50 protein-coding genes, 1 rRNA gene, 3 pseudogenes, 2 riboswitches and 1 other annotated feature are annotated in these 46,800 nt (G+C 35.2%); of the genes and pseudogenes, 32 read left to right on the top strand and 22 right to left on the bottom strand.

Annotation, left to right across the window (positions count from 1 at the left end; genetic code table 11):
* A pseudogene (locus tag GZ63_RS0112230) lies at window positions 1-194 on the bottom strand (peptidase M23); the annotation flags it as partial.
* A 78-nt stretch (window positions 195-272) separates the two neighbouring features.
* Window positions 273-839, bottom strand: a complete 567-nt coding sequence (locus tag GZ63_RS0112225) for a YhcN/YlaJ family sporulation lipoprotein (protein ID WP_029269947.1) — start codon at window positions 837-839, stop codon at window positions 273-275.
* Window positions 840-980: 141 nt separating this feature from the next.
* Between GZ63_RS0112225 and GZ63_RS0112220 the strand changes: the two genes are divergently transcribed.
* On the top strand, window positions 981-1,253 hold the full coding sequence (locus tag GZ63_RS0112220; RefSeq protein WP_029269945.1) for a YutD family protein: 273 nt from the start codon (window positions 981-983) through the stop codon (window positions 1,251-1,253).
* Between the two features lie 20 nt (window positions 1,254-1,273).
* Here the strand turns inward: GZ63_RS0112220 and GZ63_RS0112215 are convergent, their stop codons facing one another.
* On the bottom strand, window positions 1,274-1,558 hold the full coding sequence (locus GZ63_RS0112215) for a hypothetical protein (protein WP_029269943.1): 285 nt from the start codon (window positions 1,556-1,558) through the stop codon (window positions 1,274-1,276).
* Between the two features lie 134 nt (window positions 1,559-1,692).
* Between GZ63_RS0112215 and GZ63_RS0112210 the strand changes: the two genes are divergently transcribed.
* The 3 genes and pseudogenes from GZ63_RS0112210 (at window position 1,693) to GZ63_RS16785 (ending at window position 3,606) form a co-directional block, all read left to right on the top strand.
* Window positions 1,693-2,130 carry a DUF86 domain-containing protein gene (locus GZ63_RS0112210; protein ID WP_029269941.1) on the top strand — a complete coding sequence of 146 codons (438 nt, stop codon included), beginning with the start codon at window positions 1,693-1,695 and terminating at the stop codon, window positions 2,128-2,130.
* A gap of 20 nt (window positions 2,131-2,150) precedes the next feature.
* Window positions 2,151-2,789 (top strand): helix-turn-helix transcriptional regulator, encoded by a 639-nt coding sequence (locus GZ63_RS0112205; RefSeq protein WP_029269939.1) that lies wholly within the window; start codon window positions 2,151-2,153, stop codon window positions 2,787-2,789.
* Between the two features lie 39 nt (window positions 2,790-2,828).
* Window positions 2,829-3,606, top strand: a pseudogene (locus tag GZ63_RS16785) (TIGR01457 family HAD-type hydrolase).
* A gap of 80 nt (window positions 3,607-3,686) precedes the next feature.
* On the opposite strand, the gene GZ63_RS0112195 reads toward GZ63_RS16785, so the two are convergent.
* Window positions 3,687-4,199: a phosphatidylglycerophosphatase A family protein gene (locus tag GZ63_RS0112195; RefSeq protein WP_029269937.1), complete on the bottom strand. Its 513-nt coding sequence runs from the start codon at window positions 4,197-4,199 to the stop codon at window positions 3,687-3,689.
* Window positions 4,200-4,301: 102 nt separating this feature from the next.
* Here GZ63_RS0112195 and GZ63_RS0112190 point away from each other — a divergent pair, with 102 nt between their 5' ends.
* Together GZ63_RS0112190 and GZ63_RS0112185 are read left to right on the top strand one after the other, a co-directional pair.
* Entirely contained in the window at window positions 4,302-5,264 is a 963-nt protein-coding gene (locus tag GZ63_RS0112190) for a protein kinase family protein (protein WP_051681488.1), read from the top strand.
* 27 nt (window positions 5,265-5,291) lie between these two features.
* Window positions 5,292-6,260, top strand: a complete 969-nt coding sequence (locus tag GZ63_RS0112185; protein WP_029269933.1) for a 2-hydroxyacid dehydrogenase — start codon at window positions 5,292-5,294, stop codon at window positions 6,258-6,260.
* A gap of 89 nt (window positions 6,261-6,349) precedes the next feature.
* On the opposite strand, the gene GZ63_RS0112180 is transcribed toward GZ63_RS0112185, so the two are convergent.
* On the bottom strand, window positions 6,350-6,574 hold the full coding sequence (locus GZ63_RS0112180; protein WP_029269931.1) for a NifU family protein: 225 nt from the start codon (window positions 6,572-6,574) through the stop codon (window positions 6,350-6,352).
* Window positions 6,575-6,731: 157 nt separating this feature from the next.
* Between GZ63_RS0112180 and GZ63_RS0112175 the strand changes: the two genes are divergently transcribed.
* The gene (locus GZ63_RS0112175; protein ID WP_029269929.1) at window positions 6,732-7,061 is read left to right on the top strand and encodes a YuzD family protein; all 330 of its coding nucleotides are present in this window, start codon (window positions 6,732-6,734) and stop codon (window positions 7,059-7,061) included.
* 89 nt (window positions 7,062-7,150) lie between these two features.
* On the top strand, window positions 7,151-7,507 hold the full coding sequence (locus GZ63_RS0112170; RefSeq protein ID WP_029269927.1) for a HesB/IscA family protein: 357 nt from the start codon (window positions 7,151-7,153) through the stop codon (window positions 7,505-7,507).
* A gap of 60 nt (window positions 7,508-7,567) precedes the next feature.
* Here the strand turns inward: GZ63_RS0112170 and GZ63_RS0112165 are convergent, their stop codons facing one another.
* Window positions 7,568-8,551, bottom strand: a complete 984-nt coding sequence (locus GZ63_RS0112165) for an NAD(P)/FAD-dependent oxidoreductase (protein ID WP_029269925.1) — start codon at window positions 8,549-8,551, stop codon at window positions 7,568-7,570.
* Window positions 8,552-8,849: 298 nt separating this feature from the next.
* Here GZ63_RS0112165 and GZ63_RS0112160 point away from each other — a divergent pair, with 298 nt between their 5' ends.
* The 3 genes from GZ63_RS0112160 (at window position 8,850) to GZ63_RS0112150 (ending at window position 11,234) form a co-directional block, all read left to right on the top strand.
* Window positions 8,850-10,070 carry an NAD(P)/FAD-dependent oxidoreductase gene (locus GZ63_RS0112160; protein WP_029269923.1) on the top strand — a complete coding sequence of 407 codons (1,221 nt, stop codon included), beginning with the start codon at window positions 8,850-8,852 and terminating at the stop codon, window positions 10,068-10,070.
* A 99-nt stretch (window positions 10,071-10,169) separates the two neighbouring features.
* Window positions 10,170-10,481 carry a YuiB family protein gene (locus GZ63_RS0112155; protein ID WP_029269921.1) on the top strand — a complete coding sequence of 104 codons (312 nt, stop codon included), beginning with the start codon at window positions 10,170-10,172 and terminating at the stop codon, window positions 10,479-10,481.
* Between the two features lie 48 nt (window positions 10,482-10,529).
* Window positions 10,530-11,234: a 3D domain-containing protein gene (locus GZ63_RS0112150; protein WP_226374405.1), complete on the top strand. Its 705-nt coding sequence runs from the start codon at window positions 10,530-10,532 to the stop codon at window positions 11,232-11,234.
* Between the two features lie 45 nt (window positions 11,235-11,279).
* Here GZ63_RS0112150 and GZ63_RS0112145 read toward each other — a convergent pair whose 3' ends face one another.
* Both GZ63_RS0112145 and deoD read right to left on the bottom strand, forming a co-directional pair.
* On the bottom strand, window positions 11,280-11,744 hold the full coding sequence (locus GZ63_RS0112145) for a divergent PAP2 family protein (RefSeq protein WP_029269917.1): 465 nt from the start codon (window positions 11,742-11,744) through the stop codon (window positions 11,280-11,282).
* Window positions 11,745-11,909: 165 nt separating this feature from the next.
* On the bottom strand, window positions 11,910-12,617 hold the full coding sequence (deoD, locus tag GZ63_RS0112140) for a purine-nucleoside phosphorylase (RefSeq protein WP_029269915.1): 708 nt from the start codon (window positions 12,615-12,617) through the stop codon (window positions 11,910-11,912).
* A 234-nt stretch (window positions 12,618-12,851) separates the two neighbouring features.
* Here deoD and GZ63_RS0112135 point away from each other — a divergent pair, with 234 nt between their 5' ends.
* Window positions 12,852-13,115 (top strand): phosphocarrier protein HPr, encoded by a 264-nt coding sequence (locus GZ63_RS0112135; protein WP_029269913.1) that lies wholly within the window; start codon window positions 12,852-12,854, stop codon window positions 13,113-13,115.
* Between the two features lie 47 nt (window positions 13,116-13,162).
* Here GZ63_RS0112135 and kapB read toward each other — a convergent pair whose 3' ends face one another.
* Window positions 13,163-13,561, bottom strand: a complete 399-nt coding sequence (kapB, locus tag GZ63_RS0112130; RefSeq protein ID WP_029269912.1) for a sporulation phosphorelay system protein KapB — start codon at window positions 13,559-13,561, stop codon at window positions 13,163-13,165.
* 118 nt (window positions 13,562-13,679) lie between these two features.
* Between kapB and GZ63_RS0112125 the strand changes: the two genes are divergently transcribed.
* Complete coding sequence (locus GZ63_RS0112125; RefSeq protein ID WP_226981262.1) at window positions 13,680-13,871, top strand: hypothetical protein; 192 nt, start codon at window positions 13,680-13,682, stop codon at window positions 13,869-13,871.
* Window positions 13,872-13,980: 109 nt separating this feature from the next.
* A complete protein-coding gene (locus tag GZ63_RS16780; RefSeq protein ID WP_318842384.1) occupies window positions 13,981-14,532 on the top strand; it encodes a superoxide dismutase family protein in 552 nt (183 codons plus the stop codon).
* Window positions 14,533-14,651: 119 nt separating this feature from the next.
* Here the strand turns inward: GZ63_RS16780 and GZ63_RS0112115 are convergent, their stop codons facing one another.
* The 4 genes from GZ63_RS0112115 to GZ63_RS0112100 all read right to left on the bottom strand — a co-directional run bounded on the left by GZ63_RS0112115 (window position 14,652) and on the right by GZ63_RS0112100 (window position 19,008).
* Window positions 14,652-15,821 carry a MalY/PatB family protein gene (locus GZ63_RS0112115; RefSeq protein ID WP_029269908.1) on the bottom strand — a complete coding sequence of 390 codons (1,170 nt, stop codon included), beginning with the start codon at window positions 15,819-15,821 and terminating at the stop codon, window positions 14,652-14,654.
* Between the two features lie 210 nt (window positions 15,822-16,031).
* Complete coding sequence (locus GZ63_RS0112110) at window positions 16,032-17,381, bottom strand: glucose-6-phosphate isomerase (protein ID WP_029269906.1); 1,350 nt, start codon at window positions 17,379-17,381, stop codon at window positions 16,032-16,034.
* A 136-nt stretch (window positions 17,382-17,517) separates the two neighbouring features.
* Entirely contained in the window at window positions 17,518-17,907 is a 390-nt protein-coding gene (gene yugI, locus GZ63_RS0112105; protein WP_029269904.1) for a S1 domain-containing post-transcriptional regulator GSP13, read from the bottom strand.
* Between the two features lie 102 nt (window positions 17,908-18,009).
* The gene (locus GZ63_RS0112100; protein WP_029269902.1) at window positions 18,010-19,008 is read right to left on the bottom strand and encodes a potassium channel family protein; all 999 of its coding nucleotides are present in this window, start codon (window positions 19,006-19,008) and stop codon (window positions 18,010-18,012) included.
* A gap of 184 nt (window positions 19,009-19,192) precedes the next feature.
* Between GZ63_RS0112100 and GZ63_RS0112095 the strand changes: the two genes are divergently transcribed.
* The 3 genes from GZ63_RS0112095 to GZ63_RS0112085 all read left to right on the top strand — a co-directional run bounded on the left by GZ63_RS0112095 (window position 19,193) and on the right by GZ63_RS0112085 (window position 22,051).
* Window positions 19,193-20,224, top strand: a complete 1,032-nt coding sequence (locus tag GZ63_RS0112095) for a M20/M25/M40 family metallo-hydrolase (RefSeq protein ID WP_390337259.1) — start codon at window positions 19,193-19,195, stop codon at window positions 20,222-20,224.
* 78 nt (window positions 20,225-20,302) lie between these two features.
* Window positions 20,303-20,455: riboswitch (FMN riboswitch) on the top strand.
* A gap of 159 nt (window positions 20,456-20,614) precedes the next feature.
* Window positions 20,615-21,193: an ECF transporter S component gene (locus GZ63_RS0112090; protein WP_029269898.1), complete on the top strand. Its 579-nt coding sequence runs from the start codon at window positions 20,615-20,617 to the stop codon at window positions 21,191-21,193.
* Between the two features lie 87 nt (window positions 21,194-21,280).
* The gene (locus tag GZ63_RS0112085; protein WP_029269896.1) at window positions 21,281-22,051 is read left to right on the top strand and encodes an NRDE family protein; all 771 of its coding nucleotides are present in this window, start codon (window positions 21,281-21,283) and stop codon (window positions 22,049-22,051) included.
* A gap of 57 nt (window positions 22,052-22,108) precedes the next feature.
* On the opposite strand, the gene GZ63_RS0112080 is transcribed toward GZ63_RS0112085, so the two are convergent.
* Together GZ63_RS0112080 and GZ63_RS0112075 are read right to left on the bottom strand one after the other, a co-directional pair.
* On the bottom strand, window positions 22,109-22,492 hold the full coding sequence (locus tag GZ63_RS0112080) for a hotdog fold thioesterase (protein WP_029269894.1): 384 nt from the start codon (window positions 22,490-22,492) through the stop codon (window positions 22,109-22,111).
* A 17-nt stretch (window positions 22,493-22,509) separates the two neighbouring features.
* Window positions 22,510-23,439: a 1,4-dihydroxy-2-naphthoate polyprenyltransferase gene (locus GZ63_RS0112075; RefSeq protein WP_029269892.1), complete on the bottom strand. Its 930-nt coding sequence runs from the start codon at window positions 23,437-23,439 to the stop codon at window positions 22,510-22,512.
* Window positions 23,440-23,615: 176 nt separating this feature from the next.
* Here GZ63_RS0112075 and GZ63_RS18450 point away from each other — a divergent pair, with 176 nt between their 5' ends.
* The 9 genes and pseudogenes from GZ63_RS18450 to ytkD all read left to right on the top strand — a co-directional run bounded on the left by GZ63_RS18450 (window position 23,616) and on the right by ytkD (window position 31,691).
* Window positions 23,616-24,314, top strand: a complete 699-nt coding sequence (locus GZ63_RS18450; protein WP_226374403.1) for a hypothetical protein — start codon at window positions 23,616-23,618, stop codon at window positions 24,312-24,314.
* Entirely contained in the window at window positions 24,259-25,002 is a 744-nt protein-coding gene (locus GZ63_RS18445; protein ID WP_226374402.1) for an isochorismate synthase, read from the top strand. The genes GZ63_RS18450 and GZ63_RS18445 overlap by 56 nt, the downstream gene beginning before the upstream one ends.
* Before the next feature lie 4 nt (window positions 25,003-25,006).
* A complete protein-coding gene (gene menD / locus GZ63_RS0112065) occupies window positions 25,007-26,752 on the top strand; it encodes a 2-succinyl-5-enolpyruvyl-6-hydroxy-3-cyclohexene-1-carboxylic-acid synthase (RefSeq protein WP_029269890.1) in 1,746 nt (581 codons plus the stop codon).
* A gap of 6 nt (window positions 26,753-26,758) precedes the next feature.
* Entirely contained in the window at window positions 26,759-27,568 is an 810-nt protein-coding gene (gene menH, locus GZ63_RS0112060; RefSeq protein WP_029269888.1) for a 2-succinyl-6-hydroxy-2,4-cyclohexadiene-1-carboxylate synthase, read from the top strand.
* A gap of 19 nt (window positions 27,569-27,587) precedes the next feature.
* Window positions 27,588-28,406, top strand: coding sequence for a 1,4-dihydroxy-2-naphthoyl-CoA synthase (menB, locus tag GZ63_RS0112055; protein ID WP_029269886.1), 819 nt, complete (start codon window positions 27,588-27,590; stop codon window positions 28,404-28,406).
* Between the two features lie 127 nt (window positions 28,407-28,533).
* Window positions 28,534-30,006: an o-succinylbenzoate--CoA ligase gene (locus tag GZ63_RS0112050; protein ID WP_029269884.1), complete on the top strand. Its 1,473-nt coding sequence runs from the start codon at window positions 28,534-28,536 to the stop codon at window positions 30,004-30,006.
* 194 nt (window positions 30,007-30,200) lie between these two features.
* The gene (locus GZ63_RS0112045; RefSeq protein ID WP_029269882.1) at window positions 30,201-30,521 is read left to right on the top strand and encodes a hypothetical protein; all 321 of its coding nucleotides are present in this window, start codon (window positions 30,201-30,203) and stop codon (window positions 30,519-30,521) included.
* A gap of 126 nt (window positions 30,522-30,647) precedes the next feature.
* Entirely contained in the window at window positions 30,648-31,166 is a 519-nt protein-coding gene (locus GZ63_RS0112040; RefSeq protein ID WP_051681487.1) for a hypothetical protein, read from the top strand.
* 37 nt (window positions 31,167-31,203) lie between these two features.
* Window positions 31,204-31,691 (top strand): annotated as a pseudogene (gene ytkD, locus GZ63_RS16770) (RNA deprotection pyrophosphohydrolase).
* 30 nt (window positions 31,692-31,721) lie between these two features.
* On the opposite strand, the gene GZ63_RS0112030 reads toward ytkD, so the two are convergent.
* The 4 genes from GZ63_RS0112030 to pckA all read right to left on the bottom strand — a co-directional run bounded on the left by GZ63_RS0112030 (window position 31,722) and on the right by pckA (window position 36,079).
* Complete coding sequence (locus tag GZ63_RS0112030; RefSeq protein WP_029269878.1) at window positions 31,722-32,531, bottom strand: ABC transporter permease; 810 nt, start codon at window positions 32,529-32,531, stop codon at window positions 31,722-31,724.
* Window positions 32,515-33,330: an ABC transporter ATP-binding protein gene (locus tag GZ63_RS0112025; protein ID WP_029269876.1), complete on the bottom strand. Its 816-nt coding sequence runs from the start codon at window positions 33,328-33,330 to the stop codon at window positions 32,515-32,517. Before GZ63_RS0112025 ends, GZ63_RS0112030 begins: the two co-directional genes overlap by 17 nt.
* 13 nt (window positions 33,331-33,343) lie before the next feature.
* Window positions 33,344-34,333, bottom strand: coding sequence for an ABC transporter substrate-binding protein (locus tag GZ63_RS0112020; protein WP_029269874.1), 990 nt, complete (start codon window positions 34,331-34,333; stop codon window positions 33,344-33,346).
* A gap of 156 nt (window positions 34,334-34,489) precedes the next feature.
* On the bottom strand, window positions 34,490-36,079 hold the full coding sequence (gene pckA / locus GZ63_RS0112015; protein ID WP_029269872.1) for a phosphoenolpyruvate carboxykinase (ATP): 1,590 nt from the start codon (window positions 36,077-36,079) through the stop codon (window positions 34,490-34,492).
* A 221-nt stretch (window positions 36,080-36,300) separates the two neighbouring features.
* Window positions 36,301-36,406, top strand: a riboswitch (SAM riboswitch).
* A gap of 203 nt (window positions 36,407-36,609) precedes the next feature.
* Here pckA and metK point away from each other — a divergent pair.
* Both metK and asnB read left to right on the top strand, forming a co-directional pair.
* Complete coding sequence (metK, locus tag GZ63_RS0112010) at window positions 36,610-37,812, top strand: methionine adenosyltransferase (protein WP_029269870.1); 1,203 nt, start codon at window positions 36,610-36,612, stop codon at window positions 37,810-37,812.
* A gap of 140 nt (window positions 37,813-37,952) precedes the next feature.
* Complete coding sequence (gene asnB / locus GZ63_RS0112005) at window positions 37,953-39,857, top strand: asparagine synthase (glutamine-hydrolyzing) (protein WP_029269868.1); 1,905 nt, start codon at window positions 37,953-37,955, stop codon at window positions 39,855-39,857.
* A 65-nt stretch (window positions 39,858-39,922) separates the two neighbouring features.
* On the opposite strand, the gene GZ63_RS0112000 is transcribed toward asnB, so the two are convergent.
* Entirely contained in the window at window positions 39,923-40,450 is a 528-nt protein-coding gene (locus tag GZ63_RS0112000; RefSeq protein WP_029269866.1) for a gamma carbonic anhydrase, read from the bottom strand.
* A 92-nt stretch (window positions 40,451-40,542) separates the two neighbouring features.
* Here GZ63_RS0112000 and GZ63_RS0111995 point away from each other — a divergent pair, with 92 nt between their 5' ends.
* On the top strand, window positions 40,543-41,625 hold the full coding sequence (locus GZ63_RS0111995) for a tetraprenyl-beta-curcumene synthase family protein (RefSeq protein WP_029269864.1): 1,083 nt from the start codon (window positions 40,543-40,545) through the stop codon (window positions 41,623-41,625).
* Between the two features lie 25 nt (window positions 41,626-41,650).
* Here the strand turns inward: GZ63_RS0111995 and GZ63_RS0111990 are convergent, their stop codons facing one another.
* Window positions 41,651-42,211 (bottom strand): class I SAM-dependent methyltransferase, encoded by a 561-nt coding sequence (locus GZ63_RS0111990; protein ID WP_029269862.1) that lies wholly within the window; start codon window positions 42,209-42,211, stop codon window positions 41,651-41,653.
* A 165-nt stretch (window positions 42,212-42,376) separates the two neighbouring features.
* Window positions 42,377-42,592 (top strand) — a binding site (T-box leader).
* A 72-nt stretch (window positions 42,593-42,664) separates the two neighbouring features.
* On the opposite strand from GZ63_RS0111990, the gene leuS reads away from it, so the two are divergent.
* Window positions 42,665-45,079, top strand: coding sequence for a leucine--tRNA ligase (gene leuS / locus GZ63_RS0111985; RefSeq protein WP_029269860.1), 2,415 nt, complete (start codon window positions 42,665-42,667; stop codon window positions 45,077-45,079).
* Window positions 45,080-45,121: 42 nt separating this feature from the next.
* Here the strand turns inward: leuS and GZ63_RS0111980 are convergent, their stop codons facing one another.
* Complete coding sequence (locus GZ63_RS0111980; RefSeq protein ID WP_051681486.1) at window positions 45,122-45,889, bottom strand: hypothetical protein; 768 nt, start codon at window positions 45,887-45,889, stop codon at window positions 45,122-45,124.
* A 106-nt stretch (window positions 45,890-45,995) separates the two neighbouring features.
* Here GZ63_RS0111980 and GZ63_RS0111975 point away from each other — a divergent pair, with 106 nt between their 5' ends.
* Entirely contained in the window at window positions 45,996-46,304 is a 309-nt protein-coding gene (locus tag GZ63_RS0111975) for a rhodanese-like domain-containing protein (protein WP_029269856.1), read from the top strand.
* Between the two features lie 360 nt (window positions 46,305-46,664).
* A 16S ribosomal RNA gene (locus tag GZ63_RS0111970) occupies window positions 46,665-46,800 on the top strand; the annotation flags it as partial.

Genomic DNA, 46,800 nt, shown 5'->3' with positions numbered 1-46,800 from the left:
TTTTGAGCGTTTCTTTCATATTGATCCACCGCTGCAATATAATACCATGGTACTTGTGTTAATGCTTCTGTTTTTTTATAAAGGGCCATGCGATCTTGGTATATATCACTTTTTGTTTCCTCAGCTTGAACTTCAAATGAAAAAAGAGAATAAACCAATAAAACAAATAGCATTATATATATTCGTTTAACCATCAATTTGTTTCACCTCCCAAAACACGATCTAGAATTAGCAGGACTAACAGAAAATATGTTAGTCCCTTTTTTAAATACTTATTCTTTATTATTATCTTTATCATCCTGAGGGGAGTTCTTCATTTTCTTAATGATTTCATCTTTATAATTGTCATAGTTTTTATTTTGAGTGCTTGAATTATGAAGGCTGCGTATATCATTCATTATCCCACCATCATTATTGGAAACGTGAATATCAAAATACTGCGGCATTACTGAAAGTGCTGATTTTTTTGCAATGTCTGCGGCATCCTCATCATCGATTCGATCGTTTGCTTCATAAGCAATGAGTACATCTTCGTCAGTTACAAGCGTAGCCACTTCACCAAAATCTTTATGCTGCAAAATAATTCTCGATATCATATCAGCCATTTTATTACGATCTATCGTCACGTTTTGCTTCGGTTCATTTTTCATTTGATCTTTAGTATAACTAACATATCCTAGTTTATTATCTGTATTTTGATTTGTTGATCTTTCTTGATTTCTGGTTGGATCCAATTCTTCAACTACTTTATCTCTTTTACTGTAATTATCAAAGTTACCACAGCCAGATATAACAAGGGCCATAGCAAAAATAATTAAAGCAAACAGCTTTCTTTTCATTCCTTTTCCTCCTTCAGATTTAAATCGTTACTTAGTTTCTGTAATGGTATTAAATTCATGCAAATAATTATTGGTAAGATTCCTCTGCCCCCAAATTATGTGATATGATAAATGAAAAGTTTTAACAATGAGGTGAATAGTTTGATTGAACTCAATGGCATAAATTATCAATTGATAGAAGATGTAAAAGAAGGATTTCAAGAAGATGTATTAAATGAACGTTATTCCGAAATTCTTAAGAAATATGATTTTATTGTTGGTGACTGGGGATACGATCAACTCAGATTAAAAGGATTTTATAACGATAATAATACGAAAGCAAATTACGATACAAGAATTGGAGCTTTGGACGATTATTTATATGAATACTGCAACTTTGGGTGTGCTTATTTTGTATTAAAAAAAATAGGCTAATACAAGAGCAGTAGCCATTTCTACTGCTCCTCATCTTCTGGTTTTACTTCACCTTCTTCGTCATGAAGGGGGTGGGCGCCAGGCGTTTGTCTAGGTAGATCATCATGAAGTGCTTTATAAGAATAAACATAGGCACTTTGTCTACGTTGACCTTTTTCCCATGGCGTAGACTTTCCCTCCACTGGTTCATCCTCATTGATAGGCGACCCAAATGAGCCTTCTGGATATTCTTCAGGAACTAATTCGTTTCGCATACTACGAACATTTGAGAAATCAGTATAGACCCTGCCATCTTTTTTTTCCATAAAAGTATCATCCCTTTCTACTTTTATGTTATACAAAAAGAAAAAAAACAATCGTACCATTTATTGGTGTCATTAAAATTTACAGCCATTATATGGTATGATAGTAGTGTAGAGAGAGTATTGGAGGTACTGAGATGTATTTTATTGATCGAAGCAAAATTGAAGAAATACTAAAATATATGGAAAAGTTGCTTGCAGAGTTAAATCAACAAACCTTTCCATCTTTTAAGGATAAATTAGGTTTAGAACGAATCACACATATGTTTATTGAATCAACGCTTGATGTAGGAAATATGATGATTGATGGGTTCATTATGCGTGATCCGGGTAGCTATGAAGATATTATCGACATATTAGTTGATGAGGAGGTTTTACCAGAGCAAGATAAAAACGTTTATAAAAAAGTTATACGTCTTCGTAAACAACTAGTCAGAGATTATTTAGCTATTGATCACGAAGAGTTAGCAATGATTATGCTAGAAAGTAAATCCGTTATAGAAAGATTTAGTACACACATCAGATCTTATTTGAATAATGAACTAGGCGTGGCAAATGCATTCACAAACAAATAATGATTAAGGGATGTATAGTGATGAAACTTACGACAAAACAAAAGATATTATATGTTTTAAAAAAAGACCACGATATTACAATGAATAAAATCATGAAGCACTTTACAATTTCTGAAATAGCAGTCAGAAAGCATATTCATAAATTAGAACAACAGGGCTTTATTCGTAAACATACACATAAACAGGATATCGGCCGACCGTATTATACGTATTCCCTTACAGAAAAAGGGCATAAAACGTTCCCTAACCAAGATGGAAATTTGGCACTTCAGCTTCTTCAAGATTTGGAAGGTTTACAAGGAAGTCAGGCAGTAACAGACTTATTATCGAAACGCATGGAGCGAGAAAAAAATTCCTTCCATGAAAAAATAAAAAATAAAAAATTGGATGAAAAAATTTCAAGAATTGCATGTATGCAAAACGAAAAAGGTTATATGACTGAAGTGAAAAAATCAGAAGATGGGACTTATGAAATCATATATTATAACTGTCCAGTTGCTTCGATTGCAAATTCGTATAATGAGATATGTAAAAATGATAAGCGTGTATTCGAAGAACTTTTTTCGGATTGTGAAGTTCTTTCAAGATCTTTGATTACAAAAGGTGATCCACATTGCAGGTGGACAATAAAAAAACGAACCAAAGATGATTTGCGATAAACGAATCATCCTCTTTTATTTGAGGAAAGGTTGCATGACATGAAAAAATTTAAAGGGTATTTAATTGATTTAGATGGAACAATGTATCGTGGCAGCGAGCCAATTGCTTCCGCAGCAGATTTTATTAACGCATTAAATAAAAAAAAACATTCCTTATTTGTTTTTAACCAATAATTCAACAAGTACACCAGAAAATGTTTCTGATAGGTTAAATCAAATGAATATCACGTCGACGTCTAGACATGTAATTACATCAAGTTTAGCTACAGCAAAGTTTATTAAACATCAAAAATCAGATGCAAATTGCTTCGTAATTGGCGAGGAGGGATTGTACAAAGCCTTACAGCAAGAGGGTCTAACAATTTCGGAAGAAGCATATGGAAGTGATTACGTTGTAGTTGGACTTGATCGGGGTGTTACGTATAAAAAAATCGCAGAAGCATGTATAGCAATCCGTGCTGGAGCAGAATTTATTTCTACAAATAGGGATGTGTCAATACCTACAGAACATGGACTTCTCCCGGGAAATGGAGCAATCACATCGGTAATTGAAGTTAGTACAGGTAAACACCCCATTTATATAGGGAAGCCGGAGACAATCATAATGAACGAAGCTATATCTGAATTAGGTGTAGCCAAACAAGATATCGTAATGGTAGGGGATAATTATGATACAGATATATTAGCTGGCATAAATTCAGGGATAGATACGTTAATGGTTTTCACTGGTGTAACTCCATATCATGAATATTCAAGTTTTGATAAAAAGCCGAATTATCATGTGAAAAATTTAAGTGAATGGATAGATCATATTTGAAAGCTGAACACGTCTTGCACGTTTTCAGCTTTCAAATGTTTTATTATAAAGGTTTAATGATAAAAAATGGTTTTAACACATTAATCATCTAATAATTGATCATCTGCAAATGAATGAGCTAATCTGCTTGAAGCTGCAGCTGCAATTGCTCCTACAATGTCATCGAGAAATGTATGGACTTCGCCCGTTGTTTTGTCATTTAAATGTTTTAAAATTCCTGGTTTTTGTTTATCAATATATCCATAATTTGTAAACCCTATCGAACCGTAAACATTAACGATCGAAAAGGCAATAATTTCATCAATTCCATATAAGCTTTCATCTAATTCAATTGTTTTCTGAAGCGGTTGATCCAACTTATTTTGTTCTGTTAGCATATCCAGTTGAATACCGGTTAATATAGCATTTTGGACTTCTCTTTTCGTTAAAACACGGTCTACATTATGCAAACATTCTTCCATTGTTAAATCCTCATGATATTTTGATTGTAAATAATATACTAACTCCGCAATGTGATCTAATGTGACACCACGCTCGGTTAACCATTCTCTTGCTTTAATTTCTAATTTACTTTGATTTGTATTTTTATCCATTTTTTTCACCTATACTTTCTTAAAATTTCATTCTTCTTGTTAATTTATACTAATTTCATTCATAGACTAATGTAGGATGAAGGAGGGATCATGGTGGAGGAAATGCTTAATCGTGATTATGCTGTCTATATTAGAGATAAAATAACTATAAATGGGAAATTGGGATTTATAGATAATGCGTATACTTATTTTATCATCTCATCAGAAAACAAGGAAATGATACATATGGAACAAGCAGCACTAGCTTATTTTCTGGTAGAAAAAGGCCTTTATCATACAGCGAAACCAATTCAAAATATGGATGGAAATTGGTTTACAACTTATCAAAATAAATCGTATATGGTTGTTCAAGTACAAAGTCCTCAAACAAACTATATAGAATCGCATGGTCATTCATTAGCAAATTTTCATCTTATGAATGCAGCATATCACTATGAACCACAAAATATCTCAAGCTACGGTCAATGGAAAAACTTATGGATCCATAAGCTTACGATATTTGAAAATCGAATTATCCATGAAGCAAAAAGGAAACATACCTGTTACTATCGCTTGTTGATGGACATTTTACCCTATATTATAGGAATGAGTGAAAATGCTATACAGTATATTCAAGAAACAACAGAAGATTACCGTTACGATGAAGGTGACCAAGGCACCATCACTTTTCAGCGTTATGATGACCATCTTTTAAAGCCTGTTATTTGGGTTAATGATTTAATGTATGATCATCCCACACGGGACTTAGCGGAGTATATTCGTACGAAATTATTTTTAAATCAAGCAAATAAAGAATTAAGATCGTTTATGGATGATTATCAATCATTGCGACCTTTATCCATATTTAGCTGGCGTTTATTATATGGAAGATTGATTTTTCCCATCACATTTTATGATCTAATCGAAGAAAGTTTTTTTACAGAAAAGAATGATCAAACTTATTTCACTAAAATGGAAAATTTGATCGAAAAACAATCCATTTATGAACAAAATTTAAGCTCTTTTTTCATCGAAATGGGCCTTCAGCATGAAGCTTTACACATTCCTGTGTTACACTGGTTATAATAATAGTTAATGGGGTGAAGTAAAAGGATGGAGAAACCACTTATTTATATAACCAGGAAAATACCGCAGGAAATATTAGCTCCACACGAGGCCTCCTTTACTTTCAAAATGTGGGAAGAAGAAAATACACCAGTTCCGAGGGAGGTTTTTTTGAAAGAAACTAAGCAAGCGGACGGGATAGTATGTATGTTAACTGAGCGTATTGATAAGGAATTATTAGAAAATACCCATCATTTAAAAATAATAGCCAATATGGCAGTGGGTTATGATAATATTGATATAGAAGTAGCAAAAAAGCACAATATAATCGTTACCAATACACCGGATGTACTTACTGAAACAACGGCTGATTTAACCTTTTCGCTTTTAATGGCTACAGCAAGGAGGATGACGGAGGCAAGTGATTATATTAGAGAAGATAAATGGGGTCATTGGTCTCCATTCTTACTTGCAGGTACAGACATTCATCATAAAAAACTCGGAATTGTCGGGATGGGGAGAATTGGTGAGGCCGTAGCAAAGCGAGCGAAAGGTTTTGGAATGTCCATTTTATACAACAATCGAACGAGAAAATATGAAAAAGAAAAAGAATTGAATGCGGTTTATACAGAATTTGACAATCTATTAAGTGAGGCTGATTTTATAATATCGTTAGTACCTTTAACAAATCGTACCAAACATTTATTTAATGAGCAGGCATTCCAAAAAATGAAAAAATCCGCAATATTTATTAACGTATCCCGGGGAGGTACGATGGATGAAAAAGCATTGGTTAACGCTTTAAAGAGTCAGGAAATTACTGCAGCAGGATTAGATGTGTTTGAAGATGAACCTATACCTAGTGATCATCCGCTTGTGCGTTTAGATAATGCCATATGCTTACCTCATATTGGATCAGCAAGTATCGAAACCCGGAAGGCAATGCTTCATTTATGTATGGAAAATGTTGTTTCATTTTTTGATGGTAACGGGCCAAAAACCCCCGTATTTGAATAATAGCCCTGAATAAGACCGGAACACTGATTCAGAAAACCATAAAAAAGGCAGACATGATTAACATTCCGTCTGCCCCTGCTTTAATAAAATTAAAATACTTGTTCAATTTCAGTAACTCCAGGAACCTCAGCCATTAATGCGCGCTCAATTCCAGCTTTTAATGTGATTGCAGAACTTGGGCAGTTACCACAAGCGCCCATAAGTCGAAGTAGGACAATACCGTTCTCATCAACATCAACAAGTTCCACATCACCACCATCACGTAGTAAAAATGGGCGTAATTTACTTAAAACTTCTTGTACTTGTTCATGCATTATCGATCCACCCCTTTCTATATCATTATTATATGATGAATGTAAGAAAAAATCTATTGATAAATTTAGGAACTATTCAATTACCTTTATTTTATCTTTAAAAAAATGTTTTGTAAAATAAAAAGAACAATAATAAATATCGGTAGGAGGAGAGGAAATGGTAAAGAAGAAGGTAACAATAACAGTTTATGGAGCGGAACAAATTTGTGCTAGTTGTGTTGGAGCACCAGGATCAAAGGATACTTATGAATGGCTGCAGGCTGCAATTGGAAGAAAATATATTGATGATTCCATACAATATAAGTATATCGATATTAATGAGTCACAGAGTAATGAAAAACATCAACAATTTATAGAAAAAATTTTTGATGAGGATTTATTTTATCCAATTGTCTTGGTAAATGATGAAATCGTTGCAGAAGGGATCCCGCGTTTAAAAACCATTTATGAAGCATTAGATAAAAATGATGTAGCGTTACAGGTATAAACGAAATGATTGCATCATGCTACCCCTTTTTTGTATACTAATAGTAGTACTTAACATGATTCCATCATAAATCAGAGGAGGAGCATATAATGGTAATTTCAATTACTGATAAAGCTTGTGATCAGATAAAAGAGATGATGAAAGAAGAAACAGCTGATGCTCGCCTGCGCTTTGGAGTTAAAGGTGGAGGATGTAGCGGATTATCCTATTCGTTAGGATTTGATTATGAAATAAATGAAGAGCTGGATATGGTTGAGAAAATTAATGATATACCGGTAGTCATTTTTAAACAGGATATACCGATTATCGAAGGGACTACGATTGATTTTAAACAAAACATGATGGGTGGCGGATTTAGTATTGATAATCCAAACGCTATTGTGTCATGTGGCTGTGGATCTTCTTTTCGAGCTGAGGGCCGTGAGGGAACTGCAGAAAAATGCTAAAAAGCTAGGACACGAATTGTTCTAGCTTTTTTATTTCCTGAATTTATTCGGTTCTATTCATTAAAACATACTTGTTGAGTGTTTAGGTTGTATACGGGCAGATGGATCAATATACTGCTTAGCATTATTTACTGCTGTTGGACCCTCACCAAAACCAGTAGCTATTAACTTTACTTTCCCAGGATAGGTGGTAATGTCACCAGCGGCATATATACCAGGTATATTTGTTTCCATTTTGGTATTAACGATAATGCTATTTTTTTCGATTTCTAATCCCCAGTCTTTGATTGCACCCAAGGTAGAGACAAAACCATAATTACATAAAATAGAGTCGACTTCCAGCTCAATTTGGTTTTCACCTTTGACTTCCTGTAATGTTACTTTATCAATTTTGGTATCTCCAGTTATTTCTTTAGGTGTAAAAGGTGTTAATATATTAACATTGGAAGCTTTTAATTTTTCTACACTATGTTCATGGGCTCTGAATTTATCGCGTCGATGAACTAAAGTCACTTGTTTTGCGATAGGTTCAAGCATTAGTGCCCAATCTACAGCGGAATCACCGCCACCTAATAATAAGACATGCTGATCTTTATATTGATTCATATCATTTACATAATAATGGAGGTTAACCCCTTCAAATTGTTCACAATCCCCAACATTCAGGCGGCGAGGCTGAAAAGCTCCATTCCCTGCAGTAATAATGATTGTTTTAGTATAGTGCACTTCCTCGTTGGATGTCAGTTTAAATGTATTGTCCTCTAGCCGTTCTACTTTTTCAACGGATTGGTTTAAAACGATGGTTGGATCGAATAGCTTCGTCTGTTCTTCTAAATTATCTACTAAATCTTGGGCACGGATTTTTGGAAATCCGGCAACATCGTATATATATTTTTCCGGATACAAGGCTGTTAGTTGCCCTCCAGTATGTGGCAAACTCTCAATTATTTTAACGCTTGCCTGGCGCATTCCACCATAGAATGCAGTAAATAGACCAGCCGGTCCTGCTCCAATGATAGTTATATCATAAACTTTATTTTCCATAATCAATTTCCTCCGTTTCTCTACAACAAATTGTACATTATTTTTATCTTATCATAAATAGATATGTCTCGAGTGTTATTTCGTACGTATAATTCAAAAATTTTTCAAGAAAAAGGTGCAATGATAGGGTTGAAAATTTGAATGAAAAAGACTACTATAATCAATGGATTATATATTACAATCATGTAACAAAGATATAAAAGTTTAATAATAATAAATATAAACCTTAGTGAAATAAATCACACATTAGCTTTTATCAATAATGGATTGAAATTAACAAAAAATGGGTGGTAAAAACATGAAAAAGCCAAATATCGTAATCTTGGGGGCGGGTTATGGTGGAATGATGACTGCAGTGAACCTGCAAAAAGCAATAGGCTTAAATGATGCAACGATTACACTGGTAAATAAAAATGATTATCATTATCAGACAATATGGTTACATGAAAATGCTGCAGGTACTTTAGAACAAGAAAGATCGCGAATTGATATTAAAAACATATTAAATATGCAAAAAATCAAGTTTATTAAGGACACAGTTGTTTCTATCAAACCAAAAAATCACAAAGTTAAACTAGAAGACGGTGAAATAGACTATGATTATCTTGTTATTGGGTTAGGATTTGAAGCGGCAACATACGGAATTACAGGACTGAAAGAAAACGGGCTTATGATCAATGACCTTAGCAGCGCTCGTTTAATTAGAGAGCACATTGAATATAATTTCGCGATGTATAATCAAGAAAAAGATAAGGACCAAGCACATCTCAACATTGTTATTTGCGGAGGTGGGGTTACAGGGATCGAATTCGCAGGAGAATTAGTTGATCGGATTCCTAACCTTTGTGCGGAATTTGATATAAACAAACCTCAGGTTCGTGTTGTTATGATAGAAGAAGCATCAACAATTTTACCTGGATTTGATCAACAGCTTATTGATTATACGATGAATTCTTTGGAATCTCGCGGTGTAGAAATAATAACAGAGGCAAAGGTAAAGGAATGTACATCAGCAAGTATTGTTTATAAAAAAGATGGAGAGCAAATAGAAATTCCAACATTCACAACGATTTCGGCTGCAGGAATCCGGGCGAATAGGATTGTGGAACAATCAGGTTTTAAAATGAATGCTGGTAAAATTGAAGTGCGTCAGGATATGCGAACCTTAGAATATAACAATGTGTTTGTGGTAGGAGACTGTGCTTTAACCTCGGAAAATAATCCGGAGAATCTCTTATCCCCAACAGCTCAAATAGCTATACAACAAGCTGAAACAGTTGCACATAATTTAAAAACACTTATTAAAGGCAAGGGAAAAATAGTTGATTTTCAACCAAGAACGATAGGAACAGTTGCATCTTTAGGTAACGATGATGCTGTAGGTATATTTATGAAAGATCGCAAACTATTTGGGTGGAAGGCAACAGTTATGGAAAAAATAATTGATAATCATTATCTATATAAATTGGGCGGAGTTAAACTAATGATTAAAAAAGGAAAGTTTAATTTTTTCTATTGAAAAAAGAGCAAAGGCAGTTTATTGTCTTTGCTTTTTCATGTTTATATTATAAAATGGAATTTGTGTTTAAGAACGTGAATTCAGAAAGGAGATGACGTGATGATCCAACTAATAGTTTCTATTCTATTGTTTTTGGTTATATTTTTTGGCCTTGCTTTTATTTTGAATATGTTATTAAGACGCACATGGCTTATGACACTGATTTATCCAATTATCGTTCTTATGATTGTTGATAATATTTCTACAATTGAATACTTTAAAAACCCGGCAGCATCATTTTCTACTGCGTTTTCAAATCTAATGAATGTTACCCTGGTTGATATTATTATTTTGATTTCTGGATTTGTTGGTACGATTATTTCTGGGATAGTCATAAAAATATTACGTAAAAGTGGTTATCAAATGTTTTAAACCATTTCTAAATAAGAAAATGAATAAAAACGTTCCAGATGGGAAAGGATGACATCCAAGAGAGGTGTTATCAATGAAGCAACTTTTTCGCAGACTGGAATGATACTTTTATTCTTAGGAGCACTTTACACAACGGTAAGTTCAATTTCTAATGTCACATTTGCAGACGTACGAAATGCGTATCAAAATGATAAGTATATTTACGAAACCTCATATTCAGAACTAGAAGGTAGACAAATAGCATTAAAGAAAAAAGCATTAAATAATATGGTAGAACAAAATAGGTATATTTCGAGTGAAAAAGAAGAAGAAAAAAAATCGCTGGATGAAGTAGTCAACAAGGAGCAACTCCCAAGTGATACAGTATTGGCAACAGGATATACTGCAGGTATGGAATCTACTGGGAAAAATCCGGATCATCCGGAATATGGAATTACATATTCTGGTGTTAAGGTAAAAAGAGACTTATATTCTACAATAGCAGCGGATTTAAGTGTATATCCGGTAGGAACTATTTTATACATTCCAGATTATGGATATGGTGTAGTAGCAGACAAGGGAAGCGCCATCACCGGGAATAAAATTGATTTATATTATCCATCAGTAGATAAAGTATATTCGGAGTGGGGCAAAAAAGAAGTTGAAGTTTATGTAGTTGAGTATGGGGATGGAAATTTGACAGAAGAGGAACTTACAAAGCTAAATGAGAATGCTGCAATGCAAGTATTTCGAGAACAAATTACAAATGAATGAATTAACATAGACTCACTGCAATCGAATGCAGTGAGTTGTTTCATTTTAAAGTAAAAAATACAGTAAAAAGGTGATGCCTACGCCCGATAATCCTCCAAAAAATACTTCAATTGGCTGGTGGCCTAATAGCTCTTTTAGTTCTTCTTGTTTCGTAAACTTCTCTTTTTTATTCCATTGTTTTGCTTCATCGACAAAGTATTGAAAGTCTTTTAATAATTGATTTATTACGATAGCCTGCTCACCTGCTTGTCTTCGAACACCTGAAGCATCAAACATGATGATAATGCTAAAGACAAAGGAGACAGCAAATGTCATTGATGTGATACCATCTACTATTCCAACTCCTGTCGTTAATGCACAAACTGCAGCAGAATGACTGCTTGGCATACCTCCCGTGCTAAATGCTAAATTGAGATTTAACTCTTTGGTGATGAAAAATTGAATAGGGATTTTTATTATTTGTGCAAGCATAATTGCAATTAATGCAGCTACTAAAGGTAAATTAAACATCACTCTATTCCTTTCATTTAAGTCCTTTATCAAATCTATTCCCTATTTGGTTTATAATTAGTATGAAATGAGCTTATTCGTATAAGTGATTAAAAAAAGTCGTTAAAAAAGTTCTTTCAATACCTTACATGGTTATTTGAAAGAACAGATTTATCTAAATAATTATTATTTAATTGCTGTTTCAAGAGCTATTTCCATCATTTCATTAAATGTAGTTTGCCGCTCTTTTGCGGATGTTTCCTCTCCCGTCAAGACGTGGTCTGAAACAGTTAAAATAGAAAGTGCTTGACGGTCAAATTTTGCAGCCAACGTATATAAAGCAGTAGTTTCCATTTCAATTGCTAATACTTTATATTTGGCTAGTAATTCATTCACCTCTTTTGCGTTATCCCGATAAAAATTGTCGCTCGTAAACACATTTCCAACACGTAATGTCATACCTTTATTAACGCCTACATCATAGGCATTTTTGAGTAGATCAAAATCAGCTAACGGAGCATAATCAATTCTATTAAAAATCATGCGGTTCATTTGTGAGTCAGTTGTAGAACCTTGAGCTAAAATAACATCCCGAACTTTTACGTCTTTTTGAATAGCTCCACATGTTCCTACTCGAATGAGTTTTTGAACGTTATAGCTTTGAATCAGTTCATTAACATAAATAGAAATTGACGGTACTCCCATGCCTGTACCTTGTACAGATATACGTTCCCCTTTATAGGTTCCAGTATATCCGTACATCCCACGTACTTTATTGTACTGGACGACATTTTCTAAAAAAGTATCAGCAATAAACTTTGCCCGCAGCGGATCCCCAGGCAATAAAATTTTATCTGCTATTTCTCCTTGATTGGCACCAATATGTACACTCATGTTTTTCCTCCTCAAAAAACGCTTAAAATAACGGTATCATAACAGACATCCAAAGACAAACTTTCGTTATAAATAAAATAATAAAAGCCTTTCTAGTTTCATAAATAATTGTTATTATATATAATGTTATTAGTTCATTTGTTTATAATATTGGTTATAATGATCAGTAGAAAATAAATGTAATTATGAACAACTGTATGGTAAATATAGTGGAGAAAGGTAGGATTTTTATTAATGAAGGAAAAAACATTTACAATCACAGCTGATACAGGAGTCCATGCGCGTCCTGCTACATTATTGGTGAATAAAGCAGGGCAATTTGAGTCTGAGGTTGAAATTTCTTATAATGATAAAACAGTTAATTTAAAATCAATTATGGGTGTCATGTCCTTGGGGATTCCAAAAGGGGCAGAAATTAAAATAACTACATCAGGAAATGATGAGGAAGAAGCACTCTCGGGTGTTGAATCAGTAATTAAAGAACATTTAGGAGAATAAAGGAGTCATAAGGGTCAGTTCCCAATAGACGGGTCTGACCCTTTCTTCTAATAATAACTTTTTTTATAATAATGTTCCTCTAGTCCTTTTAGGCGTTCTAAGGCTTTCTTATTAAATGCTGTATCTTTTGCCTTTAGTTTGTTCTTAGAAGTTTCCACTGCTTCTTTTATAGAAGTATTGTAATTAGGAATTTCATCGTCGAAAGGGTAGACAACTGCCTTTTGAACATTCATTTTCTCTCGAAATGCTAGTGCTTTTCGTTCATGAAATAACACTCCTGGTTCATCTACTTTTCCTGGGTGATGGAGATCACCTTGCATTGGATGTTTTTGCACTGCTAGCACTTTCACCAAAAACCTTTCTCCACGATCCTCTACGACTTTCCCAATATAAATACCTGAGTTGTAATGGGCACGAACTGTATCCCCGACTTTTATTTCTGACATTTTGGCAACCTCCTTTTCTTTATTGTGCCAAAAAAATAACAAATTAGCGAATTATTTGAAGAGATGTTTAGGAACTATAGAGAATTTGCTATAATTAAAAAAGAAAGGGGCAGCGATTATGGAGTTTTTATACTTTCCTGAAGATAAAACGGAATATATTCCAGCTGTGATCATGCTAGTTATATTCATGATTGGTGCAGCGGTGGCGATGTATTTAATCTATCGGAAATCAAAAAAAGACGAAAGTCGATTTGAACAAGAATATAATCTTTCCAAACGTGAGGATCATAAATCGAATGGGCACAACTAACCCTCCTTAGCAATTTAAAAGCTAAGGAGGTTTTTTATTGGATTCGTTTATTTTGCTTATTTTTGTGGATACTAATAATTAGTATATACGAAAGTAAGGAGAAAACGAAATGCGCTTATTATTTATTCTTTTATTGGTTCTATTGACAGCTTGTCAAACAAATGAACCTTCCGTAAGGGAAATTGATATGTATAACACTGATAGTGATATGGTAGGTACTGCTACATTTAGTGAACATCCAGATGGAGTGCAAATAGAGGTGAAAGTAGAGGGGTTAACCCCGGGATTGCATGGAATACATCTCCACGAAAATCCAACTTGTAAAGGAGAAGATTTTAAAAGCGCAGGAAACCATTTCAATCCAGAGGGAAAAAAGCATGGGTTAATGAACCCGGATGGGAATCATTTAGGTGACTTACCTAATGTCGAAGCTGACAGTAGCGGAGCAGTAGACACTGAACTGATGTTAGCAGATGCAACCCTCCTTGAAGGGAAAAAATCTATTTTAAGTGAAGAAGGCACATCCTTAGTTATTCATAAAGATCAAGATGATGGGGTAACACAACCAGGTGGAGATTCGGGAGCGCGTATTATGTGTGGTGAATTAAAAGCCGACCTGATAAAGAAGAAGAGGAACAATCAACAGATCCTACGGAAATAAAGGGAAAAGAAGATGATAAAGAGAAGTAGAAACTTGGAACATTATAAAAATTTGAGGTCTTTGACATCTGTTCTACGTATGTTTAACAGTGAGGAGAAGATAACTTCTCCCTACTGATATTAGCGTTCATTGACTGCAGTTATGATCCTATTAACTCCTTCTTCTAGTATTGCTCTTGGACAAGCGATATTCATACGCATAAATTGGCTGCCTTCTTTTCCATAGTTCATACCAGGATTTAGCCCTACCTTGGCTTTTTCAATCATAAATTTCCGTAAAGATGGACTATCCATTTTCAATCCACTGCAATTAATCCAAATCAAATAGGTTCCTTCGGAGTTAATGACTTTTAATTCCTTTGTGCGTGACTCCAGCATTTCGGTTACATAGTTTCGATGGTCATGTAATACGCTGATCAGCTCATCAAGCCAAGATTCGCCATGATTATATGCCGCTTCAAGAGCTGTGTTTCCCATTGTATTTAATGTATTTAGCCCCTGTTTTTTAAGGTGTTCTGTTAATTTTTTGTGTTTTGTTTGATTTTTAACAATCATGTAGGATGCCTGCAGACCAGCCAAATTGAATGTCTTAGAAGGAGACATGAATGTAATTGTCTGTTCTGCTATTTCATTAGATAATGAAGCAAAAGGAATATGATGATGATTCGGGTATACAAGATCCCCGTGAATTTCATCAGTCAAAATAATCACGTCATATTTTAAACATAATCGGGCGATTTCTTCTAATTCATCCCTTGTCCAAACACGACCGACTGGATTATGTGGTGAACATAATATAAATGCTTTTACACCTTGTTTTAGTTTATCCTCAAAGTCTTCAAAATCAATTTTGTAATAATTATTTTGTAAGACAAGGGGATTTTTGACCATTTCTCGATTATGTTGTTTTAACACATTAAAAAATGGTGTATAAACCGGGGTTTGAATTAGGACCTTATCATTTGGTTCTGTTAATGCTTGAATAGCTATATGTAAACTTGTTATTACACTAGGGCTGAAAGTTAGCCAATCGCGCTGTATTTGCCAATGATGTCGTCGTTTTATCCAATTCACAATAGAGTTTTTAACATCATGGTCAATCATTGTATAACCGTAAATTCCGTGTTTTACCCGCTTCATTAAAGCTTCATTTACAGCTTGCGGGGATTTAAAATCCATGTCAGCAACCCACATTGGCAGGACATCCTTCGTTTGGAATACGGATTTCAGCCCATCCCATTTTACTGAACGAGTATTTTTTCGCGCCTGAATGGTATCAAATACTCCCATTAACAATCCCTCCTCTTATCTTGTTACTTCTATTATAACGAAAAAAGTGAAAATGGATAAGAATTACTCTTCTGGGAGTGGGGTAATTCTACAAAAAAAAGCAAAGCGCAATGCGCTTTGCCCACAGGGGGAATACGAGAAAGTCTTACATTTATAGTTATTCCCAGAAGAAAATAAATTAAACATCTTTTTACATTTTTTTAATCCCTTTTAATTCAGTCGTTTTTCTAAATTCTCCTTTTCATTCTCAAACCCTGGTTTACCTAGTAAAGCAAACATATTTTTTTTATATGCCTCGACTCCTGGTTGATCAAAAGGGTTTACCCCTAATAAATATCCGCTCATTGCACATGCTTTTTCGAAAAAATAAACTAAATAGCCAAAGGTGAATGCATCCAGTTTAGGCAATTCTATAATTAAATTTGGAACGCCTCCATCTGTATGAGCGAGTAGTGTTCCTTGATACGCTTTGTCATTGATTTCATGAATGGTTTTTCCTACGAGGTAATTAAGTCCATCCGTATTCACGTCGTCTTCTTCGAGTGTTATTTGCATTTTTGATTCATTTACATGCAGCACTGTTTCAAAAAGATCACGACGACCATCTTGAATGTACTGACCCATGGAATGTAAATCAGTAGAAAAATTAGCTGCAGCAGGGAAAATTCCTTTATGATCCTTGCCTTCACTTTCTCCGAATAACTGTTTCCACCATTCTGCGAAATAATGCAGATGAGGTTCGTAATTAATTAGCATTTCGATTGTTTTTCCTTTATTATAAAGGATATTTCGGCATGCGGCATATTGATATGCTGGGTTTTTATCTAAAGAAGGTTCAGCTAAGTCAACCATCGCTTCTTTGGCTCCATGCATCATATCATCAATCTTGATTCCACTTACAGCGATTGGAAGTAAACCTACTGCTGTTAGTACGGAAAAGCGACCACCAACATCATCAGGAATAACAAACGTCTCATAACCTTCTTTATCCGCAACTGTTTTTAATGCACCTTTTCTTTTATCTGTAGTTGCATAAATACGCTTTTTTGCTTCTTCTTTTCCATATTTTTTTTCTATGTATTTTTGGAAAATACGTAAAGCCAGAGCGGGTTCGGTAGTTGTTCCGCTTTTTGATATAACATTAATGGAAACATCTTTATCTTCAAGCAGATCAAATAATTCGCTGACATAGGCAGTACTCATATGATGTCCTGCGAAAATTACTTGAGGGGACTTGCGTTTTTCTTTTGGCAGTAGGTTTTGAAATGAATGATTTAACATTTCAATAGCAGCACGTGCTCCAAGATAGGAACCACCTATTCCTATAACGAGTAAAACATCTGTGTCCTGTTTTATCTTTTCAGCAGATGCTTTAATCCGGGCAAATTCTTCTTTATTATATGTTTCAGGCAAATCAATCCAGCCTAAAAAATCATTGCCTGGTCCAGTTTTGTTATGTAAAGCGTCATGCGCAGTCTGTACAAAATTCTTCAAATTATCCATTTCCGATTGAGTAAAAAAAGGTAATGCTTTATCATACCTTAAAGAAACGTGCGTCATCTATAACACCCCTTTTATTATTGTTACATTTACTTTAAAGTAGTAAAGTGATTAAATCAAGAATGATAAAAATTAAAAAAGAGGTTTCTCAACCAACATTGCTCTATTTTAGTCAATGTTACCTGAGAAGCCCCTTTTAATTCTTAAATGTATTTTCACGTTCTTTTGATTGTTCAATCCATTCTTCAAGCTTTCCTTTGAGTGTGTTAAATCCTGTAGATTCAGTTTTTTGTTGTGTAGGTTTGCTTTTAGATGCAGATTTCGCATTATTATTTGCGGGTGCTTCCTCTGTAGCACGGATAGATAATGACATTTTATTTTTTTCTCCATCGATCGTTAAAATTTTTACTTTTACAGTATCGCCGATTGACAGATATTCATTAATATCTTTTACATAACCATGTGTTACTTCGGAAATATGAACCAATCCCTGTGTATCGTTATCTAAGGCAACAAAAGCTCCGTATGGTTGTAACCCAGTTACTTTTCCCTCTAAAACCTGACCACTCTCAAATTTATCTGTCATGATAAACAACTCCTATATCTATATTCAGTTTCTTTTCATACAAGTTAACATACTATCATAAATTAACTTTTTAAGCAAAAGTCTAGAATCATCAACGTTGTTTTACCAATGGGACAAAGTAACAACAATATCGTTTTGTTGCAAAAGTAAATCCGGAGAAGGGTTTAGTTTCCATTCTTCTTCTCGTATAATACCAAGAAAAATATGTCTGTTTTTAAAATATTGGAAGGATGCGTCCCTGACAGATTTGTGAATGAGGTGTTCAGGTACTTTAGTCTGGCGAAATTGCTGATGTGTTAAAAGTTGTAAAATAGCTTCAAAAGGATGTGCCTCTTTTTCATGAAATAATTCATGATACATTAGTAAACTCATGAAATCATTTGGCCGTAAAATGGTACTGGCACCAGCTCGTAGTGCATTATCAATTTGCATGGTAGAAAATATTTCAGTAATAATTGGTATTTGTGAATTATTCCCTCTTATAGCAACAGTAGTTAGAATCGTGTAATGATCTGGTTGATGTTCTTTTGTGAAAAAATCTGCTGTAATAACAACACAACTTGCTGTTTCAATATGTGCTTGGCGTAATGTATTATCTTCACTTGCATTCCCATGAATGAAATGTACAGGAACTTTTTGAAAAGGTAGATGTTTTAGGGTACGATCGATTAAAACAATATCAATATTGGGATTATGTTTTTCGGTCATTTCGATTAATTTTCGTGTTCGTTCGTTCCAACCGATGAAAATAATATGATCTTTTCCTTTATATTCAATTTTTCCTTTTGATAAATTACGCTCGTGATTGATAGTAGCAGCTGATAATGTTGTTATATAAAAGGTTAGTAAACCTCCCCCGGAAAGAATAAGGAAAATGCCTATTATTTTTCCCATAACGGTTAACGGCACATAATCGCCATAGCCAACGGTTGCTCCTGTTACAAAAGCCCACCAAACACCCTCAAATATAGTTGGGAATTCATCAGGCTCGATAATTCGAATAATAATGCCGAAAAAAAGCATAATAACTAAAATTGTAATTAGAAGTCTAAGAATAATGGGTAATCGAAAATAAATGTTTTTAAAAAATTCAATACTCATTACGCTCTCCTTATAGACATGAATGGTATTTTATTAGTATAGACAGAGGGTTAACAAAATTATACAATATGGATTTCAAAGTAATCAATATACTAGACGTTCGTTATTTTTAAACTTAAAATAAACAGTATTATAGAAAAAATTAGGAGGAATACGATTGAAACAATCAAACACTGAGTTTTTAATGGAGCTATTAAAAACTCCCTCACCTTCAAGTAATGAAATGGAAATTCAAAAAAAATGGATCAATTATGTTGAAAAATTTGCAGATGAAATCCGAACAGATAATGCGGGAAATGCAATAGGCGTGCTAAATCCTAATGCCTCTTTTAAAGTTTTGCTTGCAGGTCATTGTGATGAAATTGCACTTGTTATTAATCGCATAGATGATCATGGCTTTTTATATTTTGATAAAGTGGGGGGGATTAACCCTAAGGCAGCAGTGGGAATGAAGACAAGTGTACTTGGTTATAATAAAACAGTTACAGGTGTTATTGGAGTGAACGCTCAACATCATGGCGGATTAAAAAAAGATTTTGATCTAGAGGATTTATTTATTGATTGTGGATATCAATCAAAAGAGGAAGCGGAGAAATATGTTCAAATTGGGGATCTTGCCGTATATAAAAGAGAACCTGAAATATTAACAGACAGGTATGTGGCTGGACGTGGTTTAGATAACCGTACGGGCGCATTTATCATCGCAGAAATACTAAAAAGATTATCCAAAACGGACTGTACGGTTGGAGTTTATGCAGCAAGCACTGTAAATGAAGAGACAAATATGGGAGGTGCTTATTTTGCAGCTGCGGGTATTCAACCAACAATGGCAATCGCTTGTGATGTTACTTTTGCCACGGATTATCCGGGTGTAGATAAAAACAAGCATGGAGATGTAAAGTTGGAAAAGGGACCTGTACTTGCAAAAGGTGCTCCAATTAATATTAAAATAAATAAATTGTTAGAGCAGACTGCGAGGAAGCTGAAAATGAATATTCAATATGAATTAACTCCGAGAATGACTGGAACTGATGCAGATAAGATGCGCTTGACTGGTGTTGGTGTGCCAGTTTCATTAGTATCTTTACCCTTACGGTATATGCACTCCCCAGTTGAGACTGTAAGCTTAAAAGATATTGATGAAGAAATAGAATTACTTGTAGAGATGATATCTAATTTAACTGGAAAAGAAAGTCTCAATCCCTTAGATGATTAATCATCTGCTGTCTTTATAAAATTTTTATTGCAAATTGCACAAATACATGTATAATAATAGGTAACAATATTATATCGATTCCATCTTCGGGGCAGGGTGCAATTCCCGACCGACGGTAAAGGCAAGAACTTTGCTTAAGTCCGTGACCCACAAAGCATAAATATTCGCAGCGTGGTTGATCTGGTGTAAGTCCAGAACCGACAGTTAAAGTCTGGATGGGAGAAGATGTCGAGCTGAAAATGGTGTGAGAAAACACCTTTATTTTCCTATGACTTGTATACCCTAAAGCCCCGATTAGGCTTTGGGGTTTTTCATTTTGTAAAAGGAAATATGCTCATCCTTCATCACAAGACGAGATGGGAATCGATTAGATGAAGGGAGAGAATGGTGATGAAAAATACATCATCATCAAAATTAGTAAAACTGGTTATTTTAGCATTACTGGGAACAATTTCACTTATCTTATTTTTCTTGAATTTCCCGTTGCCATTTTTACCACCTTATTTAAAAATTGATTTTAGTGAGGTTCCGGCTTTAATGGCTGCTTTAATCTTCTCGCCGTTTGCTGGTGTAATCGTAGTCGCGATTAAAAACATCCTTTATCTGGCAGTGACAGGAGCAGCGGACCCAATAGGTGTGATTGCAAATATTATAGCAGGGGTTATGTTTGTCGTACCTGTTGCTATCCTATATCATAAATATAAAGGGGTAAAAAGCATCATTTCTGGATTAGTTTCCGGAACAATTATCATGGCAATTGGAATGAGTATCTTAAATTACTTGCTCATACTACCAGCATATGCATGGTTTATGGGCTGGGAAATGACTGATAAAGTAAAATGGCTTACTATAATCGGAGGAGTATTGCCATTTAATGCAATTAAAGGAATAGTAATTGGTCTTTTATTTGTGCCTTTATTCATTAAAATGCGCAGTTGGATTGAACAAAAGCAAACAAGCTTTGTATAGATAGATGTAAAAAGAAGCCAGTCCCATAAGGTGATAGGGATTGGCTTTTTTACTTGGTTTTCGTATTAATAAACAGGAGGATTATTCATGTGTTTAATTAACTTTCAATTGCATGATCACCCAATCTATAAATTAGTATTAGCAGCAAATCGCGACGAATTTTATGAACGTCCAACAATGCCAGCACATTTTTGGGAAGATAACCCAAACATACTGGCAGGACGTGATTTAAGGAGAATGGGCACTTGGCTTGGTGTGACAAAGAAAGGACGTATTGCTGCATTAACAAATTTTCGTGAAGCAGATCAGCAAAATACGAATAAAATTTCAAGGGGAGAACTTGTAAGTGCTTATTTGTCAGGAAACATGGGGCCCCAAAATTATCTCGAATCCATACAAAAAAACGCTAATAATTATTCCGGTTTTAACTTAATAGTAGGAAATCCGGATCATTTATTTTATTTAAGTAATAGACAAAATAAAATATTAGAGATTACTGCTGGCACACATGGATTAAGCAACCATTTCTTAGACACACCTTGGCCGAAAGTAGTTAAGGGAAAGGAAAAACTGAAAGAACATATAATGGAACAGGAAACGATAAATATAAACAAGCTATTTCAATTTTTGACTGATATGGAAGAAACAGAAGATATAAATTTACCAAATACTGGTGTAAATATAGAATTAGAACGAAAACTTTCACCCTTATTTATTAAAATACCTAATTATGGTACGCGTTCGTCTACGATTTTACTTGTGGATAAATCAAACCACCTGACATTTGTTGAACGTACATATAGTAAGGGAAAATTCCAATGTGACAATCAATTTACTTTTCAAATTGAACAAAGGTAAGCATCATGGGAAGATATAAAAAACACGCTTTATTTCTGAAGCGTGTTTTTGCTAAATCTATTTTTTTGGAACTACCCCAATCGTACATCTTGAAACACATATAAGCCTATCTTCTTCATCCGTTATTTTAATTTCCCAGACCATCGTCGTTTTACCAATGTGACTTGGTGTAGCTTTTGCAGTAACAATTCCATCTCGTTTACTTTTGATGTGATTGGCATTAATTTCTATACCAAAAACATTTGATATCTCTGGGTCAATGTTTAAGTAGGCACCTATACTAGCAGCACTTTCAGCAAGTGCAATACTAGCCCCGCCATGCAGATACCCAGCTGGCTGATGTGTACGTTCATCGACAGACATCGTCATTTCTACTAGATTTTTATCTAATGAAGCAATTTCAATCCCAAGTGCTTCCATTAATGTGTTTTTTAGATCCATCATGCATGCTCTCCTTTTTATATAAAGTGGCTAATAAGCAATGAAAGTCCAAGTAAGATACCATATAAAGTATTAGTTTTTCCTGTAGCAATCATTGCAGGTAGCATTTCAATAGGTTTTGTTTTTCCTTCGAAATTTTTTATTACATTTCGTGCCTTTATGCTACTAAGTATTACAACAATAGATAAAATAGGTAAAATACCAAGTATAATATAAAGAACGGTCAGGACGTAAGATGCAGTAAATAAAAATCCCATTAATTTAACCGCTTGTTTACGTCCGATTAAAATAGCAATTGTTTTACGTCCGTTTTGTTTATCTCCATCTAAATCACGAATATTATTGGCAAGCATAATGCTGGCGATAAATATAGCAACAGGGATAGAAATGAGTATAACATCAACGGTAACTGAGAGTGTCTGGATATAATAACTGATGCCGATAATAACTGTTCCCATAAAAAAGCCAGAAAATAGTTCCCCTAGGGGTGTGTAAGCAATTGGAAAGGGGCCCCCGGTGTATAAATATCCAAAAAGCATCGAGATAAGACCAATTACTGCGATCCACCAACTTGACTCCATGCATATATAAACACCAAGTAGTATGGCTATTCCAAAAAAGGTAAAAGCAAGGTTTAAGATTGTCTTTGGTGCGATACCATCACGAACAATGGTACCGCCGATTCCAACTGACTGTTCGTTATCCAAACCGCGAATAAAATCATAATACTCATTAAACATATTTGTAGCTGCCTGTATAAGAATAGAAGCTAGCAGCATAGCTAAAAATAACCTAATCTCTATTGTACCATCATTAAATGCAAACATGGTACCAACAAAAACAGGAACAAAAGAGGCTGTTAATGTATGTGGGCGTAGCAGACGCCACCAGATTTGAAAGCCTTCTTTTTCATTTAGGACTTCTTTTATATTTGTTTTATCTTGCATTATTGTTCTCCTCCTGAATTTTCGTCCATATCATTCTAAGTCTATGTAATTCTGTGAAGTGTGTCAATGAGCAAGTTAGACTAGCTAGGGAAAGACTTTCCTTGAGAAACCATTAAAAAGAGAATAAAATAGAGAAGGGTATTTTGCATCGTATGTTTAACGGAGGTTTATATTAGATGATTGAAATGAAGGAAGACCAAATAGAATTTCTGCTTAGTAAAGCGATTGATCAAGTGAAAACAAATGGAGAAATTCAGCTCGTTAGTTTTACCAAACAAGTAAATAGAATAGATCCTCTTGTATTTTTTGAAGCGGCAAAAATGTTAGAAAAAAATCGAATTTTTTGGTCTAGTACCGCTGATGATTTTTGCGTAGTCGGCGTCGGAAAGGCATATGATATTGTTGCAAACAAATCAAGATATAACGAAACCGAGAAAGAGTGGAATAAACTCTTACAAGAAGCAATCATTCATAATCCGTATGAGGTAGCAGGTACAGGTCTACTTGCACTAGGCGGTATGTCTTTTGATCCTAAACGAGAAAGATCCAGTTTATGGGAAAACTTCCAGCCAAGCCGATTTACGATACCAGAATTTTTATTAACCAAAAACAATAACACCACTTATTTTACAATTAATATTCAAGTAACGAAAAATGATCATCCAAAACAGATGCTGAGGGCATGTAAACAAGCTGAGAAGAAATTGTTTAATACTTTTATTAAAATCCCCCAGGGAGTTGGGATTAAGTCGAAGGAAGAAAAAAACCCTGAAGCGTGGAAGCACAGTGTTCGCCTTGCAAAGGAAAAGATTGAAAAGAATGAAGCAAAAAAAAATTGTGCTTGCAAGGGAATTACGCTTAGAACTAAAGAATAAAGCAGAAATCTCCGCTATTATAGATAAATTGATTAAAACACAAGCAACTAGTTATATTTTTGCGTTTGAAAACGGGAATGACTGTTTTATAGGTGCAACCCCAGAAAGATTAGTAAAACTGGAGAAAAACCAGTTGCTTTCCACATGTTTAGCAGGAACTGCACCTCGTGGAAATACGAAGGAAGAGGATACAAGAATAGGTATCTCACTTCTAGACGATGAAAAAAATAGAGAGGAACATGATTTTGTTGTAAAAATGATTAAGCGTGCAATAAATGATTATTGTACAGATATCGATATCCCGGGTAAGCCCGTTATTTATCCTTTAAAAAATTTACAACATTTATTTACACCTGTTATAGCAAAACTTAAGGATAAATACAGTATTTTTGACATTGTTAGAGAGCTACACCCTACTCCAGCGCTTGGAGGAACCCCGACAGAAGAATCATTAGCCTTTATTCGCGAACATGAGCAATTAGATCGCGGCTGGTATGGAGCGCCAATTGGCTGGCTGGACAGTAATCAAAATAGCGAATTCGCGGTTGCCATACGTTCTGGCCTTATAAAAGGGGATAAAGCATCCTTGTTTGCAGGATGTGGTGTAGTAAAGGACTCTGATATTGAAGCAGAATATGAAGAAACAAATATTAAGTTTCTGCCTATGCTATCCGTTTTAGGAGGATAAGGGAATGAACCATACGGAAAGATTAACACGGTATGTGGCGAATTTTGTCGATGAACTTGCCAAAAATGGATTATCAGACGTGGTGATTTCACCAGGGTCAAGGTCAACACCACTGGCTATGACATTAACAGAACATGAAGGAATAAACACTTGGATTCATATAGATGAGAGATCTGCCGCTTTTTTTGCATTGGGAATGGCAAAACAAACCAAGCATCCTGTCGCTATGGTATGTACCTCTGGAACTGCAGCTGCAAATTATTTTCCAGCTATTGTAGAAGCGTATTACAGTAGAGTTCCACTAGTCATTCTAACAGCGGATCGTCCGCATGAACTTCGAGACGTCGGTGCTCCGCAAGCAATAGAACAAATTAAATTGTACGGGGATTATGTTAAATGGTTTCATGAAATGGCATTACCTGAGGCTTCATCTAAGATGCTAAATTATGCCAGAAGTAAAGCGGCAAGGGCTCTTTATTTAGCACAAGAAGGGAATGCAGGACCAGTACATTTAAATTTTCCCCTCCGGGAACCGCTTGTTCCAGACTTTTCAATAAAACAATTGTGGGAGCAAGAAAAAGAGGACTCGTATCATCCTGCATACGTAGGTGAAAAGATATTAGACGAACCTCAATTAAAACAACTTCTTGATGATTTAAAAAACAAAAAAAGAGGTTTATTTGTATGTGGCCCTCAAGTAAGTGAAAGCCTTGCTGAAGCTATTACGACATTAGCATTAAGGTGGAATATACCTATTTTAGCTGACCCACTATCCCAAATTCGATCAGGAAAACATGATAAAAATCATATCATTGATGGGTATGATTCCTTTTTGCGTCATGAAGCGATTCGCAAGCAACTCGAACCTGATTTTATTATCCGCTTTGGGGCGATGCCAGTTTCAAAGGCATATCTTTTTTATGTGAAAGATCACCATCAAACAAAACAATTTATTGTGGAAGAAAATGAAGGGTTTCGTGAGCCAGCCGGCAATCAATCAACTTTTATTTTCGCTAACCCTATCTTGCTTTGTAAGGATTTAACCGTTGCATCAGAGGAGATAAATTGTGACCCACATTGGATAGGTCAGTGGAGAGAAATGAACACAATTGCTCAAAAAGAGTTATTCAGGTTAAAAGAAAAAAATGAGAAATTGACTGAAGGAGAAGCAATACGACTTTTATTTGAAGTTGTTCCTGAAGAAAGCACATTATACGTGGGAAATAGTATGGCTATTCGTGATGTGGATACCTTTTTCATGACGACATCTAAAACATTAAGACTTCTAGCAAATCGAGGGGCTAATGGGATAGATGGTATGGTCTCTAGCAGTCTTGGAGCCGCAGCCTCAGGCGAGCATATCACATTAGTGATAGGAGACTTGTCATTCTTTCATGATTTAAATGGTCTCTTGGTTGCGAAACATTACCAGCTTAATATAACGATTTTATTAATAAATAATAATGGTGGCGGGATATTTTCATTTCTGCCGCAAGCGGGTGACGATAAACATTTTGAAGCATTATTTGGAACTCCTATAGACATTGACTTTAAGCATGCAGTGACAATGTATGGAGGAAATTATTCTTGTGTGTTGAAGGAAGAGGAGTTAAGAATTGCACTCCATAAAAGTTACAAGCACAAAGGGATAAACATTATAGAAGTAAAAACAGATCGAACCGAAAATCTTAAATGGCATCAAAGTAAGTGGCGAGCAATAGAAAATGAAATTTTAAATCGTGAGTGGTGAAATATTTTGTATTTTAAAATAGAAGATGCGAAATATTGGTATGAAATTGATGGAAATGGTCCGCCTGTTGTCTTATTCCATGGATTTACCGGCAGCACATCTACGTGGTATTCGGTAATTCCCGTTTTGAAGGAACACTTTCAAATTATTACGGTCGACTTGCCGGGCCATGGTAAAACAAGAACACAATCTCCTAGAACAATGGAGGCTTGTTGTTTTGACATAAAGCAATTGTTATTTCATTTAAAACTTTCTGAGGTTCATCTCGTAGGGTATTCAATGGGAGGTAGAACTGCGTTATCTTTTGCAATGTTTTACCCTGAAATGGTTACTTCATTATGTTTGGAAAGTTCTTCTCCGGGGTTAAATTCTACAGAAGAGCGTATGAATAGGGCTGCAAATGATGAAAAACTCGCAAGCAAAATAGAGCAAGATGGATTAATAGCATTTGTTCATTACTGGGAAAATATCCCGCTTTTCCACACTCAAAAAAGATTATCAGCAGTAGTCCAGCAATCCATTCGACAAGAACGATTAGCGCAGACGGAAGAGGGTTTAGCCCGATCTTTAAGATACATGGGAAACGGAAAACAACCTTCCTGGTGGTCGGAGTTAACTAGATTTGAGAAGCCAGTATTATTAGTTGTAGGCAGTGACGATCAAAAATTTATTCAAATTAATAAAAGGATGAAAAAACGTATTAAATCAAGTGATCTAGTGATTGTTGATAATTCAGGGCATGCAATTCATGTGGAACAACCTAAAATATTTGGTAAAATAGTAACTGCGTTTATTTTAAAAATAAATTCATTGTAATTACATAAGGAGGATTTCTATGACAGTCGAGTGGAAACAAGCAAGAGAGTATCAAGAAATTATTTATGAAAAATATAATGGAATCGCGAAGGTAACAATGAATCGTCCTGAAAAACATAATGCCTTTACTCCATTAACTGTAAATGAAATGATTGATGCTTTTGCTGATGCGAGGGATGACTCATCCATTGGTGTAATTATTCTGGCTGGAGCTGGAGATAAAGCTTTTTGCTCAGGCGGAGATCAAACTGTAAGAGGTCATGGTGGATACGTAGGGGAAGATCAAGTTCCGCGTTTAAATGTATTAGACCTACAGCGACTAATTCGAACGATACCAAAGCCAGTTGTCGCGATGGTATCAGGCTATGCTATAGGTGGAGGACATGTACTGCATGTTGTATGTGACCTAACGATTGCAGCGGAAAATGCTGTATTTGGACAAACAGGTCCAAAAGTCGGCAGCTTTGATGCTGGATATGGGGCAGGATATCTCGCACGCATGGTTGGACATAAACGTGCACGCGAAATCTGGTATTTATGCCGCCAGTACAATGCTGAGGAAGCATATGAAATGGGCATGGTAAATACTGTTGTTCCATTAGAAAAGTTGGAAGAAGAAACACTTCAGTGGTGTGAAGAGATGTTACAAAAATCACCAACAGCCCTTCGTTTCTTGAAGGCATCATTTAATGCAGATACGGATGGTTTAGCAGGTTTGCAGCAAATTGGTGGAGATGCAACGCTTCTTTATTATACAACGGACGAAGCAAAAGAAGGACGAGATGCGTTTAAAGAAAAAAGAAAACCGGATTTCAAGCAATTTCCGCGCTTTCCTTAATCTATATTTTTCAAAAGAGGCTTTCTTAGGAAGCATATGGTTGACCCCCTCTAAAGTATTTTACATAGAGGGGGTCAACTCATTAGGAAAAGCCTCTTTTCAATTACGTAAGGAGGCTTTATAAGTGATGACTGAAACGATACCACATTGGTTAAGTAAAAGAGCAGAACTATCACCTGATCAAACTGCAATAGAATTGCCAGATGGTTATCATATGACATTTTTAGAATTGGCTTCTGCAAGTCAAACATTTGCGAAAAAATTAGCTGAAAATGGAGTGAAAGAAGGTTCTCACATCGGAATTCTATCTAATAACAGTATAGATATGGTGATTACTATTCATGCGTTAAGTTATCTGGGAGCTGTTTCGGTTATGCTGAATACCAGATTAAAAGAGGAAGAATTAAATTACCAAGTGAAAGATGCAGATGTATCCTTCATCATTGTCAGCGATGAAATGGAAAATAGAATCAGAAAAATGAAATTTCCCGTTTCTGTTTTGATTAACACATTTTCCCAAATAGAACAATCAACAGAGAAAAATACCGAATTAAAAACAGAAATAAATATAGATAATGTATTTACAATTATCTATACATCTGGTACTACAGGTTTTCCGAAAGGTGTTATGCATACATATGGAAATCATTGGTGGAGTGCAATCGGTTCTGCATTAAATCTAGGGTTATCTGAAAATGATAAATGGTTAGCGACATTACCAATTTTTCATGTAGGCGGATTATCCATTTTTATCCGCAGTGTCATTTATGGTATACCCGTTTATTTACTGGAAAAGTATGATCCAGCATTAATTCATGAAGCTATTATGAAAAAAGATGTTACCATTGTTTCTGTTGTAACGATTATGCTCAAGGAATTAGTTCAATTACTTGGAAATAACCATTATCCAACTGCATTTCGTTGTATGTTGCTTGGAGGGGGTCCGGCTCCAAAGCCGTTATTAAATCAAGCAAAAGCAAGAAGAATACCAGTATTTCAATCATACGGCATGACAGAAACTTCGTCACAAATAGTTACCTTGAGTCCAAAAAATGCATTAGAGAAGATAGGTTCTGCAGGAAAGCCTCTGTTTCCAGCACAGTTAAAAATTGGTAATAACAAGGGCGAACATGTTGGGGAAATTTATGTAAAAGGTCCAATGGTTGCGTCGGGATATTATAAAAATGAGACCGCTACTCAAAAAGCTTTACGTAACGGTTGGCTAGCTACAGGAGATCTTGGTTATGTAGATAATGAAGGATTTTTATACGTCGTTGATCGCAGGAATGATTTAATTATTTCTGGTGGAGAAAATATATACCCTTCTGAAATTGAAAGTGTACTTGCAGGTATGGAACAAATACATGAAATTGGTGTCGTTGGAAAAAATGATGTGAAATGGGGACAAGTTCCAGTAGCTTTTGTCGTGAAAAATGAGGAACATGTAACTTCAGAAGACATTGTCAATTATGCAAAAAATGCTTTAGCGAATTACAAAATTCCAAAAGAGTTTTATTTTGTAGCATCCTTACCTAAAAATGCTTCGAATAAGCTATTGAGGAATAAGTTAATAGAGCGATTAGAAAAACGTAACAAATGACGTATTTTGTTATTTTTCATTAAAATTTGTATAATTATAGTTTAAATCCTTCTGCATGGTACCGACCCCCGAAAGTTAGTTTTCTACTCTAGCTTACGGGGGTCGGTACCTTTAATGAGTGCTCTTTTTAAAAAAATTTAAAATCCATACATGCTTCTGCTTTTTTGAGCCAAATTAAAAGTAGGAGGTGCTGTATGGAAAGAAAAAGATATTATGTAAACGTAGGTACACATGAGATTTCTCAAATACCTTATGGAAATAATAGCATTTTTACCATTTATGCAACAGATGAAGAAATTAGTATATTACGAGCTAAAATGGATAATATGCACGGAGCTGGTATAAGATCTTTTTTTAGAGCACATGTACCGATTCTGGCATATCATAAGGATAAGTCGAACGATGATTATGATTTTGGTTTAAATGAAGCCTTACAGCTTATTTATGGACTAGGTGATGAACAAACAAAAGCGCACATCGAAAGTATGAATGTTTTAAAAAATGATTATATGTAAAGAACGAAAGAATAAGATGGGAAGCTATCTTATTCTTTTGTATGTAAAGTTGTTTATCCTTTTGGAATTGAAGGAATATTATAAGTAGGACAGGCTTATATATAAATTCTAAGGGGGAACTTTACGATGAGAACACATAAAGCAAAGTATTTATTATGGATGTTATGTTCTGCCATTTTATTTTCCTTATTCATTTTTCAAACAAATAATCTGAAAATAATATCTGCAAAAAATGTTCATAGCATAACACAAGAGGAAGAAGATCAATCATTGTCCCATGAACAAATCGCTTCATTAACTGATCAATTTATGGATAAATTAATACAAAAAACGAAAAATAATAAAGTATTAGAATATGATACAAAAGAAGGGTTAACACACGCTTTTAATCAAATAGCAACAAGCAGTGTTGTGTCAACATATATAGAATATTATTATCATGAGAAACAGGATGGTTTGTACCTAAAAACAACTGCAAAACCGCCTTGGTTTAATAAAGAAAATGATTATGATATGGTACAATTAGAGAGTAATAAAGTGAAGGTGAAGCAAGTAAATGATTCTGCTTTGTATGGCACCTATACGATTGTATATGAATTTACAAGAAATAAATCATGGAAAATAACGGATATTACACATTTATAGTATGAGAATAAGAATATGAAAATGAGGCAGCTGGAACATGTATACTTTTAGAGATTACTACCATAACGAAGTGAATCTTTCATTTAATGATCATCCTTTTTCAAAAAAACCAAAACATGTATGGGTTATTTGCAGACATAAGGATAAATGGCTCTTAACAAAGCATAAAGAGCGAGGACTTGAATTCCCAGGAGGAAGGTAGAGGAAGGTGAAACAGCTAAACAAGCAGCCATTCGTGAAGTGAAAGAAGAAACGGGTGCTAAAATTAAAAGGATTAATTATATTGGACAATATTTTGTTTCTGGAAAAAGTGGCAGTATTATAAAAAATGTTTATTACGCTGAAATTGATGAGATCATTGACCAAGAAAATTATTTCGAAACGGAAGGACCAAAAATGATGAACAATATACCATCGAATATAAAACATAATAACCTTTACAGTTTTATTATGAAAGATGGTGTTTTACCACATTCATTGAAATATATAAAAGAAAATTTTCAACATAAGCATCGTCTATTATAATGAGATATAGACGATGCTTATATTTTTGAGCTATTCATGTGTATGTTTGATCAGCCAACTTTCTATTTTTTCAACTATTTTGTACATAATTGCTGCAAAAATGGCAATGAGTAATAAACTGGACATTACCAATGAAAAATCAAACACTTGGAATCCGTAAATAATTAAATAGCCTAAACCTTCTTTAGCGACAAGAAATTCACCAACAATAATACCAACCCATGAAAGACCGACATTTACTTTAAGAGTGGAAATCATCGCCGGTAATGTAGCAGGAAACACTGCTTCTTTAAAACATTGCCATCGCGTAGCACCAAAACTTTTTAAAACCTTCTCATAGTTTGGATCGACTTCTCTAAAAGCTGAATAAACAACTAGTGTGGTTATAATAACGGATACGATTGCTCCCATAATGATTATAGAAAAATAGCCAGGTCCTAGTGCTACAATAATAATTGGCCCTAAAGCGACCTTTGGCATAGCATTCATAATAACAAGATAGGGATCCATGATTCTTGAAAATCTGATGGATGCCCATAAGGATGTAGCAATGATAATACCTGCAATCGTCCCTATAATAAATCCTAATATTGTTTCAAATAGCGTAACTTGCAAGTGAATGAGCATCGAGCCGTCTGCAAATTTATCCATCATTAAACCAATTATTTTACTTGGTGAACTAAATATTAATGGATCTATCCAGTATAAGCTGCTTGCTAATTCCCAAACAGAAAAAAAACCAATAAAAATGATTAGTTGCCATGTTATAACGATTTTCTTTTCACGTTTTTGTTTATTTTTATATTGTTGAAAGAGGTGATTATCAGAATTTTGTTTCATCGTTCTTTGCCCCTCCCATCGATTTTAAAGAAGTGCTCTCTGTTTTATTTAATTCATCCCAAACTTTATCAAAAAGCATTTGATATTTTGGATGTCTTCGGACGAAAAAGGGGGTTTCATTTCGTAATTCAACCGGCACCTCGAATGTTTTAGCAATGTTGCCAGGATTAGCATTCATAACAAGAATGCGGTCACTCATGGAAATAGCCTCACCAATATCATGTGTTACTAAGATGGCGGTTTTGTGATAGCTTTTTAACAGCTTTGATACTAAGTTTTCCAATTTCAATTTTGTTAAGTAATCAAGTGCAGAAAAAGGCTCATCAAGCAATAAAATTTCCGGATTCGTTATTAATGTTCGAACTAAGGCTACTCGTTGCCGCATGCCACCGGACAGAGAATCCGGAAATTCCTTTTCTATATCTGTTAAGCCAACTTCCTTTAGTAGCTTTTTTGCCTGACTCATTTTATACTCTGATTTATCCTTACGTATTTTTGGCCCTATTAAACAGTTTTCTATAATGGTCTTCCAAGGAAACAAGTAATCCTGCTGCAGCATATATCCAATAGGCAGTTCAGACTCCTCTAGAGGTCTTTGTTTTAATAAAACCTTTCCAGAAGTGTGTTTCATAATTCCAGCAATAATAGAAAGAATCGTTGATTTTCCACAACCACTCGGGCCAAGGATTGAAATGAATTCCCCTTCCTTAAGATTAAAAGAAATATTACTTAAGGCTTTTGTAAAACTATTCTTTGTGAAATAGTGATGTGATACGTTTTCGAGGGTAAGAAATGACATATGGTTTTCCTCCTTACTCATTTGCGACCTCTTCAGCCAGTTCGGTGTTAACTAGCTCATCGTATGGCACATCTTCTTTGAGTTCTCCAGCTTCATTCATAATTTCTTTAAGATTCTCCCAATCCTCCTCTTTTAAGCTAGGGTTCGTTGCAAAAGAGTCTTGGTCTTTATATCGTTGGATAGAGGTGGTTAAAATATCTAATTCGGTATCTTCAAAATAAGGTTGGATGACTTTTGCTATTTCTTCAGCACTATTTTCCTCCACCCACTGTTGCGCTTTATAAATAGCTCTTGTAAATCTTTTTGCTTCATCTTTATTTTCTTTTAAATAGCTCTGTTTTGCCATAAACCCGGTGTATGGAACATTGCCTGATTCTTCTCCAAAAGATGCAATAATATGGCCTTTTCCTTCTTTTTCGAACACACTAGCAGTTGGTTCGAATAATTGAACATATTCTGCATCACCAGAAACAAAAGCACCAGGTATATTTGCAAAATCAACATTTTGCAATAATTCTAAATCGTTATGTGGATCGATGTTATTTTTTTTCAAAACAAATTCACCTACCATCTGAGGCATTCCACCTTTGCGCTGCCCAAGAAAAATACTGTCATTTAGATCTTTCCATTTAAATTCAGGGTGTTCTTCTTTCGCCACTAAAAACGTTCCGTCGGTTTGTGTTAAATTTGCAAAATTAACTGCATAATCTTTTGAGTTCTGCGTATAAACATAAATAGATGTTTCTGAGCCAACAAGTGCTATATCTGCACCATCAGATAATAATGCTGTCATCGTTTTATCCCCGCCCCACGTCGTCTGTAATTCTACATCTAAATTTTCCTCTTCAAAAAATCCTTTCTCTAATGCAACGTACTGTGGAGCATAAAAAAGGGAACGCGTAACTTCAGCTAATTTTATAGATGATTTTTCATTTGTGTTACAAGCAGTTAATAATATAAGCATTAGACATGAAAATAAGGCGACAAATTTGATTTTCGTCATGCCGATCGTTCCTTTCTTGAAAATGGTAATGGGTCTGAAATAGTTTATGTAAGGATTAAAAATGTGTGAATGCCTATATTAAGAGGAGGGAATAGGAAGATAACGCATTATTTACATATAAAAAAACCGATCTCAAGATAGGAGATCGGTTTTTATTTACTCAGAATAATATAATGGGCCAGCTTGCTTTATATCCTGACTAGCGTTTGTAAACTTTTTAAAGTTTTTATGGAATTTCATGGCAAGTGCTTTTGCCTCAATATCATATGCCTTTTTATCTGTCCAAGTATTTTTAGGAATTAATACCTCGTCTGGTACACCTGGAACATTCAATGGTATTGATAATCCAAAGATTTCGTCCTGCGTTGTTTCCACTGTATTGAGTTCACCTTCTAATGCAGCATGTATCATTGCACGGGTATAAGATAACTTCATACGTTCTCCAACACCATAAGCACCACCAGTCCAGCCTGTATTAACTAGGAATACATTTGAGTTAAATTGATCGATTTTCTCACCGAGCATCTCTGCATACGTTGAAGGAGCAAGTGGTAAGAAAGGAGATCCGAAGCACGCTGAAAATGTTGCTTGTGGATCTGTTACACCACGTTCAGTACCGGCTAATTTACTTGTGTAACCACTTAAAAAGTGGTACATTGCCTGTTCTTTTGTTAATTTACTTATTGGTGGAAGTGTACCAGATGCATCTGCAGTTAAGAAAATAATCGTATTCGGATGACCAGCTATACTAGGCGTTACAATATTATCAATATTCTCCAGTGGGTATGCTGCTCTTGTATTTTCGGTGAATGATGTATCATCATAATCAGGATTACGTGATTTATCATCAATAACGACGTTTTCCAGTACAGAGCCAAATCGAATAGCATTATATATTTGCGGCTCTTTTTCTTGGGAAAGGTTAATACATTTTGCGTAGCACCCTCCCTCGATATTGAAAATACCATTCGGACTCCAACCATGTTCATCATCACCGATTAACCGGCGGTATGGATCAGCGGATAAAGTTGTTTTACCTGTACCTGACAGTCCGAAAAATAGAGCAACATCACCTTCTTGGCCCACGTTCGCGGAACAATGCATAGATAATACTTCACGTTGTGGAAGTAAGTAATTCATTACAGAAAAAATAGATTTTTTAATTTCACCTGCATATTCTGTACCGCCAATTAAGACAATTTTCTTTTTAAAAGATATTAATACAAATGCCTCTGAATTAGTACCATCCACTTTAGGATCTGCTTTAAATGACGGTGCTGAAACAACTGTAAATTCAGGTTCGTGTGTTTGAAGTTCTTCTTTAGAGGGACGAACGAACATTTGAGTTGCAAATAAATTATGCCATGCATATTCATTAAATACTTGAATTGGTACACGGTATTTTGCATCTGCTCCAGCATATCCCTTAAAGTGGAATAATTTTTCCTTATCCTTAAGGTAAGAAACGACTTTTTCATATAGTGTATTAAATACGTCTTCATTAATTGGTTTGTTGACTGAACCCCAATCAATTAAGTCTTCACAAACTTCATCACGGACAATAAAACGGTCTTTTGGCGATCTTCCAGTATATTTTCCTGTTTCAGCACGAACGGCCCCAGTAGCTGTTAATATGCCTTCCCCACGTTCCAAGATTTGCTCTGCTAATCGTGGAACTGATAAATTATGTTGGATACCTTTATGTTCTAAGAGATCTTTAAATATTGACTGCTTCACGGTGTTCATAAGTTAAATCCCTGCCTTTTTATATGCGTTAATTTTTTAAAAGCCAAATATCAAATAAATAAATAATGAAATTATGGTTAATAGTATAACACATTAATAAAAATAGTCCATACTATTTTAAAAATAGTTTATGAAAATATCGGAGAGATGTTACGATGAGAAAAAGTAAAAGTATTGACATCCAATTGCTATTTCGTTACGATGGAATCCGAACGGATACTCTCTTATTCAGAGTCGGTGGAGGGACAGCCCTGATGAAACCCAGCAACCATCACACTTGTGAAAAGGTGCTTACCTGATGCAAGGTTCAACCTTGAACAATAAGAGTGAAAGGAAATAACCCTTTCCTCAGATAGCAGGAAGGGCTTTTTTAGTTTTCACTTTGGATTATAAAATTATGAAGAAATTTTCTTTTTTAGAAAATGTTTGTTTAAAATCAAAATAAAATACTTTTTGATTTGATGATTTTTCTATATGCTAAAAACTGGAAAATAGAGATCCGTACCATATTTTAGAGAGGATTTAATCATATGAATATGAAAAATCGCCATCTATTTACATCGGAATCGGTGACAGAAGGACATCCAGATAAGATTTCTGATCAAATTTCTGATGCCGTTTTAGATGAAATTTTAAAGGAAGACCCAAATGCTCGGGTAGCTTGTGAAACGACAGTAACAACAGGCATGGTATTAGTTTCAGGGGAAATTTCAACAAATACTTATGTGGATATTCCAGCAATTGTTAGACAAACAATCAAGGATATTGGCTATACACGGGCGAAATATGGATTTGACGCAGAAACATGTGCAGTACTTACTGCGATCGATGAGCAATCTCCTGATATTGCCAGTGGCGTAGATCAAGCATTTGAAGCGCGGCAAGGACAAATGACTGATGAGGAGATTGCATCAATTGGTGCGGGAGATCAAGGGTTGATGTTTGGTTTTGCAAGTGATGAAACCGAAGAGCTAATGCCATTGCCCATCTCCCTTGCACATAAGCTTTCCAAACGGTTGGCTGATGTAAGGAAAGAAGGATTACTCAATTATTTGCGTCCGGATGGAAAGACGCAAGTAACAATTGAGTATGATGAAAATGGTAACCCAATCCGCGTAGATACGATTGTGATTTCGACACAGCATCATCAAAAAATGACCATCGAACAAATTAAAAAAGATATGGTGGAATATGTGATTCGTCCTGTGGTTTCACCAAATTTACTGGATGAGAGAACAAAATATTTCATTAATCCGACAGGACGTTTTGTCATAGGTGGCCCCCAAGGTGATGTCGGATTAACCGGCCGTAAAATCATCGTTGATACGTATGGTGGTTATGCTCGACATGGAGGGGGAGCATTTAGTGGAAAAGATGCAACGAAGGTTGATCGTTCTGCGGCATATGCTGCCCGCTATGTTGCAAAAAACATCGTCGCAGCTAAACTTGCAAAAACATGCGAGGTACAACTTGCTTATGCTATTGGAGTCGCTGAACCTGTATCGATTACAATCAACACATTTGGAACAGGTGTTGTAAACGAAAATATATTGGTTGAAGCAATTCGTGAATTATTTGATTTACGACCAGCTGGTATTATCCGTATGCTTGACTTAAAAAAACCAATCTTTAAACAAACAGCTGCTTATGGTCACTTTGGAAGAACCGATATTTTATTTCCATGGGAGAAGACAGATAAAGTGGAAGAATTAAAGGCGCTGACATTAAAGTAATAATTTTAAGGGGGGTATTGTATGAATTTATACAATATCCCTTTTATTTAAAGGAAAACAGAATCAAATAATTATATCGGGATCAGCCATTTTATGATATAATTTTAACGATTCAACATGACTGGAAGAGAGGCTAGAATATGTGTGGTTTTATCGGTATGATCCGTAACAAACAAAATATTTTAGATAATGAAGAAATGGACTTTTTTCAAAAGCAAAATGACCTTATAACACATCGTGGCCCTGACGATGAGGGCTATTACCATGACCAATATGTGTCATTCGGCTTTAGACGTTTAAGTATTATTGATATCGATAATGGTGCACAACCATTAAGCTATGATAATGATAAAATATGGTTGATTTTTAATGGAGAAATATATAATTTTGTGGAATTACATAGAGATCTGCAAAAAGAAGGATATACATTTGAAACAGACTCTGATACAGAGGTCATTGCAGCGCTTTTTTCTCAACATAAAGAAAAAGCTTTCCAGTATCTAAGAGGTATGTTTTCTATTTTGATTTGGGATAAAGAAAATGAGACACTCTACGGTACTCGAGATCCTTTTGGCATTAAACCTTTGTTTTATTATGAAACTGAGAATGGTACATTATTTGCCTCTGAGAAAAAAAGTATTGCATTAATGATGGATAAGCAGGAAGTAAATCAAGAGGCATTGCATCATTATTTAAGCTTCCAGTTTGTTCCAGAACCGATGACAATGACTACGGGGATAAAAAAAGTAGAGCCAGGTCATTACTTCATACAAAAACCTGGAGAGCCCATTGCATTTCATCGTTACTGGAAAGCAACATTCAACCCTGTATTAATGGACAAGCAGGATTGGATAAAACGAATTCAAGATAGCCTGTATGATTCTGTTCACGTTCATATGCGTAGTGATGTTCCTGTTGGATCGTTTCTATCCGGTGGCATAGACTCCACACTCATCGTTGCCATGGCAAAGGAAATTAATCCAAATATTAAAACATTTTCGGTTGGTTTTGAGCGTGAGGGATTTTCAGAAATTGATGTAGCGAAAGAAACAGCTGATAAGTTAGATGTTGAAAATATTTCTTATGTGATAACTCCAGATGAATATCTTGAAAAGCTTCCGAAGATTATGTGGCATATGGATGATCCATTAGCAGATCCGTCATGTGTGCCGTTGTATTTTCTTGCTCGTGAGGCACGCAAGCATGTTACAGTCGCTTTATCAGGTGAAGGATCAGATGAACTATTCGGTGGATATAATATTTACCGTGAACCGGAGTCCTTAAAATTGTTTGATTCAATCCCAACACCTGCTAAAAGTTTGCTAGCTAAAGTTGCAGAAGTATTGCCTGAAGGTGTAAGAGGAAAGAGCTTCTTAGAACGTGGTACAACGCCATTACAAGAGCGTTATATTGGTAATGCAAAAATGTTCGAAGATGATGAGAAGCGGCAAATACTTAAATATCATAATGAAAATATATCTTATCAGCAAATTACTGGTAAGTTATTTGACAATGTACGCGATTATCCACTCGTTAATCAAATGCAGTACGTTGATATCCATACATGGATGCGTGGCGATATCTTATTAAAAGCGGACAGAATGACGATGGCAAATTCGCTTGAAGTACGTGTTCCATTTCTTGATAAAAAAGTATTTCGAGTTGCAAATGGAATTCCGGTTGACCTTAAAATTGCAAACGGGACAACGAAGCATATTTTACGTGAAGCTTCACGGGGTGTTATTCCTGATCATGTTCTTGATCGTAAAAAGCTTGGTTTTCCAGTACCAATCCGTCATTGGCTAAAGCATGAGTTATATGATTTTGCTAAACAGCTGATTCAGGAAAGTCAGACAGATCATTTACTTTATAAATCTTATGTTCTTGATTTGCTTGAAGCTCATTGCCGAGGCAAGGGAGACTATAGCAGAAAGATATGGACTGTTCTCATGTTTATGCTTTGGCATCAAATATTCGTAGAAAATAAGTTTGACATATCAGAATTAAGCAAACCAGATAAAGAGATAGCAAAAGTAACCAACTAAATAATATATTCAAAATGACCAAAAGCAGGCAAAACAGTTATATACTGAAAGCCTGCTTTTATAGATTAAAATGGTAGCCCTAAAGAGGTATTATTTTTATAATATTTTCCTCTTTCAACATAAGCAGTTCGTACACGTTCTAATTCTTTATAGTCTTTTTCGGATAGTTCTCGAACTACTTTAGCTGGTCTGCCTAACGCTAGTGTATGTGGCGGTATTTTTTTTCCCGGTGGAATTAAGCTACCAGCTCCAACAAACGCACTTTCTCCTACTTCAGCGCCATCCAATAGTAAAGAACCCATACCTATTAAAGCGTTTTTCCTGACGGTTGCTGAATGTAATGTAACTTGATGGCCGATTGTTACGCCGTCTTCGACAATAACTGGCATATCAGGGCTTTGATGGATCATAGATAAATCTTGAACACTCACTTCTTTACCTATTATTATTGGTGCAATGTCACCACGAAGGACGGTATGGAACCATATGCTGGATGCCTCATCAATGCTTACATTTCCAATCACTGTTGCATTATGTGCAATAAAAACTGTTTCATGAATAGAAGGGTGAATGTCTTCATAAGGGTGTATCATTTGAAATCCTCCTGATTATTTGATGATATATGTAGTATAGCAAAAAAAATTGATTAAAATAGATTTGAAGTTTTAGAAATGGAGGTAGCAGGGTGGTTGAACGAATACCAGGAACCGTACTAACTTTAATATTTTCTGTGTATCGAAAAATATTTCCTCAGGTTGATCTAGAATTACATTTTTGGCAAACTCGAGCGGAGGGGATACCAAATAGTGAGCTTCGTTCACAAGCTCTTGCAAGTATCGAAACGAAACGTTTTCATTGTCAGGGAGGTGCTGTTTATGCCTTGTTGGCAGGGGAGGAATGGAAAGAAGCGATACGTTTTATCGTTGCCTACCAGACTATAAGTGATTATTTGGATAATTTGTGTGACCGGAGTACATCAATGGATCCCAACGACTTTCGTTTACTGCATCAGGCCATGGTTGACGCTCTAACACCAGAAAATAAACCGAAAAATTATTATGCATTAAGGGATGAACAGGAAGATGCGGCCTATTTAATTGATCTTGTTAAAACCTGTCAAAGAGTGGTTGACCAGCTGAACTTTTCACCAACGGTATATGAGTGTATGATGAAACTTGAAGGTCTATACGAAGATCTTCAGGTTCATAAACATGTTACTGAAATGGAGCGAATACCCCGTTTGACGAAGTGGTATGAAAAAAATAGAGGGGACTGGGCATCGTTGAAATGGTATGAATTTGCAGCAGCTGCTGGCTCCACATTAGGGGTTTTTTGTACTGTGTCTTATGCCTTAAAGGGGAAACTTACGGATCAGCTTGCTCAGAAAATATACGATGGTTATTTTCCGTTTATGCAGGGCTTACATATTTTATTGGATTATTACATTGATCAACAGGAAGATAGGTATGAAGGGGATTTGAACTTCTGCAGTTATTATCCGAATGGCGAGAAAATGAAAAAACGCTTTATTTATTTTATAAAAGAGGCGGATAAACATGTACAGCAACTTCCTGACTCCAAGTTTCATGAAATGATACATCACGGATTAGTCGGGTTATACCTAGGTGATCCGAAAGTAAAGCAATTGTCCAGCGGGGCAGAAATGAAAAAAGAACTGCTTGAAATCAGCGGACGTAAAGCGAAGTTTTTTTATTGGAATACAATCATATATTACCGTTTTAAAAATACGAAAAACAAGCCCTTATGAAGACACAGGCTTGTTTTGTTAATCATTATTTTTTCTGAATAGCTAATAAAAAAGGCGGATTATTTTTTTGATTGATAAAATCGTAACGTAATACATGGTACTTTTTTTGATCAAGATTCATGACATAGCTGAGGATCATTTCTTTTTCTTTTTTTCCTCCCTTATGACCATGGTATACAACGATAACAATGAGCCCGTTTTGTCTTAAGAAACCTAAGATACTTTTTATAGATGAAATGGTGGATTCACCTTGTGTAATAATTGTTTTATCACTTTTTGGCAAATATCCAAGATTAAAAATAGCAGCTCCGACTTTACTTTCAGAAGATAAATATTCAGATACATTCACGTGACTGTCATGAATGAAAGATATATTCGAACAGTTATGACCTTCTACTAAAGCCTTAGCGTTTTTAATTGCTTGATCCTGTATATCAAATGCTAGGACATGCCCCTCCTTGCCGACTTTTTTACTTAAAAAAAGTGTGTCGTTTCCATTTCCGCAAGTTGCATCAATAACTGTTTCTCCATTTTGTGTGGATAAAGCAAGTAAATAATGAGAATAATTTAAAATACCTTTTAACATAAATAGTTACAAACCCCTCTTTTTTATTACGCTATAATAAGTTTAACACGATGGAAAGATAATCTAAAAAATTTGTTTTTGCTATTAAACACTGGAATCTAAAGTATTCCAAATGTATTGTCTTGACAAAGTATATTGAATTCATTAAAATTCGATATAATAACTCAAATAACGACGCGCTGGAGTAGTAATAATCGTATTCAGGTTTAGAGAAACAGTGGCTGGTGAGAACTGTTCCTGAATTGTTATGAACTCACCTGCAATGTTGCAGAAGTGAATAAGTAGTTTCTGCCGTACATCTGCGTTAAAGATATAAGTGAACGTACATACGATATGCGTTAATTTGGGTGGTACCGCGGGAAAAAGCTTCTCGTCCCTTTTTAGGGATGAGTGGCTTTTTTTTAGATAATTGCGGAAAAAGCTGGTTTTATCAGGAAGAAGGAGGTAATCATAATGAGTTATAACCATCGTGAAATCGAAAAGAAATGGCAACAATATTGGTTAGAGAATAAAACATTTAAAACGGACACGCATTCAAAAAAAGAAAAGGTATATGCGCTTGATATGTTTCCCTATCCATCCGGATCGGGTTTGCATGTAGGGCATCCAGAAGGATATACAGCGACAGATATTATCTCTCGGATGAAACGTATGCAAGGATATGAAGTATTACATCCAATGGGTTGGGATGCTTTTGGTTTGCCTGCAGAGCAATATGCGCTCGATACAGGGAATAGCCCGGCAGAATTTACGGAAGAAAATATTAAAACATTTAAAAGACAAATTCAAGAATTAGGTTTCTCCTATGATTGGGATCGGGAAATAAACACAACAGATCCTAGTTATTACAAGTGGACGCAATGGATTTTTACAAAACTTTATGAAAAAGGTCTAGCTTATATGGATGAAGTACCTGTTAACTGGTGCCCTGCATTAGGTACGGTTTTAGCAAATGAAGAAGTGATTGACGGAAAGAGTGAACGTGGTGACCATCCTGTTATCCGCAAACCAATGAAACAATGGATGCTGAAAATTACGGCTTATGCTGATCGCTTACTTGAGGATTTAGAAGAGCTAAATTGGCCTGAAAGTATAAAAGATATGCAGCGCAACTGGATAGGCCGTTCTGAAGGGGCAGAAGTTATATTTTCTATCGATGGGCATGATAGAGGAATTAATGTATTCACCACAAGACCTGACACGTTATTTGGTGCAACTTATGCTGTTTTAGCACCAGAGCATCCTTATGTTAAAGAAATTGTAACTTCAGAGCAAAAGGAAGCGGTTGAAGCATATATAAAAGAAGTACAAACAAAATCTGATTTGGAAAGAACTGATTTAGCAAAGCATAAAACAGGTGTCTTTACCGGTGCTTATGCTATTAATCCTGTAAATAATGAAAAAATGCCGATCTGGGTAGCAGATTATGTGTTGATGACGTATGGTACTGGAGCAATCATGGCTGTTCCTGCACATGATGAGCGAGACTTTGAATTTGCATCAAAATTTAATCTGCCAATTACAGAAGTTGTTTCTGGTGGAGATATTTCCAACGAAGCATATACTGGCGATGGGTTACTAATTAATTCTGATTTTCTGAATGGTCTAAATAAAGATGCGGCAATTGAAAAAATGATAGAATGGCTTGAAAAAAATAGCAAAGGTACAAGGAAAGTGACTTACCGTCTTCGTGACTGGTTATTTTCACGTCAAAGATACTGGGGTGAACCAATTCCAATTATTCATTGGGAAGATGGGACAATGAGCGCGGTTCCCGAAGAGGAATTACCTTTGGAGTTACCTACATTAGAAGAGATAAAACCATCTGGAACTGGAGAGTCCCCACTAGCTAATAGCGATTGGGTTAATGTGACCGACCCAGAAACCGGAATGAAAGGACGACGTGAAACAAACACAATGCCACAATGGGCAGGCAGCTGCTGGTACTTCCTAAGGTTTATAGATCCGGATAATAAGGAGCAGCTAGCAGATCCTAAAGTATTAAATGAGTGGTTGCCGGTCGATATATATATTGGGGGAGCAGAACATGCAGTACTTCACTTATTATATGCACGTTTCTGGCACAAGTTTTTATATGATATTGGAGTTGTACCAACGAAAGAACCTTTTACGCAATTATATAACCAAGGAATGATTCTTGGAGAAGGTAATGAAAAAATGAGTAAATCAAAAGGAAATGTTGTTAATCCAGATGATATTGTAACTTCTCATGGTGCCGATACTTTACGCCTATATGAAATGTTTATGGGGCCTCTTGATGCTGCAGTTGCTTGGTCAACAAGTGGTTTGGACGGCGCACGTCGTTTTCTTGATCGTGTATGGCGTCTGATTATTACGGACGAGGGTAAAATTTCTGAGAAAATTTCAGAGACTTCGGATGATTCATCGATGGATAAAGTCTATCATGAAACAGTAAAAAAAGTTACTGAGGATTATGAAAATCTGCACTTTAATACGGGTATTTCTCAACTGATGGTGTTTGTGAATGAAGCTCAAAAAGCAAAGATGATTCCTAAAAAGTATATAGAAGGATTTGTTAAATTACTTTCGCCTATTGCGCCACATATTGGTGAAGAATTGTGGAATCGTCTTGAAAATACTACAACTATCGCATATGAAGAGTGGCCAACATATGATGAAACAAAACTAGTCGAAGATGAGGTCGAAATTGTTTTACAGATCATGGGCAAAGTACGTTCAAAAATCCGTGTTTCAAAAGATATACCAAAAGAAGAACTTGAACAAAAAGCACTCTCAGATGAAAAAATCCAGGAATGGATTGAAGGAAAAACGGTTCGAAAAGTTATCGTTGTTCCTGGAAAGTTAGTCAACATTGTTGCAAATTAAAATGAAAAGGATCTCAACTATAAAGAGATCCTTTTCATTTTTTTAATCTTCACGAACCCATTTTGTTTTCAAAATGATCCAATCCCCTTTTTCGTAATACCAAAGCGTTTCTATGGTACCGAGTTGATCAGTATTCTTAGTAGCATTAATTTGTTGAAAACTTTTCATTCCCATACCTTTACTTTTACTAATTAATTTCGGTTCAATAAAGGAGATTGGATTTATAACTGCAGAAGTGGGCTTTTGTAATTCACCTTGTTCATTATAAATACCTAATTGGACATATTTAGATGCTTGATTTTTTATATTTACAATTTCAGAATCTGCATCATGGGATATTCGAATATCGACTTTAAAATTATCTTTGAATTTACCTTGTATATAATCCTGCTCAGGCAAGGGAATTTCAGTGGCCTTTTCATTTTTAAGTGTATACAATTGATAATTATACTGTTCGTTATTGTCTTTAGATGCACTCTGGTATAACATATCATTCACCTTATTATGCGTTAAATCATTAAATAGAATAGTCGGCTTATATCCACTTTCAAAATGAATTTTCCACTGTTGATTATATTTCCCCTTTATATTCGCCCAAACTTTATGGAAGTAATCCGAATCTTCGGATAGTAAAACACCTTTTAATTTGATGGTTTCCTTTAAACCATCTCCAGTAATATCTTCTTCATATGTTTTGATAACTACAGGTTCGGGTTCTTCTCCCTTTTCATTTGCAAATGTTACAAAACCTAAACTGAAAATAAAAAAAGTTAAACATAAAGGAACTAGAGCGTAAAATCTTAATTTCATACTAATCTCTCCAATGTGATCAGGTGAAATTATTTTGTGTTAGATATTGAAAGCTATACGCAAAAAAAGTATTATTGAATGGAAAATAAAAAAAAGGATGAATGAGATGGAAAATATAAATGAAATAACACCAAATAAATTGCAGGAGTTAAAGGAAACGAATCAAGGGATAGAGATAATTGATGTTCGTGAAGATGAAGAAGTTGCACAAGGAATGATTGAAGGCGCAAAACATATTCGTTTAGATAAAATTCCTGAAGAAATGAAGGATTTAGATAAAAGTAAACACTATGTACTTGTATGTCGTTCTGGAAGAAGAAGTATGAATGCTGCATTATACTTAAATGAAAATGGATATAAAGTTTCTAACTTGGTTGGTGGAATGCTTGATTGGGATGGAGAAATAATTATTTAAAACTTTATCAAATTGGCATAGGTATAATGTGAAAAAAATCATAAAAAAGTGTTGACTTTTTTGTTCTTCGGTTGTAAAATTATTTTTGCTGTCAACGAAAGGATGAAATAAACGCTTTGAAATGAGCGAATTTCGTTGGATTGACAAACTATATGTAACATGATATAATCATTCTACTATAAAGATATTGCTCTTTGAAAACTGAACAAAACAACCAGTATGTCAAGAATATAGATGATAGCTTGTGGTTGTGGATGCAGATCAACTGATCTAAATTCATGAATACAATCTGATTATCTACATGCAAGAAGTAAAGCTAAGACATTTGTAGAATTGATTGGTGTCAATTTCACACAAACTTTTATGGAGAGTTTGATCTTGGCTCAGGACGAACGCTGGCGGCGTGCCTAATACATGCAAGTCGAGCGCGTGAAGCAAATCGATCCCCTTCGGGGGGTGACGTTTGTGGAACGAGCGGCGGACGGGTGAGTAACAC

The sequence above is a fragment of the Virgibacillus alimentarius genome (assembly GCF_000709085.1).
Taxonomy (GTDB): domain Bacteria; phylum Bacillota; class Bacilli; order Bacillales; family Amphibacillaceae; genus Virgibacillus_B; species Virgibacillus_B alimentarius.
The sequence above is the reverse complement of the archived record's forward strand: the minus strand, read 5'-3'. Positions and strand labels throughout refer to the sequence as shown.

Coding starts and splice junctions, on each gene's coding strand:
- GZ63_RS0111980 (WP_051681486.1), bottom strand. CDS start 45,889: ATGAAATTAAGATTTTACGCTCTAGTTCCTTTATGTTTAACTTTTTTT.
- pckA (WP_029269872.1), bottom strand. CDS start 36,079: ATGAACACCGTGAAGCAGTCAATATTTAAAGATCTCTTAGAACATAAA.
- GZ63_RS0112110 (WP_029269906.1), bottom strand. CDS start 17,381: ATGACGCACGTTTCTTTAAGGTATGATAAAGCATTACCTTTTTTTACT.
- GZ63_RS0112090 (WP_029269898.1), top strand. CDS start 20,615: ATGAAAAATACATCATCATCAAAATTAGTAAAACTGGTTATTTTAGCA.
- GZ63_RS18450 (WP_226374403.1), top strand. CDS start 23,616: ATGATTGAAATGAAGGAAGACCAAATAGAATTTCTGCTTAGTAAAGCG.
- menB (WP_029269886.1), top strand. CDS start 27,588: ATGACAGTCGAGTGGAAACAAGCAAGAGAGTATCAAGAAATTATTTAT.
- GZ63_RS0112170 (WP_029269927.1), top strand. CDS start 7,151: ATGGTAATTTCAATTACTGATAAAGCTTGTGATCAGATAAAAGAGATG.
- GZ63_RS0112195 (WP_029269937.1), bottom strand. CDS start 4,199: ATGGATAAAAATACAAATCAAAGTAAATTAGAAATTAAAGCAAGAGAA.
- GZ63_RS0112160 (WP_029269923.1), top strand. CDS start 8,850: ATGAAAAAGCCAAATATCGTAATCTTGGGGGCGGGTTATGGTGGAATG.
- GZ63_RS0112175 (WP_029269929.1), top strand. CDS start 6,732: ATGGTAAAGAAGAAGGTAACAATAACAGTTTATGGAGCGGAACAAATT.
- GZ63_RS0112075 (WP_029269892.1), bottom strand. CDS start 23,439: ATGCAAGATAAAACAAATATAAAAGAAGTCCTAAATGAAAAAGAAGGC.
- GZ63_RS0112190 (WP_051681488.1), top strand. CDS start 4,302: ATGCTTAATCGTGATTATGCTGTCTATATTAGAGATAAAATAACTATA.
- GZ63_RS0112040 (WP_051681487.1), top strand. CDS start 30,648: ATGAGAACACATAAAGCAAAGTATTTATTATGGATGTTATGTTCTGCC.
- GZ63_RS0112020 (WP_029269874.1), bottom strand. CDS start 34,333: ATGACGAAAATCAAATTTGTCGCCTTATTTTCATGTCTAATGCTTATA.
- metK (WP_029269870.1), top strand. CDS start 36,610: ATGAATATGAAAAATCGCCATCTATTTACATCGGAATCGGTGACAGAA.
- kapB (WP_029269912.1), bottom strand. CDS start 13,561: ATGTCAGAAATAAAAGTCGGGGATACAGTTCGTGCCCATTACAACTCA.
- GZ63_RS0112145 (WP_029269917.1), bottom strand. CDS start 11,744: ATGTTTAATTTACCTTTAGTAGCTGCATTAATTGCAATTATGCTTGCA.
- GZ63_RS0112155 (WP_029269921.1), top strand. CDS start 10,170: ATGATCCAACTAATAGTTTCTATTCTATTGTTTTTGGTTATATTTTTT.
- GZ63_RS18445 (WP_226374402.1), top strand. CDS start 24,259: ATGAAGCAAAAAAAAATTGTGCTTGCAAGGGAATTACGCTTAGAACTA.
- GZ63_RS0112085 (WP_029269896.1), top strand. CDS start 21,281: ATGTGTTTAATTAACTTTCAATTGCATGATCACCCAATCTATAAATTA.
- deoD (WP_029269915.1), bottom strand. CDS start 12,617: ATGAGTGTACATATTGGTGCCAATCAAGGAGAAATAGCAGATAAAATT.
- GZ63_RS0112115 (WP_029269908.1), bottom strand. CDS start 15,821: ATGGGAGTATTTGATACCATTCAGGCGCGAAAAAATACTCGTTCAGTA.
- asnB (WP_029269868.1), top strand. CDS start 37,953: ATGTGTGGTTTTATCGGTATGATCCGTAACAAACAAAATATTTTAGAT.
- GZ63_RS0112210 (WP_029269941.1), top strand. CDS start 1,693: ATGTATTTTATTGATCGAAGCAAAATTGAAGAAATACTAAAATATATG.
- GZ63_RS0112205 (WP_029269939.1), top strand. CDS start 2,151: ATGAAACTTACGACAAAACAAAAGATATTATATGTTTTAAAAAAAGAC.
- GZ63_RS0112150 (WP_226374405.1), top strand. CDS start 10,530: ATGACATCCAAGAGAGGTGTTATCAATGAAGCAACTTTTTCGCAGACT.
- menD (WP_029269890.1), top strand. CDS start 25,007: ATGAACCATACGGAAAGATTAACACGGTATGTGGCGAATTTTGTCGAT.
- GZ63_RS0112215 (WP_029269943.1), bottom strand. CDS start 1,558: ATGGAAAAAAAAGATGGCAGGGTCTATACTGATTTCTCAAATGTTCGT.
- GZ63_RS0112030 (WP_029269878.1), bottom strand. CDS start 32,531: ATGAAACAAAATTCTGATAATCACCTCTTTCAACAATATAAAAATAAA.
- GZ63_RS0112135 (WP_029269913.1), top strand. CDS start 12,852: ATGAAGGAAAAAACATTTACAATCACAGCTGATACAGGAGTCCATGCG.
- GZ63_RS0112000 (WP_029269866.1), bottom strand. CDS start 40,450: ATGATACACCCTTATGAAGACATTCACCCTTCTATTCATGAAACAGTT.
- GZ63_RS0112045 (WP_029269882.1), top strand. CDS start 30,201: ATGGAAAGAAAAAGATATTATGTAAACGTAGGTACACATGAGATTTCT.
- yugI (WP_029269904.1), bottom strand. CDS start 17,907: ATGACAGATAAATTTGAGAGTGGTCAGGTTTTAGAGGGAAAAGTAACT.
- GZ63_RS0111975 (WP_029269856.1), top strand. CDS start 45,996: ATGGAAAATATAAATGAAATAACACCAAATAAATTGCAGGAGTTAAAG.
- GZ63_RS0111990 (WP_029269862.1), bottom strand. CDS start 42,211: ATGTTAAAAGGTATTTTAAATTATTCTCATTATTTACTTGCTTTATCC.
- GZ63_RS0112180 (WP_029269931.1), bottom strand. CDS start 6,574: ATGCATGAACAAGTACAAGAAGTTTTAAGTAAATTACGCCCATTTTTA.
- GZ63_RS0112185 (WP_029269933.1), top strand. CDS start 5,292: ATGGAGAAACCACTTATTTATATAACCAGGAAAATACCGCAGGAAATA.
- GZ63_RS0112080 (WP_029269894.1), bottom strand. CDS start 22,492: ATGGATCTAAAAAACACATTAATGGAAGCACTTGGGATTGAAATTGCT.
- GZ63_RS0112100 (WP_029269902.1), bottom strand. CDS start 19,008: ATGAGTATTGAATTTTTTAAAAACATTTATTTTCGATTACCCATTATT.
- GZ63_RS16780 (WP_318842384.1), top strand. CDS start 13,981: ATGCGCTTATTATTTATTCTTTTATTGGTTCTATTGACAGCTTGTCAA.
- GZ63_RS0112025 (WP_029269876.1), bottom strand. CDS start 33,330: ATGTCATTTCTTACCCTCGAAAACGTATCACATCACTATTTCACAAAG.
- GZ63_RS0112225 (WP_029269947.1), bottom strand. CDS start 839: ATGAAAAGAAAGCTGTTTGCTTTAATTATTTTTGCTATGGCCCTTGTT.
- GZ63_RS0112125 (WP_226981262.1), top strand. CDS start 13,680: ATGGAGTTTTTATACTTTCCTGAAGATAAAACGGAATATATTCCAGCT.
- GZ63_RS0112095 (WP_390337259.1), top strand. CDS start 19,193: ATGGAGCTATTAAAAACTCCCTCACCTTCAAGTAATGAAATGGAAATT.
- GZ63_RS0112165 (WP_029269925.1), bottom strand. CDS start 8,551: ATGGAAAATAAAGTTTATGATATAACTATCATTGGAGCAGGACCGGCT.
- GZ63_RS0112050 (WP_029269884.1), top strand. CDS start 28,534: ATGACTGAAACGATACCACATTGGTTAAGTAAAAGAGCAGAACTATCA.
- leuS (WP_029269860.1), top strand. CDS start 42,665: ATGAGTTATAACCATCGTGAAATCGAAAAGAAATGGCAACAATATTGG.